Consider the following 46,149-nt stretch of genomic DNA (forward strand, 5'->3'; position numbering starts at 1 on the left):
AATACTCAGGAAACCATCGTCTGGTCCATGCACACCAGGACGCAAGGCACCATCTCCGGAAACACCGCGACCCTCACCCGGGGAAATACCACGCTGAAGGCGGAGATCCTTTCGCCACCCGGCGCGTCCTTCACGCTCACGAAGGTGGAGATCCCACCCCCGCAACGTCCGGAAAAAGGCCTCCAAAAGCTCTCCATCCAGCTTCCCGCCGCGCCATCCGCACGGCTCACCATCCGCTTCACCCCGCAATAATCATCCGCCATGCAACGCCGCCATTTCCTCGCCACCCTCATCCTTTCCTCCCTTCCCGCCGCCGCGCAGCAGGAAAAGCGCGCTCCGCGCATCATCCTACGGAACTCATGGCAGATCGTGAACATCGGTGACATCGGCCACACACCGGGCATCCTCGCCATTCTTGAGAAACATCTGCCGGAGGCGGAGGTGTTCCTGTGGCCCGGCGACATCTCCGGAGGCGTGCGGGAGATGATCCTCAAGCGCTTCCCGAAGCTGAACATCCTGCCGCCGAATCCGGAGGAGCGCCGGAAGATCACCTCCACCTGTGACTTTTTCCTCCATGGTTCCGCCGCCTTTCCCGGCGCGCAGGGCGATGTCACCGCATGGAAGAATACAGGAAAACCCTACGGCTACTATGGCATTTCCATCGCCGCTGAGGGCGACTACGCCATGGGCCTGATGAGCCACAAGGGCCTGACCGCCGAGGTGAAGGACCTGCTGGACACCGCCGCCTTCGTCTTCGCCCGCGACTCCGCCTCGCTCAAGGTGGCGAGGGACGCCGGCGTGAAATCCCCAGTGCTCGAGTTCGGCCCGGATGGCGCCTTCGCCGTGGATCTCCGCAATGATGAAGCAGCCACCGCATTCCTCTCCGCCAACGGGCTGACCGAGGGGAAATTCCTTTGCTGCATCCCCAATCTCCGCAGCGCGCCCTACTGGAAGGTGAAGAAAGGCCGCGCGTTCGACCCGGCCAAGCACAAGCGCAACGAGGAGATGAAGGAACACGACCACGCCCCGCTGCGCGAGGCCATCATCTCCGTGGTGCGGGAGACGGACATGAAGGTCCTGGTCTGTCCGGAGGACTCCACCCACATGGAAGTGGGCAAGGAGATGCTGGTCGATCCGCTCCCGGACGATGTGAAGGCAAAGGTGGTCTGGCGGAAGGATTTCTGGCTGACCGACGAGGCCGTGAGCACCTATGTGCGCTCCGCCGGCCTCTTCGGCAATGACATGCACAGCCCCATCATGTGCATCGGCAACGGCGTCCCCGCCATCTATTGCCGCCTGCTGGAGAAGACGACCAAGGGCATCATGTGGAAGGACATCGGCCTGTCCGAATGGTTCTTCGACTTCGACGACGAGGCCGACCTGCCACGGCTCGCCCCCGCCGTGCTCGCCATGGCGAAGGATCCCGCGGCGGCGAAATCCAAGGCGGCGAAGGCCCGCGCTTTCGTCGAGGAAAAGCAGAAGGAAACCATCGCCGTGCTGAGAAAGAGCCTGCCCGGGGCATAACCCCCCACTAAAGTGGGATGGGAACCTTCTTGTGGAACGGGAAAGCTCCCTTCATGAAGGGAACTTTCCCGCTTTCCATGAAAAACCCCTTCAGCTTCCTGATCGCATCGCTGGCCCTCACCGCCCTCGCCCCGGCGGGGACGGTCGCCCATTGGCTGTTCAACGATCTGAACGACTCCAGCGGGAACGGGCACCATCTGACGAATACCAATACCGTCGCGTCGCTGGGCGGTGGCCGGTTGAATTTCAGCAGCACCACCGCCACCGGGTTGGTGAGCGCCCCGGACAACGCCGCTTGGGATGATACATCCTTCACCCTTGAGGCGATCCTCAGCATCTCCTCCACCACCAGCCTCACCAGTATCGTCACCCACATGGCGAACAGCGGCGGCGGGCGGCAGTGGTTCTTCGGCACCAGTGAGACCGGTGTCCCCATTGTCATCATCAATCCTTCCTCAGGAACGGAGGCGCGGATCACCTCCACATTCTCCGCCCTCACGGCAGGGACGAACTACTACCTCGGGGTGTCGATCAACCTTGGCGCCACCGCCGAAGCCGACCGGGTGACCTTCTACATGCGGGATCTCTCCGTTCCTGAATCACCATTCCTGACCTCGAAGGTTTCCACGAGCTTCACCGGATTCGCGGCTTCCTCCGCCGTGCTGGCCATCGGTTCCACCGGCCACTCGAGCTCACGGCTCGCCGGTTCCATCGAAGAGATCCGCTTTTCGGACACGAACCTCGCCCTGAATGAGCTGCTGGTCGCCGTGCCGGAGCCTTCACTGGCGGCACTGTCCACCATCGGCCTTGCGTCGCTGGGTCTGTGCCGCCGCCGGGGCTGAGAGCCTCTCCCCGCACACCAAAGTGGGCCATCATCCGGGTTGCGCTTTGACGTGGCATCATGTCACCTCCCGCGGTAGGTATCCGACTTTCCGATGACGACCGCCGCCCGCTGGCTTTTCACATGGCTTCTCCTCCCGGGGATCTGCCAGGCCGTGGATGCGCCGTGGATCAAGGCCATCGACCTCCGCTCCCTGACGCCGGAGGAAGCGGACGAAGCCAAGCCCTACCGGCTGCGCGGCACCTTCATCTATCACGACGACAACAACGCCATCTTCCTTCAGGATGAAACGGCCGGAGCCCTTTTCTGGTACAAGGGCACCCTTGATCCCCCGCTGATCCCCGGAGACATCGTCGAAGTCAGCGGAGTGACCAAAACCGGCCTCTACGTCCCCGGGCTGGATGAGGTCACCTTCCGCGTGACCGGACATGGCCCGCTGCCGGAACCGATCGAGGTGACCTACGACGATCTCATCTCCGGACGGTTCCACTACCAATGGGTGACCGGCGAGGGCATCGTCCGTTCCACCTCCACCAGCAGCACCGGCCGCACCCACATCCGGCTGGCGATGGGATCCCGCATCGTGGAGATCCAGGTGGAAAACTTTCCGGAAGCCCACAGCCTCATCGACCACCGCATCCGTGTGACCGGTCTGGCGGCCGGTGGCATCAATGACCGCCACCAGCTCAACCAGCCCTACATCTGGCCGCGGAATGCCTTTGGCATCCGGATCCTGGACAAGCCCACGCCCATCGACGAGCTGGAGACCGTACCCGCCAGCACGCTCCTCACTTTCCGCCCCACGGCGCGCACCGGCCACCGCGTGAAGGTCAGCGGGACCACCCTCGCCTCCTTTCCGGACGGACGGGTCTTCATCCGGGATGGGAAGCACGCGCTCGCGGTGAAACCCAGCAAACGCGTCGCCCTCGAACCGGGCGAAACCATCACCGTGCTGGGATTTCCCGAGATGGAAGGCTTCAGCGCCACCCTCGATGACGCGGAGATCATCAGCAACGACCCGGGGCATCCTCCGGATCCGATACCCACCTATCTTTCCTCGCTGGACGACGGCAGCATGAATCATGAGCTGGTGACCTTTTCCGCCACGGTCGCGGACAGCTTCCGCACGCAGACGGGTGCATCCGTCCAGCTCCAGTATCCGGACATCGCGGTGCGGCTGATCCTCCCTGTCACGGCGGCCATCCCCGCACCCGGCACCCGGCTGCGCATCACGGGCATCTGTCATGTGGAAACAAGCCGCGCCGCAGCCTACAACATCCGGCCGGACTCCATCGCCATCCACGCGCGCACGCCGGGCGACATCATCGTGACCGGCAGTCCCTCCTGGTGGACGACTACCCGCCTGACCATCGCCCTCTGCCTGCTCGCAGCGATCGTTGCCATCGCGACGCTATGGATCTTTCTCCTCCGCCGGCAGGTGGAGAAACAGACCGCCGCCCTGCGCGACCGTATCGAAACGGAAGCGATGATGCTCGAGCGCCAGCGCATCGCCAGGGAGTTCCATGACACGCTGGAGCAGGAACTGACCGGCCTTTCCCTCCAGCTCGGCGCGGCATCCGCCACCTCATCCGCCGCCCCGCTCACCACTGCCTGCAACATGGTTTCCCGCATCCAGACGGAAACGCGGAATCTCCTCCACGACCTGCGCACGCCCTCCGAGCAGATCCCTGACCTGCCCACCGCCCTCGCCCAGTTGGCAGCCCGCCATGACGGCTCCACCGGCCCCCGTGTGGAACTGCACTCCACCAATGACATCCCCGCCCTGCCGCCGCGCACCCTCCACCACCTGCGGATGATCGCCGCGGAATCCATCACCAACGCCATCAAGCACGCGCGGGCGACGCTCATTACCATCGACCTCCGCAACATCGGCGGCCACCTCATCCTCGCCATCACGGACAATGGCCGCGGATTCGACGCGGAAATGGAAACGCGTGAAAAACCCGGCCACTTCGGCTGTATGGGTATCCGCGAACGCGCCCGGAAACTCGGTGCGGAGGTCGTCTGGCGGAGTCAGCCCGGCCACGGCACCACCGTCCGGCTCACCCTTTCCACGCCCTCATGAGCGATACCAACCCCATCACCGTTCTCATCGTCGATGACCACTTCGTGGTCCGCAACGGCCTCGCCACCTCTCTGGAGATCGAGCCGGACATCCGGGTCACAGCAACGGCTGAGCGTGGCGAGGATGCCGCCGTTACCTACGCCGCCCATCGGCCGACCGTCGTGCTCATGGACCTGCAGCTCCCGGGCATCAACGGCGTGGAAGCCACGTCCTCCATCCGCCAGATTGACCCTGCGGCGAGGATTCTCGTCTTCTCCACCTTCGCGCGCATGGATGAGATCCAGAGCGCGCTGCAGGCCGGAGCCACCGGCTACCTGCAGAAGTCCGCCTCCAGGGAGGAACTCATCCATGCCGTGCGCCTCACCGCCGCGGACGAACACTACCTCCCGCCGGAGATCGCCGCGGAGCTGACCGAACTCCGCCTCGGCCCGGCCATCACCCCACGGGAGCGGGAGATCATTTCGCTCATCGCCGCCGGATCCGCCAACAAGGAGATCGGGGCCCAGCTCGGCATCGCGGAAGACACCGTGAAACAGCATGTCTCCCGCATCCTCCAGAAACTGGGAGTGAAGGACCGCGCCCAAGCCGCGACGGAGGCGATCCGCCGCGGAATCATCCGTCTTTCATGACCCCCACGAAAGTGGTATAAGGAGAGGCTTACGCGGAGAACCGCGGAGCGTTTGAATCGATGCTTAAACCTATCTTTCCACACGCTCCCCTATTTTTCCCCGATGCTCCCTCTGTCATCCGTCGCCCGCCGCATGTTCGTTGTCTCGGGAATCGCCGTCTTTTCCGCACTGGTTTCTCCCTCGGCCACGGCCGCCACGCTTTTCGGCTACTGGAATTTCGACAGTCCGCGGAGCCAGGGACCGAACTACAACCAGAGCGCACCGGCAGTCACCGGAGTGACCGCGTCCTCCGTCACCGCCGGGAGTGGCTTTGCCGGCGGCTCCTATGGCACCGGCTTCGATACGGTATATGGCGTGGGCGGCTCCACGGACCGGGCCTATGTTTTTGAAACCGCCTTTGTCGGCAACAACCAGGCCGGTGCCCTCAGCGGGAATGACACCTTCACCTTCACCATCACCCCGACGGGAGGCCAGACCATCAATCTCACCTCCATCAGTTTCTACGCCTGGTCGCGCGTCGATCCAGGTGCGGGAAATGCCTACAATTTCTTTGTGACCAGCAGTGCGACAGGCACCGACGTGCTGGGCACCTACTCGTCCAGGAACAATGTCGCAAGCAACAGCATCCCGACGTCCCAGAACAACCAATACACCCTCGATCTCTCCTCAATCCCTGAACTCTCCGGCGTGACCACGGCCGTGACATTCACCATCGGAGCTTACTACACCGGAGTGTCGGGTAACAACCTGCGCTTCGACGATCTGCGGATGTATGGGGATGTGATCCCCGAGCCTTCCGCGGCGGCACTCTCCGCACTGGGTCTCATCCCGTTGCTGCGCCGCCGCCGCTGAGTATCGGCTCGACGGCCGACCCTGCTTTCCGTTTCATTGGTGATATCGGGGAAATCCGTATCTCCTCCCCGGTTTCCAAGGCCAACCAGCTCCTGCCGCCGGGATAGGCATACCCCCATCGGTGGTGCCTCCCATACGCACGAAAGTGAGATACCTGAAACGTAACAATTCCCGCCGCAGCAGCTTATCCTGTTCCTGATGTCACGCCCTTTCCACCTGTTCCTCGCCGCCGGCTTGCTCGCAACGTCCGTTGGCCGCGCCGAACACATCGACCCCACCACCGCGATCGCCTCCTGGACCTTCGAGGATCCCAAGGACATCAAGGGGGTGTGGGAGAGCAAACCCGGTGTCTCCGTTCCTGGTCCCACCAACCCGGTCTATCCCCATTTCTCCGTCTCCAACAAGGCGATGCAGTTCAATGGCAAGGGGATGGAAACCGCGCTGGTGGTGAAGGACAACGGCGCCGACGGCCCCGGCAGCCTCCGCATCCACCAGGGCGAGTCGCTCACGCTCGAGGCATGGGTGAAGCCTGGCAACGCAGCGGGACAGGAAATCTACCTCATCGGCAAGGGACGCTCCCACAAGCCCGCCTTCGGCACCACGAACCAAAACTACGCGCTGCGCGTGAAACGCGGCGCGAACGGCCTCCAGGTCGGCTTCATCTTCTCCAGCCACGACGGCACCGGCGGCGACCGCAAGTTCCACGTCTGGTGGAGCGACGACAACCAGCAGCAGCAGCAGACCTCCGCATGGCACCACGTCGCGGTGACCTATACCTTCGGAAAGGGCGACAGCCTGAAGGGCTACATCGACGGCCGCGCCGTCGAGGGTGTGTGGACCTTCGCCGGAGTCACCGACCGCGCGCCGGTCACGGATGCGGATGACCTGGTCATCGGCACCGGCATGACCCGCGGCCCGGGCCAGACGCTCAACGGAGCGCTCGACAACGTGGCCATGCACCGCACCGCTCTCTCCTCCGAGATCATCCGCAAGCGCTACGCCTTCACCCCTCCGGCACCTGCCGTCACCCGCGGGGATGTTCCCGAGGGCAAGGTGCTCATCCAGGTCTGTGAGAAGGAAGTTCCCAACGACCGCTCCTGGCCGGAGTCCACGCCGATCCCGGAACTGACCTACACGGAGGACGCCTTCGGTCTGTTCGAGATCCCGCAGAAATACATCGCTTCCGGAGTCCGTGCGGACCGCTACCCGGCCTTGGTGCGCGCCGCCGCCATCGTTGACATCCCCGCCGGCAAGCACCGCCTGCTCCTCCGCTCCCGTGGCGGCTCGCGCCTGTTCATCGAGGGCCGGCAGATTCTCACCACTTCCTTCGCGAAAGGTGATACCGGCGGCCACGGCAAAACCTCCGAGCAGGACAAATACCTCAACCTCGGCCCGGACTTCCGCTTCGCGCCACCCGGCAACCGGGAGAACTGGACCGAGTTCGAGTCGAAGGGTGGAAAGCAGCTCATCCTCATGGAAACCATCATCGGTGTGGGATCACAGCGTCCCGAGCTGGGTGAGACCGTGGTGGCCATTTCCCCGCAGGGCAGCCAGCACTGGCAGCTCCTCAGCCCCGGCTCCACCGTCTTCCCCTACACCGACGCCGGCTGGACCGAATACGAAAAGGAACGCCGCCCCCGCATCGCGGAAATGAACACGAAAGAGCGGGCGAAACAACGCGCCACCCAGAAGGAATACTGGGACCGCCGCAAAAAGGCCTCCACCGACTGGCTGGCCTCCACCAAGGAAGTGCCGGTGCCGGAACTGCCCGCGGGACACGCCGCCAACAACCCCATCGACAACTTTGTCGCCGCCCGCATCACCGAGGTGGCCGCCGGCAGCAAGCCGGTCCCGGAGGGAGGCGTCGACTACTTCCGCGACATCCGCCCGATCCTGGAAACGAAGTGCTATGACTGCCACCGTGGCAGCAAGGTGAAGGGCGACCTCCGCCTCGACAATCTGGCTGACACCCTGACGGGTGGCTCCGACGACGGAGCGGGCATCACCCCCGGCAAGCCGAAGGAAAGCTCCATCTACCACCGCATCATCACGGATGATAAGGATCTCATCATGCCTCCGAAGGGTGATCCGCTGTCGAAGGAAGAAATCGCGCTCATCGAAAAATGGATCGCACAGGGCGCCAACTGGCCGGAGTTCCAGGTGAAGTCTTTCGAGCCCACCCCGCTCACCAACGACCTCGATTTCCTCCGCCGCGTGACGCTGGACACGACCGGCGTGGTGCCAACCGAGGAAGAGATCGGAGCTTTCCTCGCCGACAAGGCTCCGGACAAGCGAGCCAAGGTGATCGACAAGCTTCTCGCGGACCCGCGCTGGGCGGACCACTGGACCAGCTACTGGCAGGATGTGCTGGCGGAGAACCCGAACATCATCAACCCCACCCTCAACAACACCGGCCCGTTCCGCTGGTGGATCCATGAGTCCCTCGTGGACAACAAGCCGATGGACCTCTTCGTCACCGAGCTGGTCCGGCTGGAAGGCTCCGACCGCTACGGCGGCCCCCGCGGTTTCGGCACCGCGACCCAGAACGACTCCCCCATGGCGGAGAAAGGAGCGGTGGTCGCCGCCGCATTCCTGGGTGTGGAGATGAAATGCGCCCGCTGCCATGACGCCCCCGCGCACGAATGGCTGCAGAAGGATCTTTTCAACCTCGCCGCCCTGCTCAACCAGGAACCGGTGAAAGTCCCCGTCACCTCCAGCGTGCCGATGGACAAGCTGCACGAAGGTGGACGCAAGCCGCTCATCAAGGTGACCCTCAAGCCCGGCACCGAAGTGCAGCCGGAGTGGCCGTTCAAGGACTTCGTCGATCCGGCGCTGGCGGACACCCTCGCCGCCGATCCGGCGAACACCCGCGACCGATTCGCGGCGCTCATCACCGCACCCCAGAACGATCGCTTCGCCAAAGTCATCGTCAACCGCCTGTGGCAACGCCTGATGGGCCGCGGCATCGTCGAGTCCGTCGCCGACTGGGAAAAGGGTGAAGCGACCCACCCGGAGCTGCTCGACTGGATGGGCAGGGAGTTCGTCCGTTCCAACTACGACTTCAAGGCGGTCGCCCGCCTCATCCTCAACTCCCAGGCCTACCAGCGTGCGACGGATCCCACCCTCACCGCCCCCGGCCCCCTCTACATCTCCCCGGCACCCCGCCGCATGACGGCGGAGCAGATCGTGGATTCCCTGTTCGCCGCCACCGGAAGGCCGTTCGACCTGGAGGAAGTGAGCCTCGACCTGGACAGCAACCGCAGCGTGACGAACTCCATCACGATGGGCGTGCCTACCCGCTCCTGGATGCTGGCTTCCACCTCCAACGAGCGCGACCGCCCCAGCCTCTCGCTGCCGAAGATCCAGGCCGTTTCCACCGTGCTGGAAGCATTCGGCTGGCGCGGCGCGCGGCAGGATCCGGTCAGCATCCGGGACAACGCGCCGAACACGCTCCAGCCCGCCATCATTTCCAATGGCACCATGGGTCACTGGCTCACCACCCTCAGCGATGACCACGGCCTGACCGCGCTCTCGCTGGAGGACCAGCCGCTCGACCAACTGGTGGACCGCATTTACCTCCGTCTGCTCACCCGCAAGCCGACCGCCGAGGAGAAGAAGACCACGCTGGACCTCCTGGGACCGGGCTATGAAAAGCGGATCCTCGCCGCCAAGCCGAAGGCAGCCACCGGGGAGCGCCACCGTCCGTATTACTTCACCTGGTCCAACCACCTCGACGGCAAGGCCAACGAGCTGGCCGTGATCGAGGAGGAAAAAGTCCGCCGAGGCAAGCCCGCCACCGAACGCCTCCAGCAGGACTGGCGCGAACGCCTCGAAGACCTGACCTGGACACTGCTCAACACCCCCGAATGGCTCTTTGTCCCATAACGATTCCTTCCATCCGGATCACGAAACTCCAAATCCATCCACCTTTGCCATGAACCGCCGCCAATTCCTCCGCACCTCCGCCCTCGCCTCACTCGCCACGCCCGCGCTGGCGAACTCCTCCATCGCCCACATGCCGAAGGGCAAGGCGGAACACTGCATCTTCATCTGGCTCGGCGGCGGCATGGCACAGATCGACACCTTCGACCCGAAGCGCCGCGGCAACCCGAAGTCCACGCCGAAGGTGCCAGGGTCCGACTACGCCTCCATCGACACCTCCGTTCCCGGCGTCCAGTTCACCGAGCATCTGGCCCGCACCGCGAAGCTCGCGGAACATCTGACCGTCGTCCGCACCATCAACCACCGCGTCGTCGATGAACACGCCTTCGCCACGAACATGGTTCACACCGGACGCATGATCAGCGGCACGGTCACCTATCCATCGATCGGCTCGCTGGTCGCGCACCAGCGGGGTGCCGCGGACGAAAAGGTGCCGGCCTACATGCTCATCGGCTACCCGAACGTGAGCCGCGGCCCCGGTTACCTCGGGCCGAAGGCGGGCTTCGTCTATCTGACGGACACCGACAGCGGTCCCGCCGGTTTCTCCCGTCCGGAGGGTCTCATCTCCTCACGGGTGGACCGCCGCCAGCAACTGCTCGGCAAGATGAACTCCGGCATCCCCGGTGATTCCACCATCGCCGAGTATGAAGAGGCACAGGCCGAGGCTCTCCGCCTGGCCGGGCCGGGATTCATGCGCAACTTCAAGCTGGATGAGGAACCCGCCGCACTCCGCCAGGCCTACGGCTCGGAGTTCGGCCAGCGCTGCCTCCTTTCCCGCCGCCTCGTCCAGGCAGGGGTCCGTTTCATCGAGGTCTCCCACAACCTCAACTTCGTCAACGGCACCGGCTGGGATACCCACAACGACGGTCAGGAAAAGCAGCACGTCCTCATCCAGGACCTCGACCAGGCCCTCTCCGCCCTCATCATCGACCTGAAGGAAAAAGGCCTGCTCGACAAGACCCTCATCGCCCTCGGCACCGAGTTCGGACGCCCGCCGGAGTTCGACGGTGGCGGCGGCCGCGGCCACCAGGGCACCGCCTTCAGCCTCGTGCTGGCGGGTGGCGGCCTCAAGCACAGCGGGGCCTACGGTGTGACGGACGAACTCAGCAAGAAGATCGTGGAAAACCCGGTGAGCATCCCGGACTACCACGCCACCATCCTCGCCGCGCTGGGCATCGATCCATCGAAGGAACTCAACGAAGCGGGCCGCCCGATCCCGATCACGGATGGCGGCAAGCCGATCTCCGCGCTTTTCACCTGAGGACGGTGTTTCAATCCTTTCCTCCGGCCCTTTCTTCTGCCAGACATCGGGATCGCCCATTCATAAAACCCAGATCATGAAAAACCCCCTCATCGCCACCCTCGTGGCATTCACCGCCGCATGTCCCCTGCAGGCTGCCATCATCCTGGTGGATTTCGGCCCCTCATCCGGAAACACGACCGGAACCCCTGATACCTGGAACAACTTCAACGGCTTCGCAGCAGGGTCGAACCAGGCGCTCAACACCAGCACCAACGCGGCCTCCAACTACACCCTCACGCTCAACGGCGCCGTCAACCATCTCAATGATGATCCGGCGCCAGCCGCACCCACCAGCCCACCAGCCCCCTTCACCCCCTTTTCGGTGACCCGGGATGGCATCTTCACCACGGCCACCACCACCATCACCCTGTCCGGGCTTGAGGCGGGGCTGACCTACAGCATCTCGCTCTACTCCTATGTCAACCGGGATAGCACCCGCCTGACCCGCTTCGCCATCGACGGGACCAACATCGACGTGGAGCCGGCCCGGCTCGCGGGTGCAACCTCCGGAGCGGTCGCCACCTTCTCGAACATCACCCCCACTGCAGGCTCCATCACCATCACGGCGTCGAGCCAGGCATCCACCAACTGGATCCTGAACGCGATGTCCATCAGCTACGTCCCGGAGCCGTCATCGGCAATCCTCGCACTTTCGGGCGCAGGGCTGTTCTGCATCCGCAGAAAGCGGGCCTGACCGCCGACCCCGCTCACCAGTCCTCTTTCGCCCGCATCGCGTCCAGTTGCGGGTTGTAGATGTTGAATTCCAGACGGTTGAAGGCTTTCAGGTCGAAATCCGCCGTGCCGAAGTTCTGGCTGAACCCGCGGACCTTGTCCTCCCCGAACGACTCAAGCCGGAAGACCAGCGAACTGCCATCCACCAGGGATGCCCGGACATCCCCGATCATCCGTTTCGGTTCCTCCAGGCTCGCGGGCTTGAGCGCGATGTCACGAAAGCGGGCGACCGGCAGTTTGATCTCATCGAAGCTGGTCTTCAGCGTGATCACCCCTTCGGAGATCGAAAGCACCTCGCCGGCAATGCTGTCACCATTCCTCAGCATCATGCGGCCTTCCAGGCTCCGGTCCTTCACCGGGCGCGCTTCGGCCTGCTCTTCCCCGAACATCTCGATGTTCCTGAAGCGGTTGCCCATTCCATTTCCCGGAGGGGGCGTTTCGTCAAGGATGCCATCCCATGCGGAAAGCTCCATGTTCGAGACCTTCAGCCGCCCGTTGTCATGGCATACGAAATGGACTGTCCGGCCCAGCACCTCCGGATTCATCCCTTGGTCCACCCATGACTCGATGATCCTTCCATTGACGTAGAGGGCCAGGGTCTTGGTCCGTGAACTCGCCCGGATCTCGATCTTCGCCTTCTCATTCTGCAACAGTTCCTGCACGGATGCCTGCGGCTGGAGGAAATTCGGGTTCCCGCCGCAGCGCTGGACCTGGATGCTCCGGCCGCGGAACTTCACCTCATAGCCATTCTCCGGCTGGTCCGTGGAGGCGTCGTCGGAATAGACGATCACGGTGAGATGAATCTGGTTCCGCCAGGTGGCGTCGAACGACAAGCGGAATCCATCCGGCAGTTCCATATCCCGGGCGATGCCGCCCGGCTCCACGGAAATGAATGCGCCGCTCCGGTATTTCCATGGCGCGGGTTCGGTCGAAAGCGTCCAGCCCTCCAGCGAAGACGGCCCGGCATACAGGAGCTTCGGACGGTCGGAGATCTTCAGCTCGCGCACCATCACCCGCGGGAATTTCAACCGGCCGGCATACCAGGTATCCAGCTCGATGGCGTCGTCCGTCACCGAGGCGATCTCCCCCTTCACGGTGTCCCCGCGTGCAAGGGTGAGGGTCGCTTCATGGCTGGATGGCAGGGAGGGCATCCGTCCTGACAGGGCGACATCCAGGACTTCCTTCGCCCGGAATGCCGCGGGTTTCGTCTGGATCGCTGAATTCCAGACCACGGTGTCGCGGGAAAGGGATTCCAGCGATCCGGGCAGTTGATCCTCATTGGCGAAGCGGATCACCGCGTCCTGCTTCTCCTGCGCGGCAGCGGAGGCCGCCGCCAGGACGAGCAGCATGAGCATGCGGCGCATCATGGTTCACCCTCCTTTTCTTCCAGCCGCTCCAGGGCGGTGACTTCCCGGCGCTCCAGCACCAGCGGACCGAGAAGGGGATGGGTTGCCTCGATCCGGTCCCCCGGAAAGGAACACGAAGCCACCCGGATGATCCCCTGTCCGCGCAACCGCAGCGCGAAAGGATGGAACACTTTCCCCGGCACCTCCCCGGCGGTCTTGAAGAACACGGTCGAAACCTCGGACTCGGGCAGTTCGATGGCAGTTTCCTGGAAATCGCTCTTGAAGACGAACAACGGTCCCTCCGGCCCGGGCTTGATGGAAAGCAGGTTGCCGCCGAAACGGTCCCCCCGCTTTTCGATCAGCGCGTCCACGGTCGCATCCCCCCGGTCCTCCGTGCGGTGGCGGTCACCGTCATGGTCCCACTCCGCGATCTCCACGCCGCTGATGGTCATGTGGGTCTCATTCCCCGCGGTGCTGGAGAAGGCGATGCCGCCCCCCTCCGGGGGATTCGCCACCGGATCGCCAAAGCGACCCTCCGGCTCGTCATTGAGGAAAAGATGGAGCATGGAATTCGTGCGATCGACCCGGATCTCCACCCGCAGGTGGTTCTCCGGATACTGGTCGGGACGGCGGTTGAGCGACAGCAGCGTGGTGGACCGGCGTCCGCCTTTGGCAGACTCCCGCCTGACCTCGATCCCCCCGTTGCCGAACTGGAACAGGTAGCGGTCCGCCACCTGGGCGGAAGGCAGCAGCGGATCGGCGAAATGGAACTGGAACGAAGGATTGCCGCTCCAGGACAGGTTGAACTTCACGGAAAACTGCGCCATCGGCTCCAGTTTCCGGACCAGTCTCCCCTGGCCCTGGACGCTCCATGCCCCTTCGTCGAAGTTCCAGTTGTCCCCCTGCGGCCCCTCCGGCTTCATGTCTTCGAAAGATCCGCCGCGGGGATAGATGACCTTGTTCGGGTGGATGCCCATCACGAGGGACTTCAGGGCGGAGCGGGGGATCAGCAACCTGCCCGCCATGGGTGACATCACCGCCAGTTGCCGGTCATCCAGGGATTCGATCTCCACGGGGAGGACGTCCCCGTTGTTGAGTTCCACCCTGCATGAGGGCGGATCCCCGCTCTCATTGTCGTTGCCGAAGGCGACCTTCCGCACCGCTTCCGCGCGGAGGAAAATGGGTTCCTCCGCCAGGGAAGACTCCAGTTCCACCACTCCTTCGCCATTGATCGAGCGCACGGTGCCGCTCAGGCGTCCCTCCCCGGACAGGGAGATGAGGTCGGCCCGGAGGTTTCCCGCCACCACCAGCATGACCATGGAGGCCGCAAGCATGAGGCGGTCAGAACTGGACATCCCAATCATCGAGGAAACTGTTGGATGGGTTGAAATCAAGGATGGTCGCCGGAGCCAGATCGATGTTCCACTCTCCTGCGGAGGGGGTGAGCAACCGGACATGGGAGGCGGTACCCTCCACAGGTTTTCCGGTCACCCTGCCCAGCGGCGCCAGGTGGATGGTCATCTCCCCCGCGGTGGATTCCAGCGGCTTTGCGAGGCCCCCACGGGCGAAGCGGATCTCCGCAAGGTCATCCAGCGGGAAGCGGAAGCCACCGTATCTTCCCTCCAGGAGGACCATGCCATCCTTGAAGCCGGTGACTTTTCCGGAAAAGCGGTCCGTGCCATTCGCCAGCAGGACGATGTCCTGATCCTCCACCTGCAGGCTGCGGGCGGAGTCCGGCATGCCATTCCACTCCGCCATCGCGATGTCCGAAATGCGGACCGGGGAATTCATGCTCTGCACCATGAAGCCGAAGCCCCCTCCCTTCCCGGAATAGGTCGTGGTACCCGCCCCGGCAGGACCCTCGCTCCACTGGCCGAAAAACTCGTCATTGATGAAAAGCGAGATCTCCCCGGACTGGCGGTTGCAGCGCAGCTCCACCGTCACATTGTCCGACTCCCCGAGGCGGGCGCTGTAGCTGTTCGAGCGGATGGCTTCGACCGAAGGCTTGCCGCCTTCATCAAAACCGGCCCGGTAGAGCAGCACGCTGTTGCCGCTCATCTGGAGGACATAGCTGCTGCCGAAAAGCTTGGGGAACGAGGAAGCATCCGCAGGGAACTGGTTGGCGGCCGCGTTCCCGATGACCTCTTCCCCGGCCGCCTGCGGCCGCTGGAAGTCGGCGTGGAAAGCGAAGGCCATCGACATGCGGTTCTTCCACGCGAGGCTGAAGCGCAGCACGGAACGGTCCGGCATCCCTTCCTTCCGGACCAGGGCGGTGCCGGGCCGGGTGCCCTGCCAGTACCAGGCGGAGCCGGAGAATTTCCAGTGGCCGGGCTTGGTCGGGTCATCCTTGGCATCTTTCCCGGCTGTCTCCGCCGGGACCCCATCGGGCACGGCCATGTTGACGGCGCTCCATTCCTCTCCTTCATACGGGCCATGGTAGATCAGCCTGCCGCCAAGCGGGCTGGGGGCCACCATCGCCACACGCTCCCTTGGCAGTGTGACGGATCCGGCGAAGGAAGTCTCCAGCACCACGGATTTGTCATCCAAGGACTTCAGCACGCCGGGAATCCTGTCCCCATCGACAAGCGTGACACAGGAAAGGGAGGCCATCGGCTTCCTGGGCCTGCCGCCATTGAGAACCACCTGCCTGACCTCCGAGGAGGAAAGCTCGATGGCTCCCGTCACATCCTCCCGGTTCCATGCTATCTTCGCGCCCGTCCCGATCCCGGCGAAGGTGCCGTGGAGCTGGTCGCCATTCGAAAAGCGCAGCAGATCCTGGCGGGGCGGCTCCTTCTCCGCGGATGCGGTCAGGGCGCCGAGTGCCAGCAAGATGGAAAGTCGGAGGATCATTTTTCGTAGATCGGCAGGTAGCGGTAGTTCAGTGCCAGGGAGAGGAGCGCGCCCGCGGTGTTGAAGGATGCACCCTGGTTTCCGGGGAACGAACCATCCCTCCCCTGGAGGGTCGCCATGTAGCGGATGTTCCTCTGGTTCCACTCCCGCCATGTGTCCTCATCCGCATGGAAGAGAGCCTGCGACATGTAATATTCGTAGTAAAACGGGTAGTAGCGGTCCCGGTAGTCGAGGTTCTTCTTCAGGAACTCCAGGCTGGCCTTGTAGGGCTTCGAGTCACGCTCCTTCGCCAGCGAGAGGCAGAGCGATCCGATGGCGGTGAGGGTGGGCTTCCCGCCGCTGGGCGAGGTGTAACCTACGGAGCCGTCCGCACCGCGGCACTGGGCGATGTAGGCCAGACCGTCGTTGATGGCCTTCTGCGGCACCTCCAGCCCGGCGTTCCGCGCGGCGAACAGGGTCACCAACTGGCCGCCGGTCACGGTGGTGTCCGCGTCCTTGCTGTCCGGCTGGTAGCGCCAGGCCTTGAACTTGTTCCGATCCTGCGCGGAGAGGATCAGGGCGACGGCTTTCTTCAGAGCGGCCGCCACATCGGGATGGTCGATGACGCCGTAGGCCTCCGCCAGCGCCTTGGTGGCGAAGCAGTGGCTGTACATGTTGTTGCCGATGTAGCCGTTGGTGTCGTTCTGCTCGGAAATGATGTAGTCGATCGCCTTCCGGATCACGGCGGCGTGGGGGCCGTTGTTGGGATCCTCCCCGTGCGCCAGGAAAGCGGCCACACAGAGGCCCACCACGCCCGGCTCGGAACCCACTCCATCGTCCCAGTGTCCGCGCGCGTTCTGGCTCTTCGCCAGATACTGGAGGCCGCGCTCATAGATGAGCTCCACCTGCTGGGGGATGACATCTTCCTTCCGTCCAGGCAGATCCTGGGAAAACGCCGGAGCACCCATGCCTGAAAAAGCGAGGGACGCACAAAGGATGGACCGCGGCATGATCATTTCCCCTTCTGCCCGGCCCCCCGGTTGTAGGCATCCAGCGCCCGATGGAACTCCTCCGGCAGAGCCTTCCCCGCACTGCCCGCCGCCTTCGGAACTTTCCTCGCCACGGATTTCTCGTTCGCGTCACCGGTGATGTTCCCGTTCGGTGTGTCGGACTCACCGAACTTGTTGCCCGGCCCACCCTGGTCGCCGCCGGGTTGGCCCTGTTGCTGGCCCTCCCCTTGTCCGGGTTCCTTGCCCATCATGCGCTCCATCATGTCCATCATCGCGCCACCGGCCTGGCCGCTGCCGTTCTGCTTCTGCCGCTCCTTCGCCGCGGCATGGATCTTCTCGATGATCTCCGTCTGCGCGGCGATGGTCCGGCCTCCGGTATCCGGCTCCAGGAGCCAGTCCGTGGCTTCGTCCATGATCCCCTCCACCTCTTCCAGAAGCTTGATGACCTGCGGGACGGTTTCCTCGATGGTGAGCTGCTGGACGTCCGCGGAAAGCTCGTCCTGATCCTCCGCCAGCTTCCCGGAGCCTTCCCGGTGCTGCTGCATGACCGCCTCCTTGTCCACCGGTCCGGCGGCAAGGGAAACCCCACAGGCCAGCAGGGCGAAGATGATGTGATGCGGAAATTTCATGGTTCGGTCCCCTCCTTGCGGATGTCGGCGGATCTCCTGAGTTGTTCGAGCGCCCGTGTCCGGGAACGCAGGTCCTGCTCCTGCTGGATCATCTTCATGACGCGCAGCATGAACTCGAAATCCTCATCTTCCGGGCTGCGCTCGCCGCCACCACCGCCACCGCCGGCCATGTTGTTCTTCTTGTTCTCCTCATCCAGTTTCGCCGCCCACTCCGCGAGCCGCTTCGCCCATTCCTCGTTCTTGTCGGAACCGATGGATGATTGGTTGGTGCCGAAGCTGGAGCGGATGTCCTCCAGCGCGACATCGATCTGTGAGTCCTTCATCTCCACCAGGATGGTGTTGAACATCTCCTGTTTCGTCCGGGCGAAGTAGTGGGTGAGGTCCTCCTGGATCCACCGGATGTCCGATCCGGTGTCCGACTGCTGGCGTCCCGCTTCCGTAAGGATCCGCGCATCCGCCGGGTCCAGTTCGCTCATCCGGAGGCCGAAAATTTTCTCCGCCGCCTGTCTCAGCGTATCCTTCACTCCGTGCAGTTCGGAGGAGGCCTTCTTGAGGCGGTTCACGAAGGTGCCTGCCTCGAAGCGGCGGTTCGCATCGTTCGCGTTCTCAACCGCCTCCTGCATCTTTTCGACCACCCGTTTCTGTTCCTCGACCGCCTCCGCGAGATCCTTCTCCGTCTTCTCCGGTGTGCTGGAGGGGTCCTGGGAATCGCCCAGCTTCCCGCGGACTTTCGGCATGTCCTTTCCGGAAAGCTCCTGGAGGGACTTCAGCGACTCCGCCATCTTGCGCAGCGTTTCCTTGTCGATCTCCCCGTTGCGCGCGGAGTCCTGCATGAGCTTCTCCATCCGCTCCGTCAGTTCCTCCATGCGGTTGAGGTTCTCCGCCTCCGCCTGTTCCTGGATGTCCAGCCGCTTGCGGTTCTCCTCTGTCTGGAGTTCCTCGCCTGTCAGTTTCTCCAATCGCTGGTTTTCATCGAGCTGGTTCTGCTCCCGGCGGGCCACATCCTCCAGTTCCGTGATGGCACGGTCGAACTGGCTTTTCAGCATCTGCGCGTGTTCGTCCCGAGTGAGGACATAGATCGTCACCGGCTCCGAGTAGATCCGGCCGCGTCCGGGGAAATAGTCCTCCACGAACGCACGCAGCATGATCTTCTGCGGGGCGATGCCCACCGCAGCCGGAGAGAACGCCACCGGCCTGCTGAGGCGCCTGTCCTCCGGATTGCCCTCCGCCAGCTTCATCTCGCCCGCAGCGGGAGTCTCGCTGGTCGGACGGGTCGATTCACCCCTCCACTCGATCCCGCTGACTTTCACGCCGAAATCATCTTCCGCCAGTGCCTCGAAATCCACGGTTTCCTCCGGCAGCATCACCTTCTGCCGGTCGATCCCCTGGAGGTAGGCCGCCGGGGCGGCATCCCGGAAGGCATCCACCCGCACCTTGAACTCCGCCCCTCCCGCAAGTCCCAGCTTGTCCTTCCACGTGAACGGAATCTCGAATGGCCGCGCACCCACCGTGACCGGCGGGGTGGATGCGACCAGCCCCTTCAGCGACAGGGAACCGGACACCGGCCCGAACGCGCCTTCCTGTGGAAAATCGGATGCGATTTCCTTCGTCGGGCCATAGTCCGCGGAGGCGAGCGGGCGGTTCGTGGCGAAAGAAATGACCACCTCACTGCCTTCGACGGCGTTGAAAAAGGCACCGTTCAGTTCGAGCACCCTGTCCGGCACCTGGAGATAGGCCGGTGGCTTCACGTGGACGGACAGCTTTTCCGCGGTGGGCCGCAGCACCGGTTCCACGGCCACCTCATGCCGTGCGTCCCCGATGTTGAAGACGATGGTGCCTTTCTCCTGCTGGCCGGGGAACGCGAAGCGATAGAGATCCCCCGCCCGCTTCGCGGAAATCTCCGGCTGCAGGCCATAGCGGCCGACACCATCCACGGGGCGGTTCTCCGAATTCTTGTGGAGTTTCAGGACGATGTCGAACGTCTCGCCGAACGGCACGGCGAGCTTCGCAGGCGGAGAATCCAGCAGGGTGAAAGTATAACGCTCCGTATCGGAAAGCGGCATCAGCCAGCGCTGGAGCGCGTTGATCCCGGCCCGCGGCGTGAAGGTGAAAGAAGCCGCCGCCACGATGAGCAGCAGCAGCGCCACCATCCCCCAGCGGCGGTGCTTCGGTGGTGGCAGCGCTCCATCCAGCTTGCGCTTTCCGGTTTCCACCGCCACGGCCTCCATGGCGGCCGCCCGCAGCCGCGGGGACAGCGTGTCCGAATTTCCCGTCTGGTTCTGAAGCTCGATGACGCCGAGCAACCGGTCCCCCAGCCCCGGATACCGCCGGGCGATCAGGCGGGCCAGCTCCGATTCCCGGCGGTGACGCCAGACCCAGCGGTGCAACCAATACGGCGCGAACACCGCGAACAACGAAACCCCGCCAAGGAGAATCCCCAGCCGCACCGTCCCCGGCGTCTGCCAGACCCGGTCCAGTCCATACACCAGCAGGAATGAGAAAACCAAGCCCACCACCCCGGCGATGCATGCCTCCAGCACCTTGATCCGCCACAAATGGCGGCGGAAATCATCAAGCTGCCGACGAAGCCCCTCCGGGATCACGACCGTTGATTCGGGTGACTGGGAAGGATCAGGCATGATGAATTTCAGGCAACGGAAGGGACTCTACCAACACCCGGAGTCTCCCAGAGGAAACGCGGGTTTTCCAGCCGTTTTCTCACCATCTGGAGCGATGCCATGCCCCGCTTCCGTCTTTTTCAGGCGAGGTAGGGATTTTGCCTCATCTCGTGGCCGATGGAGGTGGCGGGACCGTGCCCGGGAAAGACCTTCGTCTCCGGTGGCAGCGTCAGCAACTTGGTCAAAATGCCGTCCAGAAGCTGCTGGGTGCTGCCTCCCGGCAGGTCCGTCCGGCCGATGGATTCCGCGAACAGGGTGTCCCCGGAAAACAGCACCCCATCTCCCTCCAGATAAAACGTCACACTGTCCGTCGAGTGCCCCGGCACGTGGGCGAGGCGGAGGGTTTTCCCGGCGATGACCAGCGGCTCGCCGATGGTGAATTTCCGGTCCACTTCATACGGCACCACCGAAATGGGCAGCCCCCAGCCGCGGGCGGCTGACTCCAGGGTGAGGTCCTTCGAGTAGTCCTCCAGCGCATGGAGCCGCGCACCGGCGGCCTTCAGCGCGGCGGCGTCCGTGACGTGGTCGTAGTGCTGGTGGGTGAGCAGCACGTCATCCACCCGCACGCCCTTCGCGGCGATCCAGCGCGTCACCCCCTCCGGAGCGTCGATGAGGAAATTACCGTCCGGAGTTTCAACGAGGTAGCCGTTCGTCTGCACGAACCCGCCGGTGTAAATCGAGAGTTTCATTGGGAAAAGTGGCCGCGGGAAGCCATCGCGGGAAATGTACCCGTGAGGCAGGGGCAGGCTTGGTCACCTCATTCGGGCTTCTTGCCCAACCGGGTCAGCGCCAGCATGAACAACCCGAAGACCAGCAGGACGATCCCCCACTCCAGGTTGATGTTCTTGCCGAGCGATTTCTCATACATCTCGCTCCCCCGCGTGGCCACGCCGTAACCGGTGAGGATGAGGCCGAAAAGCGTGAAGAGAATGCCGATGGGAAGGCGGAGATCAAAGGCCATGACGGTGGTTGTGGAGGTTACCAGAAGTAGAAGTTGAGCGCGGTGACCGCGATGATGATGAGGGCACCGAGGACGGCGGGGCGGGTGTACCATTTGCCGCCTTCCTCAACGTGCTTCGGCGTCAGGGAATAGACCAGACCGGCGAGCTGGGCGTCGGTTTTTTCCCGCGCCTGGGTCAGGGATAGGACGACGTTGGTGACGAAGGTGACGGTGAAGGCGACGCCCGCCACATAGAAGCTCTGGGACATTTCCTTCGGCAGCTCGATGAGCGGGGTGATCCATCCGCCCTTGATGAAGCCGACGGGATTTCCGGTCGCGATGCTCAGGCCATGGAAAGCGAACGCGGAGGTGGTGCCCGCCACCAGCCCCCAGAAGGCACCGCGGCTGTTCGAGCGGACGGTGAACATGCCGAGCAGGAAGGTGGCGAAGATGGGCGAGTTCACGAACCCGAAGACCATCTGCAGCAGCGACATGATGTTGTTGAAGTTGCTGGCGAAGTAGGCGCAGCCGATGGAAAGCAGGACGCCGAAGATGGTGGCGTAGCGGCCCATCCTCATGAGCTGGCGGTCCGTCTTCACCCCCGGGAACTTGCTTTCGTAGATATCGTAGGTCCAGACGGTGTTGAAGGCGGTCACGTTCGCCGCCATGCCGGACATGAAGGAGGCCATCAGGGCGGTAAGCGCCAGCCCGAGCATGCCGTTCGGGAAGTAGTGGAAGATCATCGACGGCAGCACCTGGTTGTAGTTGGAGACGCCGTCCTTCATCGGGATGACGTAACCGCTGTTGGTCGTCATGTGGGTGAGCGCGTAGGCGATGATGCCCGGCAGGATGACCACGGCGGGGAACAGCATCTTCGGCACCGCACCGATGAGCGGCGTGCGGCGGGCCGCTCCCATGGAACGGGCTGCCAGCGCGCGCTGGACTTCCGCGAAGTTCGTGCACCAGTAGCCGAACGAAAGGACGAAGCCGAGGCCGAACAGGATGCCATACCACGGCACTCCCAGCGGATTGCTGATGCCGGCGGTGTCCTTCCACAGGTGCATGGCCTCCGGGCGGGTGGTCGAAATTTTCTCCACCAGTCCGTTCCAGCCGCCCACGGCCTCCAGGCCCAGCCATGCCAGCGGGGCGATGCCCAGCAGGATCATGAAGAACTGCAGCACCTCATTGTAGATCGCGGAACTGAGGCCACCCTTCAGGATGTAGGCCAGCACCACCACGGAGATGACCAGCAGGGAGACATGGTAGTTCCACCCCAGCAGGAGGTTCAGCAGTTCCGCCAGCGCGTGCATGGAGATGCCGGAGGAGAACAGCGTAAGTACGGCGAAGGAGACGGAGTTGAAGGTCCGCGTCTTCTCATCGTAGCGCATCTTCAGGTACTCCGGGACGGAGCGTGCCTTCGAGCCGTAATACATCGGCATCATGAACACGCCGAGGAACACCATCGCGGGAATGGCTCCCACCCAGTAGAAGTGGGCGGTCATGATGCCATACTCCGCGCCGGAGGCGGCCATGCCGATGATCTCCTGCGCGCCGAGGTTGGCCGAGATGAACGCGAGGCCGGTGATCCAGCCGGGGATCGCACGGCCGGAGAGGAAAAAGTCCTCCGAGTTCTTCATGTAGCGCTTCAGGGCGAAGCCGATGAACATCACGGTAAGGATGTAAGCCGCCAGGATCGAGTAATCGACGAAGTTCAGCTTGATGCTGGTGGAGAAGCCGGACGCCCTGATGTCCACGGAGGAAGTGGCGGCGAGCAGGGCGGGAAGAAGGTCGGACGACATTGGGGACTGAGTGGGATTCAGGGACTGCGGGAAAGTTTCAGCCGGGATACCGGGGGGATGGCAAGCGTGGTCTCACCGCACGGCGAACTTGAAGATGATGCGGTGCTGGTACGTTTCGCCGGGCCGCAGCACGGTGCTGGGGAAAGAGGGCTGATTCGGCGCGTCCGGGAAGGCCTCCGTTTCCAGGCAGAGGGCGGTACGCTTGTGGTAGGGAACGCCTCCCCTGCCCTTCACCGAGCCGTCGAGGAAGTTGCCGAGGTAGAAGTGGATGGCCGGGGCGTCCGTGGAAACGGTGAGGATGCGGCCGCTTTTCGGGTCCTCGACGGTGGCCGCCTTGCGCACGCCGCTGCCGGGGCGCAGCACCCAGGCGTGGTCGTAACCGCCTGCCAGCTTGAGCGCCTCGAAATCCTCACCGACGCCTTTCCCGATCTCGGTCGGCTTGGTGAAATCCATCGGCGTGCCCGCCACCGGAGCCTGCTCCCCGGTGGGGATGAGGCCCTTGTTGGTCGGCAGGTAGTGGTCCGCCTCCAGTGTCAGCAACTGGTCGGTGACCGGCGCGGCGGGATCTCCGGAGATGTTCCAGTAGGCGTGCTGCACCAGGTTCACCACCGTGGGCGTATCCGTGGTGGCGGTGGCGTGCCAGCCCAGCTCGTTGTCGTCGTTGAGCGTGTAGGTCACCTTCACGGAGAGATTTCCCGGAAAGCCTTCCTCGCCATCCTTCGACAGGTAGGTGAACTCCACGCCATCCGCGGTCTTTGTCCCCTTCCACAGCACCTTGTTGAAGCCGACTTTCCCGCCATGGAGGCTGCACGGCATGCCGCCGGGGCTGTTGTTCTTCGCCAGCGTGTATTCCTTTCCATCCAGCGTGAACTTCCCGTCCGCGATCCGGTTGCCGAAGCGGCCGACCGTCGCGCCGAAGTAGGCGGTGTCCTTCAGCCAGCCTTCCAGGGTGTCATGGCCATGGGTCAGTTCGGCGGATTTCCCATTCCGGTCCGGGGCTTCCACGGATGCCAGGATGGCGCCATACTCGGTGACCTTCACCCGCATGCCCTTCCCGTTCTCCAAGGTGAAGATCTTCACCTCCTGCCCGTCCGGCATTTCCCCGAATTTCTCTTCCTTGATGGATGCCGCTGCCACTGTCGAGGCAACCGATAGGAAAACAGCCACCGACTTGAAAGGGTTTTTCATACGTCTCCCCGTCTATTCCACCCGGACCGGTCCGCCAAGAGGCATTTTTCCGCTCACTACCCTGACTGGATGACCAGCGTGAGGGAGGCCTTCTTCAAGCGCAGATTAAGAATAGGGTATCGGGAATTTCTGAATCAATCTGCGCAATCCCGCATCAATCCTCTTAATCTGCGCTGAAAGAAACCGTCCACAACCCCAATACCCCACCTCCTTCTTTATCCCCCATCAAGATGGATGACGCCGCCGGGTTCCCGTGCTAGGTAAGCGGGAAATGAAACCGACCCACGATTTCGAGGCGCTGCTCGCCACCATCCTCCAGGAGTTCGACTGCCAGACGGGCACCATCCACCGGACGGACGCCAGCGGGGAACTGCTGGAGCTGGAGGCCCAGATCGGGGTGCCGGAGTTCGTGCTGGAGAAGATCACCCGCATCCCCTTCGGCAAGGGCATCGCCGGGGTGGCGGCGGAGAAAAAGGAGCCGGTGGAGCTGTGCAACCTCCAGGCCGATCTGGGCGGCGTGGCGAAGGAAGACGCCCGGAAAACCAATGTCGCGGGTTCCCTGGCCGTACCCGTCATGATGTATGGCAGCGGCAAGGTGCTGGGGACGCTGGGCATCGGCAAGCACGTGCCGCATGACTTCACGGAAACCGAAAAGCGCCACCTGGCCATCCACGCGGAGCAACTGGCCACCCTCTTCGCCAGCGAACTCTGAATTTCAAACGGAAAAGGTCCCGGCAGGTTGACCCGACCAAGGTTCCTGATAGATTGGCGGTATGACCAATGTGGAAACAGCAACGCGGATCCTGGACACGATGCTGGGGCACCTGGGTTTCACGGTGACCATCGAGGTGCAGGACACCCACGACGGACCCTGTCTCCAGATCCACTCGGGGGACAGCGAATCCATCATCGGCCATGACGGCGACCGCCTGGACGACCTCCAGTATCTGGTGAACCGCATCCTGCGCCGCCACATCCCGGACGCGGAGCGGATCAAGGTGGACTGCGGGCACTACCGCTCCATTCAGGAAGACCGGCTCCAGGAGGAAGTGCGCGCCCTCGCGGAACGGGTGAAAAGCACCGGCAAATCCCTCCAGATGAGGCCGCTGAACGCCTACTACCGCCGATTGGTGCACAATGTTCTCGTAGGGGACCCGGCGGTCGTTTCATCCTCCCCGGGCGGAGACGACCGGCTGAAACGCATCACTGTCTCTCCGAAACCAACCTCTGCTCCCGCTGAATGAAAAAATTCTTCTTTGATTGCGGCACCCGCGATCTGACCGCCTCCTTCGGAATCTTCGTCCTCCGAGTCTCCATCGGCCTGATGATGCTGCTGGGACATGGCATCGACAAGATCAAGGCATTCGGAGCCAAGAAGGATGCCTTCCCGGTGCCGGACCTGTTCCCGCTGAAATACATGACCCCGCCGATCAGCATGATGGCGACCATCGGCGCGGAAGTGGTGGCGGCGGGACTGCTCATCATCGGTCTGGCTACCCGTCCGGCGGCTTTCATCCTGGCTTTCACCATGGTCATCGCCGCATTCCAGATCCATCACAGCGATCCGTTCCTGGTGAAGGAAAAAGCACTGCTTTATCTGGCGGCTGTGGTTGCCATCCTCCTGACGGGTGCAGGCTCATGGTCGCTGGATGCGACACTTTCCAAGGAGAAACGCCGCCGCTGGTAAGCCATCCCGCTCATGGAGACCCACCGCCTCGTCCTACCAGCGGATCTGAACCAATATGGGTTCCTTTTCGGTGGCAGCCTGCTCGCGTGGGTGGATGAGGCATCCTGGATCGCCGCCAGCCTGGACTACCCGCAGAGCCTGTTCGTCACCGTGGGGATGGACCTGGTGGAGTTCCGCCACAGCGTCCGCCAGGGAACCATCCTCGCGATCAAATGCGAGCGGGCCAAACAAGGAACCACCAGCGTGACCTACGCCGTGGAGGTGCGTGACACGAAATCGGACGGCGGGCCGATCTTCTCCACGAATGTGACCTTCGTCAGCGTGGATGGAGAAGGGCGGAAGAAGGCGATCTCCGGCGAGTAGCGGCATCCGGGTGTAGCGAAGGTCGTGAGACCTTCGGCTGTGGGGAGGTCCACTGGGGACCGGAGCTGACTTACCTGGGAGAGCAACGCACCGCCGAATCTCTCACGAGATTCGCTACCGCCACGGATTCGCTTCGCCTTGGATCAACGTCGGCGGCGCAGGCCGGACAGGCATCCACCGGCGATGAGCAGCAGCGCGGCGGATGGCTCCGGAATCACCTCGATCGAGTTACCAATGGGGACCAATTCGGCGTAGTATCCTTCACCCCGACGGCTATCGCGCCCCCCCCGAATCTCCTCATTGCCATCGAAAAACCGATCGCCCCTTGGCCTTTCTCCGGAGCTTTCCTCACTGGAGCCGTCCGGAGAAGTCAGCCAAATTTCAAGCAATCCCGGAGGAATCTCACGCTCCGGAGCAGTCGAGTAATAGGCGACATAATTGCGGATCGATTCAAGATCGGACCGCCCGGTAAGTCGGGCTATACTGCCAATCGCCGACTGCTGATGAATCACATCCAGACCGGTGCTCCATTTCAGAGGGATGCCGGCCTCATCTTCCGCGCCAATCCAATAGAGCGCGGCCGCTCCCGCCTCTTGGAAGAGAAAGAAGGGCAACAACCCGGAAAGAGCCCAGCGCCATGTTGTCATCTTGGATCGATTCAAACAGATCGAACTGATCTCGCAACCCCTGAATACTGTCAGACATACCCGTTGATTCCTCATCCCCGTGCCTTCGGGATTGAACCACCGCCGCCGTCCCTCCATCCTGCCCGCCCGTGGCCGCCACTGTTGAAACCGTCGATATCATCCTTCCGCTCGAAGAGTCGGAAAACGAGGAATCACGCCGCAAGGAGGCGGCGAAAAAGCTGGGGCTGCCACGTTCACGGGTCACGGACACCAAGCTCCGCAAGCACTCCATCGACGCCCGCCAGCGTGCGGTGAAAGTGCAGCTCAGGCTGGATGTGGCGCTGGATGGACCCTTCGAAGCCGAGGAACCGCCCACCTGGTCCTGCCCTCCCCTACCCGCTGACGCGAAGACCTGCATCATCGTCGGCTGCGGGCCGGCCGGGCTTTTCGCTGCGTTGCGCTGTCTGGAAACCGGCGTGAAACCCATCGTCCTGGAGCGCGGCAAGGACGCCAGCGCCCGCCGGTTCGACCTGGCACCGATTCTCCGCGAGGGACGGGTCATCGAGGAGTCGAACTATTGCTTCGGCGAAGGCGGAGCGGGCACCTACTCCGACGGCAAGCTCTACACCCGCGCCACCAAGCGCGGCCCGGTCGCCCGGGTCTATGAAATCCTGGTCGCCCATGGTGCGCCGGATCGGATCCTGACGGACGCGCACCCGCACATCGGCTCCAACCTGTTGCCGAACGTGGTGAAAGCCATCCGGGGGTCCATCATCGCCGCGGGCGGAGAGGTCCGTTTCCAGACAAAGGTGGTGGATTTCCTGCTCACCGGGAACCGCCTCCATGGCGTGGTCACCGCAGGCGGAGAGGAAATCACCGCGGACAGCGTGATCCTCGCCACCGGCCACTCCGCGCGGGACATCTACAAGTTGCTGGCGGAAAAAAAGGTTCTGATGGAGCAGAAGCCCTTCGCCGTCGGCTTCCGCATCGAGCATCCGCAGCCGTTCATCGACCGGGTGCAGTACCACCTTTCCCCGGGCCAGCCGCGGCCCGACCTGCTGCCCGCCGCACGCTACCGGCTGGCGACGAAGATCCGCGACCGCGGCGTCCATTCCTTCTGCATGTGCCCGGGTGGCTGGATCGTCCCCGCCGCCACAGAGAATGACGAAGTGGTGGTGAACGGCATGAGCCTTTCCCGGCGCGACTCGCCTTTCGCGAACTCCGGCATGATCTCCACGGTCGAGCCGGAGGACATCCAGGACCTCACCAAGGAACACGGCGTGCTCGCGGGCATCGTCTTCCAGAAGCAACTGGAACAGACCGCGAAAAAGGCGGGCGGTGGCGGACAAGTCGCGCCCGGCCAGCGGGTCACGGACTACATCGCGGGGAAAATCTCCACCGATCTCCCGGAGACGAGTTACTTCCCCGGCGCGAAATCCTCCCCGCTCCATGAGCTGCTGCCAAAGTGGATCACCAGCCGCATGCGGGAAGGATTGAAACTCTTCGGCACCCAGATGCGCGGCTATGTTTCCAGCGAGTCGCTGCTCCTCGGCTTCGAGACACGCACCAGTTCCCCGGTGCGGATCCCCCGCCGGGATGACACGCTGGAGCACCCGGAGATCAAGGGCCTGTTCCCCTGTGGCGAAGGCGCGGGCTATGCCGGTGGCATCGTCAGCGCGGCGCTCGACGGCATGCGCGTGGCGGATGCGGCGGTGGTGTGAGAGATGGCGATCCCCGGGGTAGCGAATCTCGTGAGAGATTCGGCTGGGGGGCAGTCCATGGAGAACCGGAGCCTCTCCCCTATCAGACGCCCACTCCACCGAACCTGCGCGAGGCTCGCTACAACAATCCGACTCTCTACGGGAAATCCGGCAGCTCGACCTCGAAGCCCTCACCGGCCAGGAACTCGCCCAGCACCCCCAGCCATCTCTCCGGGGTGTCGCCGTTCTCCAGAACCAGGGGGAGGACAATCTCCCACCGATCCGGCTCCTCCGTAGGGAGAAGCATCACCCGTCCGTGGATCACCCCGCCGTGGATCATCTGGAACCGGGCCAGCGAAAACGGGAGATCCCCACGGTTGCCCTGTCCGGTCCGGATTTCCAGCTTCACCGATGCTTCCTGGTTGGAACCCTGTTTCATAAAGTGACGGTATCGAACCCCGCAACCGCAGCCTTGCGGAAGGGATCTCCTCTGGCCATGGTAAAAGGATGAAGATCCCGGGATGGCTGGTTCCTCTCCTGTTCAGTGCGGGCACCCTGCTGGCGGATGCGCCACTGCCGCCGCCAGCACACCACGCCACGGAGTCCTCGGACAAAAAGACAGTGGTTATCTCCGATCCCAAGGAAGGTACCCTCTGCAAGACAAGGAACGGCGGAAGGGTCCTGTGGCGGACCAACGGATGGTTCCGCTCCATTTTCCTGTCCGACGATGGTATCCATATGGTCACCGCCTATGACGGACTGAATCTCATTCCCGTCAATCACCGGCCTGAGATGACCATCCTCACCTTCTGGAAGAACGGGAAGATCTTCAGGGAAGTTCCGCTCAAGGAGCTGGTCCCGGAGAAGGAGTCCCTGCTCCGGACCGTCTCCCACTACGAATGGGGAAGTGTCGCAGGTGTGTCCAAGGCCGGGAAGCTGCAGGTTAACACCGCGGACGGAAGGAAGCTGGAGTATGATTTTGAGACGGGCCTGCCGTCAAAGTAACCGGCGGCAGGGGCAGAAGCAGATGAATGGCCTTGGGCTCGCACATAGAACCCGTCAACCCAGCGTCGTTCTTACACCAAGTCTCCTGAGAAAAGCATCTCTCCCGGCAAGAAAATCGGAAACCCGGACCTTGCCATGTCGCCGGGTGGGAATCACCCACCACTTCATCAAGGCGGAGTAATAGGGAGTCCCCATCTCCTCCAGTGGAATCTCGCGGTTTCTTCTCCAAGGAGAGAAGCACCACAACGTGCTGCCGTCACAGCCGATGCGAACCCAAAACACCTCCAGCACGAGAGGTATGGCCAACGACCCGAAGATCAGAACCAGCATCATTGCATCGAACCGTTGCTCCGGCCCTGAGAAAATCCAGAGGCCAATCAACCACAGGACCAGCACACCCAGCAACGCGGTGAAAATCCTGATTCCCCTGCCATACTCCAGCCAGGTCCGGTCTCCATTCGTTCTTCCCGGCTGACCTGCCGCCCGGGAGAACCGGATGATCAACACCGGAATGGCGACGGCCGCCAGAATCCGGGCCATGATCTCGATCGCTTCCTTCATGATTTCATCCTTTTGGGATGACGGAACGCCCTTTCTCCCAAGAAAAAACCGGCCTCCCTTGCGGAAGGCCGGTTTTCCGGAAAATCCACTACGAGTCTCTTAGTACTGGTAGTTCAGGTAGAAGTTGAACTGGCCGCCCTGGTCGGCCTCCTTGTCAGGCGAGCTGACCGGGATGGCGTAGTCGAGCGCGAGCGGCAGCGGGCTGATCGGCAGCTTGAGGCGGATGCCGACACCCACGTCGCTGTAGAGATCGGATGGGCTTGGATCCCAGCTTCCGGCATTGACGAAGCCCATGTCATAGAAGACGGCCGCACGGACGGTCTCGACGATCGGCACGGTGTATTCCACGGAGAGGAAGCCGAGGGACTGGCCGCCGATGACTTCACCGGTGCCACCTGCAACGTCACGCGGACCCACATCGCGGAACTCGAAGCCACGGAGGGTACGGCCACCGCCGAGGAACATCCGTTCGAAGACCGGCACATCGCCACCCCATCCATCGACGAAGGCAAGCTCACCGTTGAGGGAGAGGATGGTGTCCCACTTGAGGTTCCAGTATTTCTGCCCCTGGAGGGAGAGGGTGAAGGTTTCCACATCGCCGCCGAGTCCGGCAACGGTCAGGCCGGCGTCGAACTTGTGGCCGCTGCGTGGAAGCAAGGTGCTGTCCCGGCTGTCGTAGATGTAGTTCGCGGACAACGCGCTGCGGAGGAAGTCGCCTTCCTCGCCGTTGAGGAGGGACACCGCGGGAACATTGTTCTCCAGGTCGATCTCCACCTGCTCGAGGCGGTATTCGAACTTGAGGGAGCTGCGGTTGCCGAGGGGTTTCCGGAGGGAGACGGCGGCACCGACGTTCGTTTGCTCGAAGTAGTCGCTGAAGTAGGTGGACTGGCGGAAGAAGAGTTCACCACCGAGCGCGAGCTGCTTGTCCATGAACCATGGCTCGACGAGCGACATGCTGAAGTCCGTCCGCTCGGAACCGAGACGGAGGTTCATCGCGAAGCGCTGGCCGCCACCGGTGAAGTTCCAAGGATTGAAGAGGTCGAAGTTGGACTGCTCCAGGTTGAGGAAGCCGACGATGCTGTCGATCGAGCTGAAACCAAGGCCGACACCGACGGAGCCGGTGGCCTTCTCCTCGACGAGGACGTTGACGTCGCGGTAGCCGGAACCGCCCGGGCTGCCGGAAGCCTGCACTTCGCTGAAGTACTGGAGGTTCTCCAGACGGGCCTTGGTGGTGTCCAGTTCCACGGAGTTGAACCAGTCACCCGGCTTGAGCGGGACTTCCCGGCGGATGACCTTGTCCTTGGTCTTGGTGTTGCCCTCGATGTTGACCTTGCCCACGCGGTAGCGGGAGCCTTCGGTGATCTTGTAGTGGATGTTGACCCGGTTCGGGCCGGCGTCGGTGATGTGGGGATCGACCACCACGTCCGCATAGCCGCGGGATCCGTAGTAGCTGCGGATCATGGTGACGTCATCCCGCATCTTCTTGGAGGAATAGGCGGAATTGCTGTTCAGCGTGAGCGCGGGGTAGAGTTCATCCGACTGGAAGACGGTCATCTTTCCGAAGCTGACACCGTTGACGGTGTATTTGTCGCCTTCGTTGATGTTCACCACGAGGTCCACGCGGCCATCGGAAACCGGCTCACGGGTGACATCCACCTGCACGCGGAGGTAGCCCTTGCTCTGGTAGTAGTCGGAGATGGCCTCCTGGTCGGTGTCGAGCTGGGTGGATTCGAAACGTCCGGACTTGGTGAGCCAGGAGAACCAGCCCTTTTCCTTCGTTTTCATCTCCTTGCGGAGTTCGCTGGCGGTGAAGTTGTTGTTGCCGTTGAAGCGGATCTTGCGGACCTCGTTCTTCTGGCCTTCGTCGATGACGAAAATCAGGTCGGAGGCGCCTTCGCGGGCGGTCGGCTGGGTGCGGTGGGTCACGGACACGTCCGGATAGCCGTAGCCCTGGTAATATTTCTCGATGTTCCGGCGGGCTTCCAGGATCTGCTCGTCACTGAGGGCGCTGCCGGTCTTGAGCTTGGACTCCTTCGCCAGCTTCTGGTCCTTGAAAATCGTGTTGCCGACGAAACCGACCCCCACCAGTTCGGGACGGGTCGTCACTTCGGCGATGACCTTCACGCCCGCGCCGGATGGCTCGGCAAGGAAACGCACGTCGTCAACGAGGCCGGACGCGAAGAGCGTGCGGATATCGTTGTCCAGCCCCTCGGCGCGGTAGGTCGTTCCGGCCTTGGTGTTCATGAGGTTGCGGATGCGGGCCTCATCAACCGTCTTCGCACCGCGATACTGGATCGACAGTTCGGAAATGGTCTTTCCCTCGAAGTCCTGCGCCTTCAGCTCTCCAGCCACCGAAAGCAGCGCGAGCGAGGAATAGGCGGCGGCCCGACCAATGCGGTGGGACATCTTTTTTCGTGTCGTGTGTTTCGGACGCATGTAGTGTTCTGGATGCGGTATTAAAGCCCGTCACCCCCCCTCCCCGTCAAGGTCAATAGCGGTTTCCAACAGTTAGAGCCTCCCCCGGGCGGTCCGCGCCGGATTTCCCGGAATGCGGGAATCCCTTGCCCACAGCCCTCCTCTCCACTACATCCGCCGCGTGCTCACGATCCACAAGCTCACCAAGACCCTCGGCGGACGCACCCTGCTCCGCGAGGCGGAAATGACCATCAACTGGGGCGAGCGCGTCGCCCTCGTCGGACCGAACGGCGCCGGCAAGTCCACCCTTTTCCGGATGATCCTCGATGAAGACCAGCCTGACGAAGGCACCATCGAGCGCGACGAATACGCCATCACCGGCTACCTCCCACAGGAGGCGGGCGAGCCGACCGACGAAACGATCCTGGAAATCGCCATCGGCATCACACCGGAACTCATCGGCTACCTCCGGACCATCCGCGAGGGCGAAAAGTCCGGCAACCTTTCCTCCCCGGAGTTCGCCCACGCACAGGATCAGTTCACCGCGCTGAACGGCTACCAGCTTGAGCCGAAAGCGAAGAAGATCCTCGCTGGCCTGGGTTTCAAACAGGACGACTTCGCCAAACCCGCGCGTGAATACTCCGGCGGCTGGGTCATGCGCGCCCACTTGGCGAAGCTGCTGGTGATGGAGCCGGACCTGCTCATGCTGGACGAGCCGACCAACCACCTGGATCTCATCTCCCTGCTCTGGCTCCAGCGCTACCTGCTGAACTACTCCGGAGCCATCCTCATGATCTCCCACGACCGGGACTTCATGGACTCCATCATCGAGACCGTCGTCGAGATCGACCCGGACGCCGCCGCCCTCCTTTCCTATACCGGCAACTACACCTCCTACCTGGACCAGCGGGAGAAACGGTTCGAGCAACAGACCGCCGCCTACCGGGCGCAGCAGAAGGAAATCGAAGGCCACCAGGAGTTCATCGACCGCTTCCGCCAGGTCGGCTCGAAAGCCGCGCAGGTGCAGTCCCGGATCAAGTTCCTCGAAAAACTGGAGCGGGTGGAGAAGCCGCGCACGCCGAGGAAGCCGTTCAAGTTCAACTTCCCCCAGCCGCCCCGCTCGAACCAGAAGGTCATCGAGTTGAGCCAGGTGGAACAGTCCTATGGCGACAAGCTGATCTACAAGGGCCTCGACCTCGTCGTGGACAAGGGCGAGAAGATCGTTCTCGTCGGCCCGAACGGCGCGGGCAAGTCCACCCTGCTCAAGATCCTGGCCGGGGTCATCCCGATCAGTGGCGGCAAGCGCGAGCCGGGGTACGCGACGAAGATCGGCTACTACTCCCAGCATCGCTCCGAAGCCCTCAATGAGGACAACACCGTGCTGGAGGAGGTCATGGCTTCCTGCACCACTCTCCGTGAGGAGGATGCACGCGCCATCCTCGGCTCGTTCCTGTTCCGCCGTGCGGATGTGGAGAAACGCTGCGGCGTCCTTTCCGGTGGTGAGAAGTCCCGCCTCAACCTGGTGAAGTTCCTGGTCGATCCGCCGAACCTCCTGCTGATGGACGAGCCGACGACCCACCTCGACATCCTTTCCATCGACTCGCTGGTGCAGGCGCTGAAGAACTACGAAGGCACACTGGTCTTCATCTCCCACGACGTCCACTTCATCCGCACGCTGGCGGAAAGCACCTACCACATCACGCGGAACGAGAAGAATCCGGAGAAGGGCGCCCTGCTGACGAAGTACAGCGGCGGCTACGACTACTTCCTGGAGAAATCCGGACTAAGTGATGATCGTGGCGCGGTGACGGCGTCCTGAGCGGGAGCCCGCGGCAATGAAACGGTGGCTGTCGCGTCCCGCGGCAGGCCGTGGCTGCGGCGTCCCGCCGAAGCATTCCATTTTCAACCGAGACGCTTCGTGAAAATAGAGCGTTCATCATCACTGAAACCATCCGCAAGGTAAAGGTTCCCGGCTTTTTCATTGTGGTGGTTCACTTCCAGCCGCAGCGCGTGGATGCCGCGCTGCCGCGCCCATGATTCCACCTCTCGGAATCCCTGACGCCATTTCCCCCCACCCCGGAACTCGGGAAGGATGAAAAGTTCATCCAGCAGGACATAGCGTCCGCCGAACTCCACGCTGAAGCCCAGCGTGGCGATGAGATACCCGGCCAGCACGCCCTCCACCCGCAGCAACCACACGCCGCCGAGATCCGGATCCGCCAGCAGGTCCACGACCGCCGAGCGGACGGACGGAGCGTCATGATCCAGTTGTTCCTCGGAGTAGAATGCCTCCAGCAGGGGCAGCAGTTCCTCCACATCATCAGGGATGGCGTGCTGCCAGACGGAAAGCTCGGGCGTCATATGGGAATCCAACACGAGGATCGCCCCGTTTGCAGCCACATTCTACAGGCCCAGCATGCATCCCACCCGTATCGAGCAAGCGGCAACCGCATCCTCACGCGACCAGCCGAGGAAGCCACGCACATTTTCCACCGCACGGTCCATCGTCAGCGAAGATCCTGCGAAGGTTTCCTTGCCCGGCTCACGGACGACGCCGTCCTCCCCCACCTCCACCTCCACGTGGGCCAGCGAGTATCGGCCCGGCCCGGCACCGGCGGCGGCCATGCAGTCGGTGGTGAAGAGGACTTTTCCCGGTGGCTTCGCGCGCACGAAATTCCGCAGCACTCCGGGCGGCAGGTGGATGCCATCCGGGATGAAGACCGCCGTAAGCTCGTCCCGCGCCAGCAAGCGCTGGATCACGTTGTCATGGCGGTGCATGGTGACCGGCACACCGTTCCCCACGTGGGTGCAGAGCGTCATGCCCGCGTGTATGGCGACTTCGATGTCCGCGTCGGACGCATTGGAATGGCCGATGGCCGTCCTGACACCACGGGATGCGGCGTGCGCGATGAGTTCCGGAGAACCGCGCAGCTCCGGTGCGAGCGTGACCAGCCGCAACAGGCCGCCGGCCGCCTCTTGGAAAAGATCGAACATCCGCAGGTCCGGCGCGGACATGCGGCGGGGATCATGCGCGCCGTGATAACCCGGCTCCGGCAGCAGCCATGGCCCCTCCAGATGGAATCCGGCAATGATTTCCCGGGCAGCGGGTGACGCCTCCCGCAGTTTCCGGAGATGTTCCAGCCGCCGGCAGAGGGCATCCGCCCGGTCTGTAATGAGGGTGAGCAGGATCTTTCCCGTGCCATGGCGGAGCAAGGCGTCCATCGCCCGCTCCAGGGCGGCGGCGTCCACATCGTCCCGCTGGAAGTCCACTCCGGCGAAGCCATTCACCTGGAGATCGAAGTAAGGTGCTGCTGACATCATCCGGAAAAGTCAGTGGTCGAGCAGCGAGGCGGAGTCATCATCGAGATAGAGGAACGAATTCGTATGTCCGCGCAGCAGGGTGGCCGGACATGCCGTGCCGACCGGCCCCAGCAGGGTGTTCCTCACCGCTTCCGCTTTCCTCACTCCGGGGACGATGCAGACCAGCATCCCGGCACGGGCGAACACGGGCAGGGTGAGGCTGAGCGCGTGGGTAGGCACCGCGTCCAGCGTGGGGAAGCAACCATCGTTCACCTGCTGCTGACGGCAGATGGCATCCAGCTCCACTCTCTTGATCAGATGGGGATCGTTGAAATCCGCGACTGGCGGATCATTGAATGCGATGTGTCCGTTTTCACCGATGCCCATGCTGATGATGTCGATGGGCGCGGCGGAAAGCAGCGCTTCGTAACGGACACTTTCCGCAGAAGGATCCGCCTCCCCGCCGATGGGGTGGAACGCGGCCACCTCCACATGATCCAGGAAGTGCTCCCGCAGATAGCTCCGGAAGCTCTGCGGTGAATCCGCCGTGAGGCCGACATACTCGTCCATGTGGAAAATTTCGACCTTGCTCCAGACTTCCGGCGCGGAGCGCACCAGCGGGATGAGCGCGGCATAGTAGTCATCCTGCGATGGGGCGCATGCCATCACCATGCGCGCGCCGCCCTTCTCCGCCACGATGCGGAGGATCTCCCCATGGACCTTTGCGGCGGCGGCCGTGCCCATCTCCTTCCGGTTGAAATGGATGAAGACTGCGGGCTGGGCGAGTGGGTTGGCGGACATGGTCAGGAGTTTCTGGCTTCTCCCCATCCATACGTGACCCGCTTCTCTCCGTCTATCGGCGTATGCCTCCGGATGGGTCCGCTTTTCCTTTCAAATATGCTGCTTTTCCGACGTCGGTCATCCGGCCACGGTCGCCACCTTCAGGTGCAGGTGAATGACATCATTCACTACATGCTGGCCCAGCCTGGAGAAGAACCTGCCGGAACCGTAGATGGAACCCCACTGCGTGCGATCGAAATCCACCATCGCCTGCGCGACGTATGAGCCGTCGTCCTTCCGCGCGACGAGCGCGTCGAAGGAAACGGGCACCGTCTTTCCGCGCAGCGTGAGGTTCCCCGTGATGCGATGGTTCGGGAGGCCATCGCTGACACCATCGATGGGGTTCGTTGAAACCACCGTGAACACAGCCACCGGATGCTCCCCGATGCTGAAGAAATCATTGCTCCGCAAATGATCGACCAGCATGCGGTTCATCGCCGAGTCCGAAAGGTCGGTGCAGGCCAGCGATTCCATGTCCACATGGATCTCCCCGGCCACCAGCTTTCCATCCCGGATCTCCAAAGAGCCGTCCTTCAGTTTCAGTGAGCCGGTGTGGAAGTTGAAAAGGTTCCTGCCCGTCCAGTGGATGAAACTCGCCCCCGGATCGACAGCCAGCTTTCCCTCCGATGAAGCGGCGGCATCCCCCTTCCCCTCCGGCGTGCCGCCGTCGGCCTTCCATTTCTCCAGACCACCGGGCATCACGGAGACGTTGGTGTAACCCGCCTCCTCCAGCCGCCCGACGGCGACCTCCGCCTCCTTCGTGGAGTCACAGTATCCGCAAACGGTGAGTGCGGTGCCCGTGTCCGGAAACGCCGCCTTCACCTTGTCGATGAACGCGGTTTCATAGACGCAGAGATTCACCGCACCCGGAACATGCTCCGCATCGTAGGAGTCCGCGGAGAGGATGTCGATCAGCGTGGAGGAAGGAGAAGAAGCCATGCTCCCGATCTAACACGGCTGCGGAGCGGATGCAACTTGGGGGGGAGGAGGCCTGGCAGGGATGCCACTCCGTGGCGTCCGGCTGGGGAGATGATACCCGCCTGGCAATATCGGTTCATCAAAGAACGTCAACGGACACGGCGGCATTACCCATGATGCCGTGGTGTGAATGGCGGGGTTTCACCTGCGGATGTTGTCGCCCCCACCGGACGCCACGGAGTGGCATCCCTGCCAACGTGTTCACCCGCCGCTACCCCAGCGACCGCCACAGATGCAGCACCGCATAGCTCCGCCATGGCCGCCAGGGTTGGGAAAGCAGTTCCGCCTGCTTCGCGGTCACGCCGCCGAGGCGGTTGCGCACGGCGATATCTTCCTTTGGGAACGCGTCCGGCCAGCGCAATGCGCGCATGGCGATGTAATGTGCCGTCCACGGGCCGATGCCCGGGAGCGCCTCCAGGCTGCGGATGGTGGCGTCCGGATCGCTCCCCGGCTCCAAGGACAACGCGCCGGAGCGGAACGCCTGTGCCAGGGCGAGGATGCACCGCGACCGCGCGCTGACGATGCCCAGCCGGGCGACATCATCCACCGTGGTGGCGGCCACCTTTTCCGCCTGCGGCGAAAGGCGCGTCAGCTCCGGGAAGGGTGTCACGATTTTCTCCCCGAACGCTGCGGCAAACCTCCCCGCGATGGTGGTGGCGGCGCGCACGGTGATCTGCTGTCCGAGGATGGCACGCACCACCATCTCGAAGCCATCGAAGGCACCCGGCACGCGCAGGCCGGGATTCCCCCTCACCGCACCCCCCAGCACCGGGTCCTTCCCCAGATGGGCGGAGATGAGGTCCGGCCTCGCGACGAGGTCGAAGACATTGCGCAGCCGCCCCAGCAACGCGGGCAGCACCGGGACCAGGGAATGGCTGAACTCCACCGCCAGCGCGTGCTTCCGCACCGCATGCGTGACACTGATCCATCCCGTATGCCCGCCGATGCGGACGGTCCGCAGGTAGGCATCCTCCGCCACCCATTCCACGTCCTTCATCATGCGTCCACGGAGGAAGTCGAGGATGCCTTCCCAATCGTAAGGCGGCCGGTAGGTCAGCAGCAACGTGGAGGTATCCCCGTGGGCGGCGGCCTTCGCCCCTCCGCCCGCCGCTTCTTTCCGCAGTCGTCCCGGGGGCATCTTGTAGTGCGTGACGAAAGCATCATTGAACCGGCGCAGGCTTGCGAAGCCGCTGGCAAAGGCCACATCGATCACCGGCAGCTTCGTCTCGGTCAGCAGTTGCTTCGCCAGCAGCAGCCGCCGCGTCTGGATCAGCTCGATGGGTGAAACGCCGAGTTCCGCCTGCACGATCCGCCGCAGGTGCCGCGAACTCATCCCCAGTCCGGCGGCGATCTCCTCCAGCCCCGCCTCGTCGCTGTCGCCCAGGCCTTCCCCGATCCGCTGGACGATGAGATGGGCGATCCGGTGCGCTTTGTCCACCGGAGCATTCCCCGGTGCCAGCTCCGGACGGCAGCGCAGGCAAGGACGGAAGCCCGCCTTCTCCGCCGCCTCCGCACTGGCATGGAAGCGGCAGTTCTTCCGCGCAGGGGTTTTCGCCGGACATACGGGGCGGCAATAGATGCCCGTGGAGGTCACCCCGACAAAGAACACGCCGTCGAACCGGGCATCATGGGAGGCCAGCGCTTGATAGGCGGCATCGTCATCGATCATGCTGCGACGGTAGCCCATTCCGCGGCAGATACTCGCCATTTCCGGACATGGAATGGAAATTCGCTTCCATGTCCGGAAATGGCCAGCATCCACTCCGCGTGTGGTGCATGGTGGGGCCATGAAAACGACGAAGAGCTGGTTCACGAAAACGATGCCCTCCCCTGTCGGCGTGCTGACCCTCGTCGCCGGAGAGGCGGGTCTGGCGGCGGTGCTGTGGGAGGATGACGATCCGAAGCGCGTCCCGCTCCACCCGCGTGAGGAAAGCCCCGACCATCCCGTGCTGCGGGAGACGGAAAGGCAACTGGCCGCCTACTTTACCGGAAAGCTGGAACATTTCACCGTACCGCTGGAGTTCCATGGCACGGAGTTCCAGAAAAAGGTATGGGCCGCGCTCACCCGCATCCCCTTCGGTGAGACGCGGACCTACGCACAGATCGCGGTGGAGGTCGGCAGCCCCGCTGCGGTGCGGGCCGTGGGTGCGGCGAACGGGCGGAACCCCATCTCCATCATCGCACCCTGCCACCGGGTCATCGGTTCGAACGGCAAGCTCACCGGCTTCGCGGGAGGACTGGAGGCGAAATCTTACCTGCTTCACCTGGAGTCCGGCGGACTGCTTCTTTGAAGGGCTGGGGATCACCATCGGTCGGCGGAGTGGCAAGGCCCCGGCGGCAGCGACTCACCCAAAAGTGTTAGCCGGCAGATATTGTCTGAATCGCGGAGTCTGTTTTGTATCATGGCCCCTTCGTTCCCGGATCAGCTCGCCAGAACCATGAAACCAAGATCGTCCGCGTCCTACTCCAGCCTGCTCCTGTTGCCACTGGTCTTCACCTCCGCCCAGGCTGCGGTCCTCGGTTTCTGGAATTTCGAAGCAAATCCCGGTGTGGGTCCGAACTACGCCCCGGTCGGCACGCCTCCCACAGGAGTTACAGTGTCTCCGTTGACCGCAGGTTCCGGATTCGCCGATGGAAACTACGGGACCAACCAGGGCATCGCCGGAGTCGGCGGCTCCAGAGCCTATGTCTTCCTCGCCAGCAACGTGGGAACCACGGCCGGTGGCGCACTCACTGGCGCTGGAGCTGGAACCGGCCCGGACACCTTTACCTTCACGGTCACCGCGGGAAGCGGCTACGCGCTACAGTTCAGCCAACTGAGCCTCTACGCATGGGGTAACGCGAACTTCAAGGCCGGCACCTACAGCTTCTTCGTGCAAAGCAGCCTGACGGGTAGCACGATCCTGGACTCCCGCACCATCACCGCTGCGGAAGGTGTCACCGCCATCGGAAACACCACCAACCCCACCGCGGGGAACAACCAGTACACGCTGGATCTCTCCGCGGTTCCGGAACTCGCCAACGTCACCTCGGACGTGACATTCACCATCGGTGTCTACCGCTCCAGTGACGCTGCGGGGAACATGCGGTTCGACAATTTCCAGATCGAGGGCAACATTGTCCCCGAGCCGGGCGGTGTTCTCCTCGGTGGCCTGGGCATCGGAGCAACCCTCATGCGACGGAAGAGATTCCCCAAAGCGTGATTCCCCGGACCTTCCTACAACAAGAACCGGAGCGGGTGGCCCGACCTTTACGTCAGGACAGGCGGCTGCTTTGGTGGCGGAAGCATGGAATACCACATCGATGATCAGGCGGACGCGGACTCACTGCCTGCTGCCGTCCGGAAAGGCATCCGGGAAGCGGACCCGGATGGACTGGGAGGCCGTGACTGGCAACCCCTCCACCTTTCGCTGAAAGGCGATGACGGAAACGTGGCGGGCGGACTCTACGGAGCCACCATGTGGTCATGGCTGATGATCGACGGACTGTGGATTTCCCCATCCCTCAGAGGCCGGGGTTTCGGAAAGAAGCTGCTGCTGGCGGCGGAAGCCATCGCCGTCAGCCGGGGCTGCGCCGGATCATGGCTCGGCACTTTTGATTTCCAGGCCAGGGATTTCTACGAACATCTGGGCTACCGGGTGTTCTCCGAGCTGCCTGGATTCCCTCCCGGACACACACATTTCCATCTCTCGAAAAAGCTTATACCGGAGAGCGAGGAAGTTGAACGGACATCTCCGCCCCCGTCATCCATCCGCATCAGGGAAACCACAGTCACCGATTCCGCCGGATGGCTGCGCCTGCGTGAGATGCTGTGGCCGGGCGCGGACCACCAAGTGGACATTGCGCGGCATTTCGATCAACCCACTCCGGGCGTCACGTTGGTCGCGGAGGATGCCGCCGGGAAGATCATCGCGTTCGCGGAGATTTCCGTGAGAACGGATTGGGTGGATGGCGCGACGACTTCTCCTGTCGCGTTTCTGGAAGGCATCTTCGTGGACCCAGCCGTGCGCGGAACGGGAATCGCGCGGGCGCTTGTTTCCGCTGCCGCAGATTGGACGCAGGGCAACGGGTATCAGGAACTCGGCAGCAATGCGGAGATAGGAAATGGGAACGCCATCGCCTTCCATCTGGCATGTGGTTTCCGGGAAGCGGAGCGGAATGTCGCGTTCATCATGTCATGCCAAATGGATTCGTCGATCCAACCCACGAAATGAACGTTCCCTCGCCCCAAACCCGTTTCGGTGCCTATGCCATCCTGATCGATCAGGGTAAGATCCTGCTGTGCCGGTTGTGTAATCCGGACAAGTGGCACGGTTACTGGACGCTGCCCGGCGGAGCGCTGGAGTTCGGTGAGAGTCCGGAGCAGGCGATGATCCGGGAGGTGGAGGAGGAAACAGGATTCATCGTCCGTCCCATTGGCATCACCGGCATCGACACGATTTATAACAGAACCGTACCCTATCACGGCGTGCGGGTGGTTTATCATGCGGAGATCACCGGAGGCACGCTACGCCATGAAACCTCCGGCAGCACGGACCGCTGCGAGTGGCATGACCTTTCCCGCCTGCATGAAATCGGCCTTGTCGATCTAGTTCAGGAGATTGTGAAGTGGCCGTGGAACTCCGACTCCCCGCCATGACTCCATCCGCACCCAAGGCCATCTGCGTCTATTGTGGCTCCAGTCCCGGACTGCTGCCTGAGTATGCGGAGGCCGCGGTGCATGTGGGCAGAACGCTCGCAAAGCGCGGCATCACCCTGGTCTATGGCGGTGCCCAGGTCGGACTCATGGGCATGATGGCGGATGCCGCACTGGATGCCGGCGGACGGGTGATCGGCGTCATGCCCCGGCTGCTGATCGAAAAGGAAGTCGCACACTCCGGACTGACGGAGCTTCACTCCGTGGAGTCCATGCACCAGCGCAAGACGCTGATGGCGGATCTTTCGGACGGCTTTATCGCCCTGCCCGGCGGCGTGGGCACGCTGGAAGAAATCTTCGAGGTCTATACGTGGACACAGATCGGCTTCCACACGAAGCCCTGCGCCTTCCTGAACGTGGCGGGCTTCTACTCCCCGCTGTTCCGGTTCCTGGAGCACGCCGTCGCCCAGCGCTTCGTGCGGGAGGAACACCACCGCATGCTGGTGATGGAGGAGAGCATCGGGGATATTCTGGAGCGGTTCGGGAATTACAAAACGGCCATCACGGACAAGTGGATGGATGGGAAGCGATGAAGAGTGGCCGCCCTCATACACGCCTCCATGTGATCCTTGCCCGTGATGCTCGCAAGGCAGTCGTCATCCGCCGCGGGCCGTCGAAATGCGTGTGCACCATGGAGTGGGATCGCGACACGGACCAATTCACTATGGGCCAATGGATGCGGGGCATGATCAGGGAGCGTTTTTCCGATCTCTCGCCGGATGGGAAGCATTTCATCTACAGCGCCTACCGACCGCAGAGCCGGAAGGCCGAGGAACTGACGGTGATTTCAGTAGCACCCTATCTGAAGGCCATCGGGCTATGGGCGGGCAATGCGTTCATCGATGGCAAATTGATAGGATTCAGCACCGGCGGTGGCGGAGTCTTCGTCAGCAATACCGCATATGCGATGCACAGGATCTACTTCTTTGGTCCGCCCTATGAGGAGTTTCAACCCATCGATCTACGGGAGGTGGAAGACTCCTACAGTCCCTATCACACAGGAGATATCGGAGGATTGGGATCCTATCCCATCCGGCTTCAATGGGGAGGCTGGACCAGAGGTGATGCTACCGAAGAAGACCGTCATCACCGGCTGACTTTCAGCAGAGACATCGGCTGCAACTGGGTTCTCGAAAAGATCGTCCATGTGAATTGGCGGCCGGGAAGCCCAAGATCCAAAGGATCCATTTACGAAACCCATCGGCTTATCCACCGGGCGACCCGTGTGATCCACGACCGCCCACTGTGGGAGTGGGCGGACCTGGATCGGGACCGCCTTGTCTGGGCGGAAGGAGGATCCTTGTGGGCAGGCCGCGTGACACCCTACGAAGTGGCAGACGTAAGATTGCTACATGACTTCAATGGCATGCGTTTCAAAGCCATCAGGGCGCCCTACTAAGGTGTCTTCATGAAAAGGTTGGCCGCAGCGGTACATTCCTTGGTTGGGACGCCTATCCTCCGGGGGGCTGGCACCGACCTACCAGTGATGTGTTTCCGACGGATGATGTGGCGGATCTGTTAGATCCGGATTACCGCTGCCGCCGAGTAAGGAGGGTTGACACTCCTTACTTTTGGCTCAGCGGCGGACGATGACGGGGGTGCCGATTTTGACGGCATCGTAGAACCGCTTGGCGTGGCGCGGCGGGAGGCGGACGCAGCCAGCGCTGGCGGGGTAGCCTGGGACATTCCCGGCGTGGAGGCCGTAGGCACCGGTGAAGCGCATGAAGTATGGCATGGGCACGCCCTCGAACCGGCTGCCGGGCGGGCGGCCTCCTTTCCGGATGTCGATGTTCTCCTTCACCACCTTGCCGTTGCGGACGTAGTTGCCATAGAGGGATGACCGGTGGTCGGGGCTTTTCTGGATGATCCGGTAGCGGCCGGTGGGCGTCGTCTTTCCTTCCCTGCCGGAGGAGATGGGGGAAATGGCGACGACTTTGCCGTGCTGGAAGAGGGTGGCCTTCTGGTCCGTGAGATCGACCTCGATCTTCCGGCCGCTGGTGCCGCCGCGATCCATCATGCCGCCGAGCTCGGGGATGGTGGTGCAACTGGTGAGGCAGGCAACGATGGCGGCGAGCGGGAGTACGATGGGACGGGACATGGAAAGATGGATGTTCTCCTGTCCCACTGGTGGCGGGGATTGTCAAATGATCAGCGTCCGCCGACGTTGTGAGCGAGCAAGGAGGGTGAACATTGCGGCAGAGCCGCTATGTCCGCTTCGCTCCCATTCCTGTCCAACGGAGGCATTGGCGAATGATATAAGAGGGCGGATTTCCCCTGAAATGCTTTTGCTATGGGTTCCGGTTGCAGCCGTAGGACAGGAGTGTCCTACCTCCTTACTGGAGAATCCTTACTTCACCACTTCCTTATACTTCACCATCAGCTCATCCGCACGCTTCTTCGCTTCATCCAGCGGCAGCCCGGCCTTGACGCCGGGGCGGAGGTGTTTCGTCTCGGAGAGCCAGGCATACTCCAGCACACCGGCTCGTTCGGAGAGGATCTTGAGCGCGTCACCGGTTGGCAGGACGGGCTGCCCCGGTAGCTTCAGCAACGGCCACAGTCCCTTCGCGGCGGCTTCCGCGATGAAGCGGTGGCCGTCCCCGCCGGGGTGGACGCCATCCTTCGCGTAGATGAAGGCGGGATCCTTCGCCTTGGCGTCCGCCACGGCGCGCTTCAGGTCGGGGCGGATGTCCACGGTTTCCCAGCCCTCCGCCCGCATGGAGACCAGCCAGGCGGCGTAGGCGTCCAGCACCTTGTCATAGCCCTGGGTGTCCTTCTCCGGGGTGTCCGGCATGAACAAGGGAGCGGAAAGGAAAATGATGCGTCCGCCGATCTTCTCCACCTCCTCCTTCAAGCGGGTGGCACCCTTCTCATGGGCGGCCTGCCGTTGCGGATCGAGCGGCAGATAGATGCCGTCGTTCATGCCGTAGCAGGCGAAGACCAGCGTCGGCTTATAGGCGGTGAGGACACGGCCCAGCCGCTCGTGCAGGTCCGGCCGGGGGAATTTCCCGCCAGCATGGCCGTCCTCGGAAAGACCGGAAACGGTCTCACTGCCGAGGCCCATGTTGACGACCTCCGCATCACGGTAGATGTCGGTGTTCCGCAACGCGCCCTCCACCAGCGTGGCCCAACGGCCATCCTGGGTGATGCTGTCGCCGAGGAAAAGGACGCGTGTTTCCCCCGCGCGGAGCATGAGCGGGAAGAACAGGAAGAACCAGATGAGACGGATCATGGTCCACATTCAATCGCGCACTCCATTTCCGGACAATCCATTATTGGCCAGGCATTGGGAGCGGGAGAGTAAGGAGGAAGGACATTGCGGCAGAGCCGCTATGTCCGCTTCGCTCCCATTCTTGTCCTTCGGCGGCATTGGCGATGGACGTGAAAGGCGGATCTGTCCCGGGATGCCTTTGCCCCGGGATCCTGTTGCGGCCGCCGGAGGGACGTCCGCCCTCCTTGCCCCCACCCCAAAAAAGCGGGGCAGTCCTGATGAAGGACGACCCCGCCGGATCCTTTGGCACAGGCCGCTCCCAGCCCGTCAGTTCGGCGCGGAGCCGAGCAGGAAGATCCCCGACTTCGGACCCGGGAGTCCGGACAGCGTCAGGTTGAACACAACCTCCCCGGAATCGTTGATCGCACGGCCATAACCGCCC

General features: G+C 63.0%; 43 protein-coding genes (1 of these 43 cut by a window edge). 22 read left to right on the forward strand and 21 right to left on the reverse strand.

The genetic code is table 11. The features are described 5' to 3' along the window. The 9 genes from KF712_17870 to KF712_17910 form a co-directional block, all read left to right on the forward strand. Nucleotides 1–252 carry the final stretch of a heparinase II/III family protein gene (locus KF712_17870; protein MBX3742857.1) on the forward strand. 1,473 nt of this gene lie to the left of the window's left edge, so 252 of the gene's 1,725 nt are visible here — the last part of the coding sequence; its start codon lies off the left edge, out of view; its stop codon occupies nt 250–252. Nucleotides 253–261: 9 nt separating this feature from the next. Next, nucleotides 262–1,524: a polysaccharide pyruvyl transferase family protein gene (locus KF712_17875; GenBank protein ID MBX3742858.1), complete on the forward strand. Its 1,263-nt coding sequence runs from the start codon at nt 262–264 to the stop codon at nt 1,522–1,524. A 77-nt stretch (nt 1,525–1,601) separates the two neighbouring features. After that, nucleotides 1,602–2,366, forward strand: coding sequence for a hypothetical protein (locus KF712_17880; protein ID MBX3742859.1), 765 nt, complete (start codon nt 1,602–1,604; stop codon nt 2,364–2,366). A 93-nt stretch (nt 2,367–2,459) separates the two neighbouring features. Continuing rightward, a complete protein-coding gene (locus tag KF712_17885) occupies nt 2,460–4,451 on the forward strand; it encodes a sensor histidine kinase (protein ID MBX3742860.1) in 1,992 nt (663 codons plus the stop codon). Beyond that, entirely contained in the window at nt 4,448–5,080 is a 633-nt protein-coding gene (locus KF712_17890; GenBank protein ID MBX3742861.1) for a response regulator transcription factor, read from the forward strand. The genes KF712_17885 and KF712_17890 overlap by 4 nt, the downstream gene beginning before the upstream one ends. 102 nt (nt 5,081–5,182) lie before the next feature. Next, complete coding sequence (locus tag KF712_17895; GenBank protein ID MBX3742862.1) at nt 5,183–5,932, forward strand: hypothetical protein; 750 nt, start codon at nt 5,183–5,185, stop codon at nt 5,930–5,932. Between the two features lie 198 nt (nt 5,933–6,130). After that, a complete protein-coding gene (locus KF712_17900) occupies nt 6,131–9,817 on the forward strand; it encodes a DUF1553 domain-containing protein (protein MBX3742863.1) in 3,687 nt (1,228 codons plus the stop codon). A gap of 49 nt (nt 9,818–9,866) precedes the next feature. Then, nucleotides 9,867–11,135, forward strand: a complete 1,269-nt coding sequence (locus tag KF712_17905) for a DUF1501 domain-containing protein (GenBank protein ID MBX3742864.1) — start codon at nt 9,867–9,869, stop codon at nt 11,133–11,135. 76 nt (nt 11,136–11,211) lie between these two features. Beyond that, a complete protein-coding gene (locus KF712_17910) occupies nt 11,212–11,871 on the forward strand; it encodes a PEP-CTERM sorting domain-containing protein (protein MBX3742865.1) in 660 nt (219 codons plus the stop codon). 13 nt (nt 11,872–11,884) lie between these two features. Here the strand turns inward: KF712_17910 and KF712_17915 are convergent, their stop codons facing one another. From KF712_17915 to KF712_17960, 10 genes are all read right to left on the reverse strand, one after another. After that, on the reverse strand, nt 11,885–13,276 hold the full coding sequence (locus tag KF712_17915) for a hypothetical protein (protein MBX3742866.1): 1,392 nt from the start codon (nt 13,274–13,276) through the stop codon (nt 11,885–11,887). Beyond that, nucleotides 13,273–14,610, reverse strand: a complete 1,338-nt coding sequence (locus tag KF712_17920; protein MBX3742867.1) for a hypothetical protein — start codon at nt 14,608–14,610, stop codon at nt 13,273–13,275. Before KF712_17920 ends, KF712_17915 begins: the two co-directional genes overlap by 4 nt. Further along, nucleotides 14,597–16,105, reverse strand: a complete 1,509-nt coding sequence (locus tag KF712_17925) for a hypothetical protein (protein ID MBX3742868.1) — start codon at nt 16,103–16,105, stop codon at nt 14,597–14,599. The genes KF712_17920 and KF712_17925 overlap by 14 nt, the downstream gene beginning before the upstream one ends. Then, nucleotides 16,102–17,100 carry a terpene cyclase/mutase family protein gene (locus KF712_17930; protein MBX3742869.1) on the reverse strand — a complete coding sequence of 333 codons (999 nt, stop codon included), beginning with the start codon at nt 17,098–17,100 and terminating at the stop codon, nt 16,102–16,104. Before KF712_17930 ends, KF712_17925 begins: the two co-directional genes overlap by 4 nt. Beyond that, complete coding sequence (locus tag KF712_17935; GenBank protein ID MBX3742870.1) at nt 17,097–17,723, reverse strand: hypothetical protein; 627 nt, start codon at nt 17,721–17,723, stop codon at nt 17,097–17,099. Before KF712_17935 ends, KF712_17930 begins: the two co-directional genes overlap by 4 nt. Further along, complete coding sequence (locus KF712_17940) at nt 17,720–20,362, reverse strand: hypothetical protein (GenBank protein ID MBX3742871.1); 2,643 nt, start codon at nt 20,360–20,362, stop codon at nt 17,720–17,722. Before KF712_17940 ends, KF712_17935 begins: the two co-directional genes overlap by 4 nt. A gap of 119 nt (nt 20,363–20,481) precedes the next feature. Beyond that, nucleotides 20,482–21,090, reverse strand: a complete 609-nt coding sequence (locus KF712_17945; protein ID MBX3742872.1) for an MBL fold metallo-hydrolase — start codon at nt 21,088–21,090, stop codon at nt 20,482–20,484. Between the two features lie 68 nt (nt 21,091–21,158). Next, a complete protein-coding gene (locus tag KF712_17950) occupies nt 21,159–21,362 on the reverse strand; it encodes a hypothetical protein (protein ID MBX3742873.1) in 204 nt (67 codons plus the stop codon). A 17-nt stretch (nt 21,363–21,379) separates the two neighbouring features. Then, a complete protein-coding gene (locus KF712_17955; protein ID MBX3742874.1) occupies nt 21,380–23,140 on the reverse strand; it encodes a sodium:solute symporter family protein in 1,761 nt (586 codons plus the stop codon). A 72-nt stretch (nt 23,141–23,212) separates the two neighbouring features. Then, the gene (locus KF712_17960) at nt 23,213–24,328 is read right to left on the reverse strand and encodes a galactose mutarotase (protein MBX3742875.1); all 1,116 of its coding nucleotides are present in this window, start codon (nt 24,326–24,328) and stop codon (nt 23,213–23,215) included. A gap of 271 nt (nt 24,329–24,599) precedes the next feature. Between KF712_17960 and KF712_17965 the strand changes: the two genes are divergently transcribed. The 4 genes from KF712_17965 to KF712_17980 all read left to right on the forward strand — a co-directional run bounded on the left by KF712_17965 (nt 24,600) and on the right by KF712_17980 (nt 26,378). Then, nucleotides 24,600–25,040: a GAF domain-containing protein gene (locus tag KF712_17965; GenBank protein ID MBX3742876.1), complete on the forward strand. Its 441-nt coding sequence runs from the start codon at nt 24,600–24,602 to the stop codon at nt 25,038–25,040. Between the two features lie 61 nt (nt 25,041–25,101). Further along, a complete protein-coding gene (locus KF712_17970) occupies nt 25,102–25,572 on the forward strand; it encodes a single-stranded DNA-binding protein (protein MBX3742877.1) in 471 nt (156 codons plus the stop codon). After that, a complete protein-coding gene (locus KF712_17975; GenBank protein MBX3742878.1) occupies nt 25,569–26,015 on the forward strand; it encodes a DoxX family protein in 447 nt (148 codons plus the stop codon). The genes KF712_17970 and KF712_17975 overlap by 4 nt, the downstream gene beginning before the upstream one ends. Nucleotides 26,016–26,027: 12 nt before the next feature. Beyond that, nucleotides 26,028–26,378, forward strand: coding sequence for an acyl-CoA thioesterase (locus KF712_17980; GenBank protein MBX3742879.1), 351 nt, complete (start codon nt 26,028–26,030; stop codon nt 26,376–26,378). Nucleotides 26,379–26,521: 143 nt separating this feature from the next. Here the strand turns inward: KF712_17980 and KF712_17985 are convergent, their stop codons facing one another. Next, nucleotides 26,522–27,025, reverse strand: a complete 504-nt coding sequence (locus tag KF712_17985; GenBank protein MBX3742880.1) for a PEP-CTERM sorting domain-containing protein — start codon at nt 27,023–27,025, stop codon at nt 26,522–26,524. Nucleotides 27,026–27,153: 128 nt separating this feature from the next. Here KF712_17985 and KF712_17990 point away from each other — a divergent pair, with 128 nt between their 5' ends. Further along, nucleotides 27,154–28,725, forward strand: coding sequence for an FAD-dependent oxidoreductase (locus KF712_17990; protein ID MBX3742881.1), 1,572 nt, complete (start codon nt 27,154–27,156; stop codon nt 28,723–28,725). A gap of 136 nt (nt 28,726–28,861) precedes the next feature. Here the strand turns inward: KF712_17990 and KF712_17995 are convergent, their stop codons facing one another. Next, on the reverse strand, nt 28,862–29,143 hold the full coding sequence (locus KF712_17995; GenBank protein MBX3742882.1) for a hypothetical protein: 282 nt from the start codon (nt 29,141–29,143) through the stop codon (nt 28,862–28,864). Between the two features lie 68 nt (nt 29,144–29,211). On the opposite strand from KF712_17995, the gene KF712_18000 reads away from it, so the two are divergent. Continuing rightward, nucleotides 29,212–29,709 (forward strand): hypothetical protein, encoded by a 498-nt coding sequence (locus tag KF712_18000; protein MBX3742883.1) that lies wholly within the window; start codon nt 29,212–29,214, stop codon nt 29,707–29,709. 54 nt (nt 29,710–29,763) lie between these two features. Here KF712_18000 and KF712_18005 read toward each other — a convergent pair whose 3' ends face one another. Both KF712_18005 and bamA read right to left on the reverse strand, forming a co-directional pair. After that, nucleotides 29,764–30,270, reverse strand: a complete 507-nt coding sequence (locus tag KF712_18005) for a hypothetical protein (protein MBX3742884.1) — start codon at nt 30,268–30,270, stop codon at nt 29,764–29,766. A 99-nt stretch (nt 30,271–30,369) separates the two neighbouring features. After that, nucleotides 30,370–32,676: an outer membrane protein assembly factor BamA gene (gene bamA, locus KF712_18010; protein MBX3742885.1), complete on the reverse strand. Its 2,307-nt coding sequence runs from the start codon at nt 32,674–32,676 to the stop codon at nt 30,370–30,372. Nucleotides 32,677–32,866: 190 nt separating this feature from the next. Between bamA and KF712_18015 the strand changes: the two genes are divergently transcribed. Then, the gene (locus tag KF712_18015) at nt 32,867–34,504 is read left to right on the forward strand and encodes an ABC-F family ATP-binding cassette domain-containing protein (GenBank protein MBX3742886.1); all 1,638 of its coding nucleotides are present in this window, start codon (nt 32,867–32,869) and stop codon (nt 34,502–34,504) included. Nucleotides 34,505–34,587: 83 nt separating this feature from the next. Here KF712_18015 and KF712_18020 read toward each other — a convergent pair whose 3' ends face one another. The 5 genes from KF712_18020 to KF712_18040 form a co-directional block, all read right to left on the reverse strand. After that, nucleotides 34,588–35,046 (reverse strand): GNAT family N-acetyltransferase, encoded by a 459-nt coding sequence (locus KF712_18020; GenBank protein MBX3742887.1) that lies wholly within the window; start codon nt 35,044–35,046, stop codon nt 34,588–34,590. A gap of 42 nt (nt 35,047–35,088) precedes the next feature. After that, the gene (locus tag KF712_18025; GenBank protein ID MBX3742888.1) at nt 35,089–36,003 is read right to left on the reverse strand and encodes an amidohydrolase family protein; all 915 of its coding nucleotides are present in this window, start codon (nt 36,001–36,003) and stop codon (nt 35,089–35,091) included. 12 nt (nt 36,004–36,015) lie between these two features. Next, on the reverse strand, nt 36,016–36,786 hold the full coding sequence (locus KF712_18030; GenBank protein ID MBX3742889.1) for a glucosamine-6-phosphate deaminase: 771 nt from the start codon (nt 36,784–36,786) through the stop codon (nt 36,016–36,018). 117 nt (nt 36,787–36,903) lie between these two features. Then, entirely contained in the window at nt 36,904–37,764 is an 861-nt protein-coding gene (locus KF712_18035; protein ID MBX3742890.1) for a YceI family protein, read from the reverse strand. Nucleotides 37,765–38,014: 250 nt separating this feature from the next. Continuing rightward, complete coding sequence (locus tag KF712_18040) at nt 38,015–39,490, reverse strand: helix-turn-helix domain-containing protein (protein ID MBX3742891.1); 1,476 nt, start codon at nt 39,488–39,490, stop codon at nt 38,015–38,017. Nucleotides 39,491–39,590: 100 nt separating this feature from the next. Here KF712_18040 and KF712_18045 point away from each other — a divergent pair, with 100 nt between their 5' ends. The 6 genes from KF712_18045 to KF712_18070 all read left to right on the forward strand — a co-directional run bounded on the left by KF712_18045 (nt 39,591) and on the right by KF712_18070 (nt 43,898). After that, nucleotides 39,591–40,094, forward strand: a complete 504-nt coding sequence (locus KF712_18045; GenBank protein ID MBX3742892.1) for a methylated-DNA--[protein]-cysteine S-methyltransferase — start codon at nt 39,591–39,593, stop codon at nt 40,092–40,094. 147 nt (nt 40,095–40,241) lie between these two features. After that, a complete protein-coding gene (locus tag KF712_18050) occupies nt 40,242–41,006 on the forward strand; it encodes a hypothetical protein (GenBank protein ID MBX3742893.1) in 765 nt (254 codons plus the stop codon). 84 nt (nt 41,007–41,090) lie between these two features. Beyond that, nucleotides 41,091–42,017 carry a GNAT family N-acetyltransferase gene (locus KF712_18055; protein MBX3742894.1) on the forward strand — a complete coding sequence of 309 codons (927 nt, stop codon included), beginning with the start codon at nt 41,091–41,093 and terminating at the stop codon, nt 42,015–42,017. Continuing rightward, nucleotides 42,014–42,442, forward strand: coding sequence for an NUDIX domain-containing protein (locus KF712_18060; GenBank protein ID MBX3742895.1), 429 nt, complete (start codon nt 42,014–42,016; stop codon nt 42,440–42,442). Before KF712_18055 ends, KF712_18060 begins: the two co-directional genes overlap by 4 nt. Continuing rightward, nucleotides 42,439–43,032 (forward strand): TIGR00730 family Rossman fold protein, encoded by a 594-nt coding sequence (locus tag KF712_18065; protein ID MBX3742896.1) that lies wholly within the window; start codon nt 42,439–42,441, stop codon nt 43,030–43,032. Before KF712_18060 ends, KF712_18065 begins: the two co-directional genes overlap by 4 nt. A 29-nt stretch (nt 43,033–43,061) precedes the next feature. Next, nucleotides 43,062–43,898, forward strand: coding sequence for a hypothetical protein (locus KF712_18070; protein ID MBX3742897.1), 837 nt, complete (start codon nt 43,062–43,064; stop codon nt 43,896–43,898). 177 nt (nt 43,899–44,075) lie between these two features. Here KF712_18070 and KF712_18075 read toward each other — a convergent pair whose 3' ends face one another. Both KF712_18075 and KF712_18080 read right to left on the reverse strand, forming a co-directional pair. Next, nucleotides 44,076–44,597 (reverse strand): L,D-transpeptidase, encoded by a 522-nt coding sequence (locus KF712_18075; protein ID MBX3742898.1) that lies wholly within the window; start codon nt 44,595–44,597, stop codon nt 44,076–44,078. A gap of 249 nt (nt 44,598–44,846) precedes the next feature. After that, entirely contained in the window at nt 44,847–45,728 is an 882-nt protein-coding gene (locus tag KF712_18080) for a hypothetical protein (GenBank protein MBX3742899.1), read from the reverse strand. Nucleotides 45,729–46,149 lie beyond the last annotated feature (421 nt).

It is taken from the genome of Akkermansiaceae bacterium, assembly GCA_019634595.1.
In the GTDB taxonomy this organism is placed as follows: Bacteria; Verrucomicrobiota; Verrucomicrobiia; order Verrucomicrobiales; family Akkermansiaceae; genus Luteolibacter.

Bases quoted from the DNA above. Each gene is read 5' to 3' on its own strand.
- KF712_17875 (MBX3742858.1), top strand. From the start codon at position 262: ATGCAACGCCGCCATTTCCTCGCCACCCTCATCCTTTCCTCCCTTCCC.
- KF712_17880 (MBX3742859.1), top strand. From the start codon at position 1,602: ATGAAAAACCCCTTCAGCTTCCTGATCGCATCGCTGGCCCTCACCGCC.
- KF712_17885 (MBX3742860.1), top strand. From the start codon at position 2,460: ATGACGACCGCCGCCCGCTGGCTTTTCACATGGCTTCTCCTCCCGGGG.
- KF712_17890 (MBX3742861.1), top strand. From the start codon at position 4,448: ATGAGCGATACCAACCCCATCACCGTTCTCATCGTCGATGACCACTTC.
- KF712_17895 (MBX3742862.1), top strand. From the start codon at position 5,183: ATGCTCCCTCTGTCATCCGTCGCCCGCCGCATGTTCGTTGTCTCGGGA.
- KF712_17900 (MBX3742863.1), top strand. From the start codon at position 6,131: ATGTCACGCCCTTTCCACCTGTTCCTCGCCGCCGGCTTGCTCGCAACG.
- KF712_17905 (MBX3742864.1), top strand. From the start codon at position 9,867: ATGAACCGCCGCCAATTCCTCCGCACCTCCGCCCTCGCCTCACTCGCC.
- KF712_17910 (MBX3742865.1), top strand. From the start codon at position 11,212: ATGAAAAACCCCCTCATCGCCACCCTCGTGGCATTCACCGCCGCATGT.
- KF712_17915 (MBX3742866.1), bottom strand. From the start codon at position 13,276: ATGATGCGCCGCATGCTCATGCTGCTCGTCCTGGCGGCGGCCTCCGCT.
- KF712_17920 (MBX3742867.1), bottom strand. From the start codon at position 14,610: ATGTCCAGTTCTGACCGCCTCATGCTTGCGGCCTCCATGGTCATGCTG.
- KF712_17925 (MBX3742868.1), bottom strand. From the start codon at position 16,105: ATGATCCTCCGACTTTCCATCTTGCTGGCACTCGGCGCCCTGACCGCA.
- KF712_17930 (MBX3742869.1), bottom strand. From the start codon at position 17,100: ATGATCATGCCGCGGTCCATCCTTTGTGCGTCCCTCGCTTTTTCAGGC.
- KF712_17935 (MBX3742870.1), bottom strand. From the start codon at position 17,723: ATGAAATTTCCGCATCACATCATCTTCGCCCTGCTGGCCTGTGGGGTT.
- KF712_17940 (MBX3742871.1), bottom strand. From the start codon at position 20,362: ATGCCTGATCCTTCCCAGTCACCCGAATCAACGGTCGTGATCCCGGAG.
- KF712_17945 (MBX3742872.1), bottom strand. From the start codon at position 21,090: ATGAAACTCTCGATTTACACCGGCGGGTTCGTGCAGACGAACGGCTAC.
- KF712_17950 (MBX3742873.1), bottom strand. From the start codon at position 21,362: ATGGCCTTTGATCTCCGCCTTCCCATCGGCATTCTCTTCACGCTTTTC.
- KF712_17955 (MBX3742874.1), bottom strand. From the start codon at position 23,140: ATGTCGTCCGACCTTCTTCCCGCCCTGCTCGCCGCCACTTCCTCCGTG.
- KF712_17960 (MBX3742875.1), bottom strand. From the start codon at position 24,328: ATGAAAAACCCTTTCAAGTCGGTGGCTGTTTTCCTATCGGTTGCCTCG.
- KF712_17965 (MBX3742876.1), top strand. From the start codon at position 24,600: ATGAAACCGACCCACGATTTCGAGGCGCTGCTCGCCACCATCCTCCAG.
- KF712_17970 (MBX3742877.1), top strand. From the start codon at position 25,102: ATGACCAATGTGGAAACAGCAACGCGGATCCTGGACACGATGCTGGGG.
- KF712_17975 (MBX3742878.1), top strand. From the start codon at position 25,569: ATGAAAAAATTCTTCTTTGATTGCGGCACCCGCGATCTGACCGCCTCC.
- KF712_17980 (MBX3742879.1), top strand. From the start codon at position 26,028: ATGGAGACCCACCGCCTCGTCCTACCAGCGGATCTGAACCAATATGGG.
- KF712_17985 (MBX3742880.1), bottom strand. From the start codon at position 27,025: ATGACAACATGGCGCTGGGCTCTTTCCGGGTTGTTGCCCTTCTTTCTC.
- KF712_17995 (MBX3742882.1), bottom strand. From the start codon at position 29,143: ATGAAACAGGGTTCCAACCAGGAAGCATCGGTGAAGCTGGAAATCCGG.
- KF712_18000 (MBX3742883.1), top strand. From the start codon at position 29,212: ATGAAGATCCCGGGATGGCTGGTTCCTCTCCTGTTCAGTGCGGGCACC.
- KF712_18005 (MBX3742884.1), bottom strand. From the start codon at position 30,270: ATGAAGGAAGCGATCGAGATCATGGCCCGGATTCTGGCGGCCGTCGCC.
- bamA (MBX3742885.1), bottom strand. From the start codon at position 32,676: ATGTCCCACCGCATTGGTCGGGCCGCCGCCTATTCCTCGCTCGCGCTG.
- KF712_18020 (MBX3742887.1), bottom strand. From the start codon at position 35,046: ATGACGCCCGAGCTTTCCGTCTGGCAGCACGCCATCCCTGATGATGTG.
- KF712_18025 (MBX3742888.1), bottom strand. From the start codon at position 36,003: ATGTCAGCAGCACCTTACTTCGATCTCCAGGTGAATGGCTTCGCCGGA.
- KF712_18030 (MBX3742889.1), bottom strand. From the start codon at position 36,786: ATGTCCGCCAACCCACTCGCCCAGCCCGCAGTCTTCATCCATTTCAAC.
- KF712_18035 (MBX3742890.1), bottom strand. From the start codon at position 37,764: ATGGCTTCTTCTCCTTCCTCCACGCTGATCGACATCCTCTCCGCGGAC.
- KF712_18040 (MBX3742891.1), bottom strand. From the start codon at position 39,490: ATGGGCTACCGTCGCAGCATGATCGATGACGATGCCGCCTATCAAGCG.
- KF712_18045 (MBX3742892.1), top strand. From the start codon at position 39,591: ATGAAAACGACGAAGAGCTGGTTCACGAAAACGATGCCCTCCCCTGTC.
- KF712_18050 (MBX3742893.1), top strand. From the start codon at position 40,242: ATGAAACCAAGATCGTCCGCGTCCTACTCCAGCCTGCTCCTGTTGCCA.
- KF712_18055 (MBX3742894.1), top strand. From the start codon at position 41,091: ATGGAATACCACATCGATGATCAGGCGGACGCGGACTCACTGCCTGCT.
- KF712_18060 (MBX3742895.1), top strand. From the start codon at position 42,014: ATGAACGTTCCCTCGCCCCAAACCCGTTTCGGTGCCTATGCCATCCTG.
- KF712_18065 (MBX3742896.1), top strand. From the start codon at position 42,439: ATGACTCCATCCGCACCCAAGGCCATCTGCGTCTATTGTGGCTCCAGT.
- KF712_18075 (MBX3742898.1), bottom strand. From the start codon at position 44,597: ATGTCCCGTCCCATCGTACTCCCGCTCGCCGCCATCGTTGCCTGCCTC.
- KF712_18080 (MBX3742899.1), bottom strand. From the start codon at position 45,728: ATGATCCGTCTCATCTGGTTCTTCCTGTTCTTCCCGCTCATGCTCCGC.